Source organism: Arthrobacter sp. 05T423 (assembly GCF_056396245.1).
In genome coordinates this window covers 1-55,753 of sequence record NZ_JBFTLC010000026.1, presented here as the reverse complement: position 1 = coordinate 55,753, position 55,753 = coordinate 1, and the positions used below count along the sequence as shown (strand labels likewise).

Annotated in this window: 52 protein-coding genes and 2 pseudogenes (1 of these 54 cut by a window edge); 33 read left to right on the top strand and 21 right to left on the bottom strand. The window is 67.4% G+C overall.

Annotated features, from left to right (window positions below; genetic code table 11):
* Both AC1DFE_RS17520 and AC1DFE_RS17515 read left to right on the top strand, forming a co-directional pair.
* A protein-coding gene (locus AC1DFE_RS17520) for a hypothetical protein (protein ID WP_476907148.1) crosses the window boundary here: on the top strand, window positions 1-217 show its end. Its footprint begins 290 nt before the window's first position; the window shows 217 of its 507 coding nt (coding positions 291-507); its start codon lies beyond the left edge, outside the window; the stop codon is at window positions 215-217.
* 277 nt (window positions 218-494) lie between these two features.
* A complete protein-coding gene (locus AC1DFE_RS17515; RefSeq protein WP_476907147.1) occupies window positions 495-755 on the top strand; it encodes a hypothetical protein in 261 nt (86 codons plus the stop codon).
* Between the two features lie 61 nt (window positions 756-816).
* Here the strand turns inward: AC1DFE_RS17515 and AC1DFE_RS17510 are convergent, their stop codons facing one another.
* Complete coding sequence (locus AC1DFE_RS17510) at window positions 817-3,357, bottom strand: ATP-dependent DNA ligase (RefSeq protein ID WP_476907146.1); 2,541 nt, start codon at window positions 3,355-3,357, stop codon at window positions 817-819.
* 40 nt (window positions 3,358-3,397) lie between these two features.
* Between AC1DFE_RS17510 and ku the strand changes: the two genes are divergently transcribed.
* Window positions 3,398-4,477, top strand: coding sequence for a non-homologous end joining protein Ku (ku, locus tag AC1DFE_RS17505; RefSeq protein ID WP_476907145.1), 1,080 nt, complete (start codon window positions 3,398-3,400; stop codon window positions 4,475-4,477).
* A 40-nt stretch (window positions 4,478-4,517) separates the two neighbouring features.
* Here the strand turns inward: ku and AC1DFE_RS17500 are convergent, their stop codons facing one another.
* The 7 genes from AC1DFE_RS17500 to AC1DFE_RS17470 all read right to left on the bottom strand — a co-directional run bounded on the left by AC1DFE_RS17500 (window position 4,518) and on the right by AC1DFE_RS17470 (window position 10,226).
* Complete coding sequence (locus AC1DFE_RS17500; protein WP_476907144.1) at window positions 4,518-4,784, bottom strand: DUF7218 family protein; 267 nt, start codon at window positions 4,782-4,784, stop codon at window positions 4,518-4,520.
* 35 nt (window positions 4,785-4,819) lie between these two features.
* A complete protein-coding gene (locus AC1DFE_RS17495) occupies window positions 4,820-5,299 on the bottom strand; it encodes an SRPBCC family protein (RefSeq protein WP_476907143.1) in 480 nt (159 codons plus the stop codon).
* A 261-nt stretch (window positions 5,300-5,560) separates the two neighbouring features.
* A complete protein-coding gene (locus AC1DFE_RS17490; protein WP_003799274.1) occupies window positions 5,561-5,839 on the bottom strand; it encodes an HPr family phosphocarrier protein in 279 nt (92 codons plus the stop codon).
* 51 nt (window positions 5,840-5,890) lie between these two features.
* Entirely contained in the window at window positions 5,891-7,927 is a 2,037-nt protein-coding gene (locus tag AC1DFE_RS17485; protein ID WP_476907142.1) for a PTS fructose transporter subunit IIABC, read from the bottom strand.
* Between the two features lie 2 nt (window positions 7,928-7,929).
* Entirely contained in the window at window positions 7,930-8,928 is a 999-nt protein-coding gene (locus AC1DFE_RS17480) for a 1-phosphofructokinase family hexose kinase (protein WP_476907141.1), read from the bottom strand.
* On the bottom strand, window positions 8,925-9,731 hold the full coding sequence (locus tag AC1DFE_RS17475) for a DeoR/GlpR family DNA-binding transcription regulator (protein ID WP_476907140.1): 807 nt from the start codon (window positions 9,729-9,731) through the stop codon (window positions 8,925-8,927). Before AC1DFE_RS17475 ends, AC1DFE_RS17480 begins: the two co-directional genes overlap by 4 nt.
* Window positions 9,732-9,968: 237 nt before the next feature.
* Complete coding sequence (locus tag AC1DFE_RS17470; RefSeq protein WP_476907139.1) at window positions 9,969-10,226, bottom strand: DUF6458 family protein; 258 nt, start codon at window positions 10,224-10,226, stop codon at window positions 9,969-9,971.
* A gap of 171 nt (window positions 10,227-10,397) precedes the next feature.
* Here AC1DFE_RS17470 and AC1DFE_RS17465 point away from each other — a divergent pair, with 171 nt between their 5' ends.
* The 3 genes from AC1DFE_RS17465 (at window position 10,398) to AC1DFE_RS17455 (ending at window position 14,885) form a co-directional block, all read left to right on the top strand.
* On the top strand, window positions 10,398-11,015 hold the full coding sequence (locus AC1DFE_RS17465) for an alpha/beta hydrolase (protein ID WP_476907138.1): 618 nt from the start codon (window positions 10,398-10,400) through the stop codon (window positions 11,013-11,015).
* A gap of 659 nt (window positions 11,016-11,674) precedes the next feature.
* Window positions 11,675-12,421: an HAD family hydrolase gene (locus AC1DFE_RS17460; protein ID WP_476907137.1), complete on the top strand. Its 747-nt coding sequence runs from the start codon at window positions 11,675-11,677 to the stop codon at window positions 12,419-12,421.
* Window positions 12,422-12,518: 97 nt separating this feature from the next.
* A complete protein-coding gene (locus AC1DFE_RS17455; protein WP_476907136.1) occupies window positions 12,519-14,885 on the top strand; it encodes a glycoside hydrolase family 65 protein in 2,367 nt (788 codons plus the stop codon).
* Between the two features lie 63 nt (window positions 14,886-14,948).
* On the opposite strand, the pseudogene AC1DFE_RS17450 reads toward AC1DFE_RS17455, so the two are convergent.
* A pseudogene (locus tag AC1DFE_RS17450) lies at window positions 14,949-16,279 on the bottom strand (MFS transporter).
* A 60-nt stretch (window positions 16,280-16,339) separates the two neighbouring features.
* On the opposite strand from AC1DFE_RS17450, the gene AC1DFE_RS17445 reads away from it, so the two are divergent.
* From AC1DFE_RS17445 to AC1DFE_RS17435, 3 genes are all read left to right on the top strand, one after another.
* Entirely contained in the window at window positions 16,340-16,930 is a 591-nt protein-coding gene (locus AC1DFE_RS17445; protein ID WP_476907135.1) for a hypothetical protein, read from the top strand.
* Between the two features lie 114 nt (window positions 16,931-17,044).
* Window positions 17,045-17,908 carry a hypothetical protein gene (locus AC1DFE_RS17440; protein WP_476907171.1) on the top strand — a complete coding sequence of 288 codons (864 nt, stop codon included), beginning with the start codon at window positions 17,045-17,047 and terminating at the stop codon, window positions 17,906-17,908.
* A complete protein-coding gene (locus AC1DFE_RS17435; protein ID WP_476907134.1) occupies window positions 17,892-18,641 on the top strand; it encodes a LamB/YcsF family protein in 750 nt (249 codons plus the stop codon). Before AC1DFE_RS17440 ends, AC1DFE_RS17435 begins: the two co-directional genes overlap by 17 nt.
* Before the next feature lie 19 nt (window positions 18,642-18,660).
* On the opposite strand, the gene AC1DFE_RS17430 is transcribed toward AC1DFE_RS17435, so the two are convergent.
* Both AC1DFE_RS17430 and AC1DFE_RS17425 read right to left on the bottom strand, forming a co-directional pair.
* Window positions 18,661-20,853 carry a M1 family metallopeptidase gene (locus AC1DFE_RS17430; protein ID WP_476907133.1) on the bottom strand — a complete coding sequence of 731 codons (2,193 nt, stop codon included), beginning with the start codon at window positions 20,851-20,853 and terminating at the stop codon, window positions 18,661-18,663.
* Between the two features lie 164 nt (window positions 20,854-21,017).
* Entirely contained in the window at window positions 21,018-22,379 is a 1,362-nt protein-coding gene (locus AC1DFE_RS17425; RefSeq protein WP_476907132.1) for a DUF445 domain-containing protein, read from the bottom strand.
* A gap of 50 nt (window positions 22,380-22,429) precedes the next feature.
* Here AC1DFE_RS17425 and AC1DFE_RS17420 point away from each other — a divergent pair, with 50 nt between their 5' ends.
* The 4 genes from AC1DFE_RS17420 to AC1DFE_RS17405 all read left to right on the top strand — a co-directional run bounded on the left by AC1DFE_RS17420 (window position 22,430) and on the right by AC1DFE_RS17405 (window position 25,564).
* Window positions 22,430-23,359 carry a glycerophosphodiester phosphodiesterase gene (locus AC1DFE_RS17420; RefSeq protein ID WP_476907131.1) on the top strand — a complete coding sequence of 310 codons (930 nt, stop codon included), beginning with the start codon at window positions 22,430-22,432 and terminating at the stop codon, window positions 23,357-23,359.
* 12 nt (window positions 23,360-23,371) lie between these two features.
* Window positions 23,372-24,178, top strand: coding sequence for an AzlC family ABC transporter permease (locus AC1DFE_RS17415; protein ID WP_476907130.1), 807 nt, complete (start codon window positions 23,372-23,374; stop codon window positions 24,176-24,178).
* Window positions 24,175-24,486 (top strand): AzlD domain-containing protein, encoded by a 312-nt coding sequence (locus AC1DFE_RS17410; protein WP_476907129.1) that lies wholly within the window; start codon window positions 24,175-24,177, stop codon window positions 24,484-24,486. The genes AC1DFE_RS17415 and AC1DFE_RS17410 overlap by 4 nt, the downstream gene beginning before the upstream one ends.
* A gap of 415 nt (window positions 24,487-24,901) precedes the next feature.
* Entirely contained in the window at window positions 24,902-25,564 is a 663-nt protein-coding gene (locus AC1DFE_RS17405) for an SIS domain-containing protein (protein WP_476907128.1), read from the top strand.
* Between the two features lie 93 nt (window positions 25,565-25,657).
* Here the strand turns inward: AC1DFE_RS17405 and AC1DFE_RS17400 are convergent, their stop codons facing one another.
* Together AC1DFE_RS17400 and AC1DFE_RS17395 are read right to left on the bottom strand one after the other, a co-directional pair.
* Window positions 25,658-25,843: a hypothetical protein gene (locus tag AC1DFE_RS17400; protein ID WP_476907127.1), complete on the bottom strand. Its 186-nt coding sequence runs from the start codon at window positions 25,841-25,843 to the stop codon at window positions 25,658-25,660.
* 201 nt (window positions 25,844-26,044) lie between these two features.
* The gene (locus AC1DFE_RS17395) at window positions 26,045-26,665 is read right to left on the bottom strand and encodes a TetR/AcrR family transcriptional regulator (protein ID WP_476907126.1); all 621 of its coding nucleotides are present in this window, start codon (window positions 26,663-26,665) and stop codon (window positions 26,045-26,047) included.
* A gap of 111 nt (window positions 26,666-26,776) precedes the next feature.
* Between AC1DFE_RS17395 and AC1DFE_RS17390 the strand changes: the two genes are divergently transcribed.
* Together AC1DFE_RS17390 and AC1DFE_RS17385 are read left to right on the top strand one after the other, a co-directional pair.
* On the top strand, window positions 26,777-27,136 hold the full coding sequence (locus AC1DFE_RS17390) for a thiamine-binding protein (protein ID WP_476907125.1): 360 nt from the start codon (window positions 26,777-26,779) through the stop codon (window positions 27,134-27,136).
* Between the two features lie 45 nt (window positions 27,137-27,181).
* A complete protein-coding gene (locus tag AC1DFE_RS17385) occupies window positions 27,182-27,859 on the top strand; it encodes an O-methyltransferase (RefSeq protein ID WP_476907124.1) in 678 nt (225 codons plus the stop codon).
* Between the two features lie 131 nt (window positions 27,860-27,990).
* Here the strand turns inward: AC1DFE_RS17385 and AC1DFE_RS17380 are convergent, their stop codons facing one another.
* Complete coding sequence (locus AC1DFE_RS17380) at window positions 27,991-30,174, bottom strand: FG-GAP-like repeat-containing protein (protein ID WP_476907123.1); 2,184 nt, start codon at window positions 30,172-30,174, stop codon at window positions 27,991-27,993.
* A 448-nt stretch (window positions 30,175-30,622) separates the two neighbouring features.
* Between AC1DFE_RS17380 and lepB the strand changes: the two genes are divergently transcribed.
* From lepB to AC1DFE_RS17355, 5 genes are all read left to right on the top strand, one after another.
* Entirely contained in the window at window positions 30,623-31,180 is a 558-nt protein-coding gene (gene lepB, locus AC1DFE_RS17375; protein ID WP_476907122.1) for a signal peptidase I, read from the top strand.
* Window positions 31,181-31,310: 130 nt separating this feature from the next.
* The gene (locus AC1DFE_RS17370) at window positions 31,311-31,805 is read left to right on the top strand and encodes a Dps family protein (protein WP_476907121.1); all 495 of its coding nucleotides are present in this window, start codon (window positions 31,311-31,313) and stop codon (window positions 31,803-31,805) included.
* Window positions 31,806-31,889: 84 nt separating this feature from the next.
* On the top strand, window positions 31,890-33,200 hold the full coding sequence (locus AC1DFE_RS17365; RefSeq protein WP_476907120.1) for a hypothetical protein: 1,311 nt from the start codon (window positions 31,890-31,892) through the stop codon (window positions 33,198-33,200).
* Window positions 33,194-34,612 (top strand): PIG-L family deacetylase, encoded by a 1,419-nt coding sequence (locus tag AC1DFE_RS17360; protein WP_476907119.1) that lies wholly within the window; start codon window positions 33,194-33,196, stop codon window positions 34,610-34,612. Before AC1DFE_RS17365 ends, AC1DFE_RS17360 begins: the two co-directional genes overlap by 7 nt.
* Window positions 34,602-35,438: a glycosyltransferase family 2 protein gene (locus AC1DFE_RS17355; RefSeq protein ID WP_476907118.1), complete on the top strand. Its 837-nt coding sequence runs from the start codon at window positions 34,602-34,604 to the stop codon at window positions 35,436-35,438. The genes AC1DFE_RS17360 and AC1DFE_RS17355 overlap by 11 nt, the downstream gene beginning before the upstream one ends.
* A gap of 102 nt (window positions 35,439-35,540) precedes the next feature.
* Here AC1DFE_RS17355 and AC1DFE_RS17350 read toward each other — a convergent pair whose 3' ends face one another.
* Together AC1DFE_RS17350 and AC1DFE_RS17345 are read right to left on the bottom strand one after the other, a co-directional pair.
* A complete protein-coding gene (locus AC1DFE_RS17350) occupies window positions 35,541-36,707 on the bottom strand; it encodes a YihY/virulence factor BrkB family protein (RefSeq protein WP_476907117.1) in 1,167 nt (388 codons plus the stop codon).
* 115 nt (window positions 36,708-36,822) lie between these two features.
* Complete coding sequence (locus AC1DFE_RS17345) at window positions 36,823-37,095, bottom strand: hypothetical protein (RefSeq protein WP_476907116.1); 273 nt, start codon at window positions 37,093-37,095, stop codon at window positions 36,823-36,825.
* A gap of 202 nt (window positions 37,096-37,297) precedes the next feature.
* On the opposite strand from AC1DFE_RS17345, the gene AC1DFE_RS17340 reads away from it, so the two are divergent.
* Window positions 37,298-37,816 carry a hypothetical protein gene (locus AC1DFE_RS17340; protein WP_476907115.1) on the top strand — a complete coding sequence of 173 codons (519 nt, stop codon included), beginning with the start codon at window positions 37,298-37,300 and terminating at the stop codon, window positions 37,814-37,816.
* A 69-nt stretch (window positions 37,817-37,885) separates the two neighbouring features.
* On the opposite strand, the gene AC1DFE_RS17335 is transcribed toward AC1DFE_RS17340, so the two are convergent.
* Entirely contained in the window at window positions 37,886-38,950 is a 1,065-nt protein-coding gene (locus AC1DFE_RS17335) for an NAD-dependent epimerase/dehydratase family protein (protein WP_476907114.1), read from the bottom strand.
* 182 nt (window positions 38,951-39,132) lie between these two features.
* Here AC1DFE_RS17335 and AC1DFE_RS17330 point away from each other — a divergent pair, with 182 nt between their 5' ends.
* The gene (locus AC1DFE_RS17330; RefSeq protein ID WP_476907113.1) at window positions 39,133-40,071 is read left to right on the top strand and encodes a sigma-70 family RNA polymerase sigma factor; all 939 of its coding nucleotides are present in this window, start codon (window positions 39,133-39,135) and stop codon (window positions 40,069-40,071) included.
* Here AC1DFE_RS17330 and AC1DFE_RS17325 read toward each other — a convergent pair.
* Window positions 39,966-40,910 carry a glycosyltransferase family 9 protein gene (locus tag AC1DFE_RS17325; protein ID WP_476907112.1) on the bottom strand — a complete coding sequence of 315 codons (945 nt, stop codon included), beginning with the start codon at window positions 40,908-40,910 and terminating at the stop codon, window positions 39,966-39,968. The two genes, AC1DFE_RS17330 and AC1DFE_RS17325, sit on opposite strands and share 106 nt — an antisense overlap.
* Window positions 40,911-41,025: 115 nt before the next feature.
* Between AC1DFE_RS17325 and AC1DFE_RS17320 the strand changes: the two genes are divergently transcribed.
* Genes AC1DFE_RS17320 through AC1DFE_RS17290 form a run of 7 tightly spaced genes read left to right on the top strand, consistent with a single transcriptional unit; the run spans window position 41,026 to window position 47,825 of the window.
* Entirely contained in the window at window positions 41,026-41,562 is a 537-nt protein-coding gene (locus AC1DFE_RS17320) for a D-glycero-alpha-D-manno-heptose-1,7-bisphosphate 7-phosphatase (protein ID WP_476907111.1), read from the top strand.
* On the top strand, window positions 41,559-42,635 hold the full coding sequence (locus tag AC1DFE_RS17315; protein WP_476907110.1) for a glycosyltransferase family 9 protein: 1,077 nt from the start codon (window positions 41,559-41,561) through the stop codon (window positions 42,633-42,635). Before AC1DFE_RS17320 ends, AC1DFE_RS17315 begins: the two co-directional genes overlap by 4 nt.
* A complete protein-coding gene (locus tag AC1DFE_RS17310; RefSeq protein WP_476907109.1) occupies window positions 42,632-43,747 on the top strand; it encodes a glycosyltransferase in 1,116 nt (371 codons plus the stop codon). The genes AC1DFE_RS17315 and AC1DFE_RS17310 overlap by 4 nt, the downstream gene beginning before the upstream one ends.
* Complete coding sequence (locus tag AC1DFE_RS17305) at window positions 43,744-44,997, top strand: glycosyltransferase (RefSeq protein ID WP_476907108.1); 1,254 nt, start codon at window positions 43,744-43,746, stop codon at window positions 44,995-44,997. Before AC1DFE_RS17310 ends, AC1DFE_RS17305 begins: the two co-directional genes overlap by 4 nt.
* A 50-nt stretch (window positions 44,998-45,047) precedes the next feature.
* Window positions 45,048-45,710, top strand: coding sequence for a D-sedoheptulose-7-phosphate isomerase (locus AC1DFE_RS17300; RefSeq protein WP_476907170.1), 663 nt, complete (start codon window positions 45,048-45,050; stop codon window positions 45,708-45,710).
* Complete coding sequence (locus tag AC1DFE_RS17295; protein WP_476907107.1) at window positions 45,707-47,080, top strand: PfkB family carbohydrate kinase; 1,374 nt, start codon at window positions 45,707-45,709, stop codon at window positions 47,078-47,080. The genes AC1DFE_RS17300 and AC1DFE_RS17295 overlap by 4 nt, the downstream gene beginning before the upstream one ends.
* Window positions 47,081-47,123: 43 nt before the next feature.
* Window positions 47,124-47,825: an SDR family oxidoreductase gene (locus AC1DFE_RS17290; RefSeq protein WP_476907106.1), complete on the top strand. Its 702-nt coding sequence runs from the start codon at window positions 47,124-47,126 to the stop codon at window positions 47,823-47,825.
* On the opposite strand, the gene AC1DFE_RS17285 is transcribed toward AC1DFE_RS17290, so the two are convergent.
* Window positions 47,791-49,077, bottom strand: coding sequence for a glycosyltransferase family 9 protein (locus AC1DFE_RS17285; protein ID WP_476907105.1), 1,287 nt, complete (start codon window positions 49,075-49,077; stop codon window positions 47,791-47,793). The two genes, AC1DFE_RS17290 and AC1DFE_RS17285, sit on opposite strands and share 35 nt — an antisense overlap.
* Before the next feature lie 358 nt (window positions 49,078-49,435).
* On the opposite strand from AC1DFE_RS17285, the gene AC1DFE_RS17280 reads away from it, so the two are divergent.
* The 3 genes from AC1DFE_RS17280 (at window position 49,436) to AC1DFE_RS17270 (ending at window position 53,603) form a co-directional block, all read left to right on the top strand.
* On the top strand, window positions 49,436-50,854 hold the full coding sequence (locus tag AC1DFE_RS17280) for an aldehyde dehydrogenase family protein (protein WP_476907104.1): 1,419 nt from the start codon (window positions 49,436-49,438) through the stop codon (window positions 50,852-50,854).
* 110 nt (window positions 50,855-50,964) lie between these two features.
* Window positions 50,965-52,467: a D-glycero-beta-D-manno-heptose 1-phosphate adenylyltransferase gene (rfaE2, locus tag AC1DFE_RS17275; protein WP_476907169.1), complete on the top strand. Its 1,503-nt coding sequence runs from the start codon at window positions 50,965-50,967 to the stop codon at window positions 52,465-52,467.
* 83 nt (window positions 52,468-52,550) lie between these two features.
* Window positions 52,551-53,603: a spermidine synthase gene (locus AC1DFE_RS17270; RefSeq protein WP_476907103.1), complete on the top strand. Its 1,053-nt coding sequence runs from the start codon at window positions 52,551-52,553 to the stop codon at window positions 53,601-53,603.
* Here AC1DFE_RS17270 and AC1DFE_RS17265 read toward each other — a convergent pair.
* Entirely contained in the window at window positions 53,573-54,490 is a 918-nt protein-coding gene (locus AC1DFE_RS17265) for a LysR family transcriptional regulator (protein WP_476907102.1), read from the bottom strand. The genes AC1DFE_RS17270 and AC1DFE_RS17265 overlap by 31 nt on opposite strands.
* 169 nt (window positions 54,491-54,659) lie before the next feature.
* Between AC1DFE_RS17265 and AC1DFE_RS17260 the strand changes: the two genes are divergently transcribed.
* Window positions 54,660-55,409: a 3-hydroxybutyrate dehydrogenase gene (locus AC1DFE_RS17260; RefSeq protein ID WP_476907168.1), complete on the top strand. Its 750-nt coding sequence runs from the start codon at window positions 54,660-54,662 to the stop codon at window positions 55,407-55,409.
* A 178-nt stretch (window positions 55,410-55,587) separates the two neighbouring features.
* On the opposite strand, the pseudogene AC1DFE_RS17255 reads toward AC1DFE_RS17260, so the two are convergent.
* A pseudogene (locus AC1DFE_RS17255) lies at window positions 55,588-55,753 on the bottom strand (IS1380 family transposase); the annotation flags it as partial.

Below are 55,753 nucleotides of genomic sequence, written 5' to 3'. Positions count from 1 at the left end.
GGCCTTGGCACAGTGGCTGTGGTTCCGCTATGGCACAACGCAGGCGGAGGGAATGCGGCGGCGAATGGGGACCGCCGGCTCCCGCATAGCGGGAGCTGTCGCCGTCGTGCTGGTTGTGGCAATCTGCGGTGGCGCCGTCGCCACGTTGGCGCAGATCGGGGAAGCAGGTTCCAGGGCGGTGTGGGAAGGCTCCTTCCGGACCGGGGCCCAGGACTAAGAAAAGTCTCTTCCCGGACGGCATGTTTCTGCCTAAGGTGGACCCATGGGAACACTGATCTTCCAGTAATGAACGCGCCATGGCGGCCCTAGTCAACGGTTAGGCCGGCATTCGCCGCCGCAAAATAACTCCGCCTGTTCAGGTTTCTGCCTTCGCATGCTCTTGCTGGAACAGGCCCCGCAGCTGACCCGGTCCCGGCCGGGTGGGTATCCAATAACGGCGGAACCACGGATCTAAATATGGGGAACACTTCATTTCATCGCGGAAGGAAGAACAAATGGCCGACTCCTACAACGGCAGCAGCATCAAGCCAGATGTCGCTGCGCACCTGGCGGAATCGATGGACAGACCGCCGCTGCCCACCCCCGAGACCCTGGCCGTGACCGCGGCAATGGGCGGGTCAAAGGAGTGGCCGGACGGCAACGGCAAACGGCGCCACCCCAAAGAACATGGCGCAAGCCTCGGCCGTTCGGGACAGGGAGCCGCTGTGACGGCGATCCACCGGACCGGCCGCCCGCAGATGCCACACTCGTCCTGATCCTGCTGAAGTTTCCACACAGCCTGGCAGCGCCCGGAACCCGGGCGCTGCCAGGCTGATTTCATGTTTCCATCACCACCTCCGCCGGTTCCTTGTCCAGCCGCCAGCCACGCCACACGGGGTGGCGGAGCTTGCCGCTCCCGGTCCACTCACCGAAGGTCACCTCGCCCACCAGGCCGGGGTTCACCCAGCGCGCGTCCGCCGCGTCCGCCGAAGGAACGTCATCGAACGGCGACGTCTTCTGCGCCAGCCCCTCCATCTTTTTCCGCAGCTCCTCCAGCTCGCGCATGCTGAAGCCGCTTCCGACGCGGCCTACATAGCGCAGCGTCTTGCCCTCCGGAATGCCTACAAGGAGGGAACCCACGGTGTTGGACCGGCCGCCCTTGCCCGGACGCCAGCCACCCACCACCACTTCCTGGGTCTGCTCGATCTTGAGCTTGATCCACGTCCGGGTCCGCTGCCCGCTCACGTAGCGGCTGTCCGCCCGCTTGGCCATCACGCCTTCGAGTCCGAGCTCGCGGGCGCTTTCCAGGATGTGTTCCACCTGATCGTCAAGGGTCTGCGAAAGTTCCACCGGGCACTCGGTGGGCCCGAAGAAGTCAGCGAGGCGTTCCCGCCGCTTCCTCAGGGGAAGCCTGCGGAGGTCATCGCCGTCGACGGCCAGCAGGTCGAAGAGCATCATTCGGACCGGGATGGTGGCACGCGCCCGTTTCACGTCGCCCGGCCTGGTCAGCTTCATCCTTCCCTGCAGGAGCCCGAAATCGGGCCTGCCGGAAGACCCGACGGCGATGATCTCGCCGTCCGCGATGAAGTCCTGCGGCGGCCAGCAGTTCCTGTCCGTGAATTCGGGATAGCTGGCCGACATGTCATTGCCGTTGCGGCTCAGGAGCTTGATCCGTTCGCCGTCCGCCACCACGACCGAACGGATCCCGTCCCATTTGAGTTCGAAGAGCCAGTCGCCGCCGTGCAGCTCCGCCGGGGTGCCCGCCGAGGCGAGCATGGGAGCCGGATCCTCCTGGAGAGTGCCGGAGCGTGGTGCGGGCGGCCTGGCGGACACTGCGCGGGCCGGCTCAGCCGGTTCTTTGGTGCCGCCCGGCTTTTTCCGGGCTCCCGGAACCCTGTCCATCAGGTGGATGAGCCACTGTGACTCCTCGCCGTGGCCCTTCCCGGTATGGATCAGGGCGAACTTCCGGGTGCCGCCCAGCCCGCCGCCCTCGCGGCCCGTTAGCGTGGCAATGACTTCCTTGCCGTTGACCCATTTTTCGAGCTCATAGACGCCCTTGTCCCAGATGCTCACACTGCCGGCCCCGTACTCGCCCTTGGGGATGTCGCCCTCAAAATCGGCGTAGTCCATGGGGTGGTCTTCGGTCTGCACGGCCAAGTGGTTCTTGTCCCCGGACCCCGGCACGCCCTTGGGGAGCGCCCACGAGACGAGCACGCCCTCGTGCTCGAGCCGGAAGTCGTAATGGAGCCGGCTGGCGTGGTGTTCCTGGATGACGAAAGTCTCCTTGCCCCCCTGCGCCGGTACACCGTTGGCTTTTGCAGTGTGGTGCTGGTCCGCTGTGAACGGCTCCGGCGTTTTTCCTTGGTCGCGCAGGGACCGGTACTTGTTTAGCCGGGGATCCGCGTGCCCGCCGCCGCGCGGTCCGGCTGTTTTCGGCGGTGCCGGAGCTGCGTGGCCGGTGTCAGAGTGACCGGCGCCAGGGTGGCCGGTGCCCGCACTGATGTGGGCGAAAGGATCCTTGCCGGCCGCCACCCGGCGCATAACCTCCTCATAGTCCAGGTGCTTGAGCGCCGGCGAACTCAGCTCACGCCAGGTCCGCGGAGCCGCCACCGTGGGGTGCAGGCGGCCGCGGAGTGAATACGGCACGATGGTGGTCTTGGCGGCGTTGTTCTGGCTCCAGTCCACCAGGACCTTCCCCGTCCGAAGGGCCTTCTTCATGTCGCTGACGGCCAGGTCCGGATGGTCGGCCTCCAGCGCCCGGGCCAGCTCGCGTGCGAAGGCGGAAACTTCGTCCGAAGACTGTGTCCCGTCCAGAACGGCGTACAGGTGGATACCCTTGCTGCCGCTGGTGACCGGAACGGGATCCAGCCCGACGTCCTGCAGGATGGTCCGCGCCAGCTTGGCCACCGCCACGCATTCGGGCAGTCCGGCACCTTCCCCGGGATCGAGGTCCAGGACGAGCCGGTCGGGAGGCAGGGCACTGCCGTGGGAGTCCACCGTCCACTGCGGCACGTGGATCTCCAGCGATGCGATCTGCGCCATCCAGATCAGCGTGGCGGGGTCGTTGACCAGTGGATAGTAGTTGGTGTTGGTCTTGTGCGTGATGGCGGCGCGCGGAACCCAGCCCGGGGCAGACTGGTCGAGGTTCTTCTGGAAAAACATCTCGCCCGGCTGGTCCGCGGTTCCTACCCCGTGCACCCACCTCTTGCGGGTTGCCGGGCGGTTCCTGGCGGCGGGGATCAGCACCGAAGCCACAGCGGCGTAGTAGGCGATGACGTCCGCCTTGGTGGTGCCGGTGGCGGGATACATGACCTTGTCGAGGTTGGTGAGGGTCAATTCGCGGCCACCTACCCGCACACGTTCCTTACCGCTGGCCATGGGGCTTCACCTCCGGCGTTGTGTGCTGTTGACTTGTCCCATGAGAGCCATCTGGAAAGGCGCCATCGCGTTCGGGCTGGTCAACGTCCCCGTGAAGGTCTACAGCGCCACCGAGGACCACGACATCAGCCTCCATCAGGTGCACAACGCCGACGGCGGCCGGATCCGCTACCAGCGCCGCTGTGAGGTCTGCAGTGAGATCGTTGACTACTCCGACATTGAGAAGGCCTACGAGGACGACGGCCGGACGGTGATTCTCAGCAAGGAGGAGCTCAAGTCCATTCCGGCGGAGAACAGCCACGAGATCGAAGTGGTGCAGTTTGTGCCCTCCGACCAACTCGACCCCATCATGTTCGAGAAGAGCTATTACCTGGAGCCGGATTCCAAGTCGCCCAAAGCCTACATGCTGCTGCGCCGGGCCCTGGAGGATACCGAGCGCGTTGCCGTGGTGCAGTTCGCGCTGAGGGACAAGACCCGGCTGGGTGCCTTGCGGATCCGGGACGACGTCCTGATGCTCCAGGCGCTGCTGTGGGCGGACGAAGTCCGGGAAGCAGCATTTCCGGCCCTGGACACGTCCATCCGCATCTCCGCGCAGGAACGTGAGATGTCCGCAGCGCTGGTGGAGTCCATGGCCTCCGATTTCGAGCCCGAGCAGTTCACCGACGACTACCAGGCGCAGCTTCGGCAGCTTATCGAGGCCAAGCTGGAAAAGGGCGACGCGCTGGATACCGAAGAGACATTCGGTGCGGAGGCCGAGGGCGGCAACGGCGAAGTGATCGACCTGATGGAGGCCTTGAAGCGTAGCCTCGACAAGAAACGCGGGGGAGGGGCTGACACGGGAGAACCGGCCAGAAAGAGCAGCGCCAGCAGGAGCGGCGCTGCAGAGAAGGACACCGGGGACCCTGACGCGGAAACTCCCAAGAGCGGTACTGCCAGGACCCGCAGCAAGACCGCCGCTGCATCGAAAACCGGCACCGCTTCGAAGACCAGCACTGCATCGAAAACCAGCACTGCATCGAAAACCAGCGCGGCGAAGACCGGCACTGCCTCCAAACCGGCCGCGAAGTCGGGCACCGCGGCCAAGTCCACCGCGGCCAAGACCGCGCGGAAAGGCGCCTGAAAGGGCGGGCGCCTCGCCGCGTGGCCGCACCTGCACCCGCCTAGGAGTTCCTGTGGGCGGAAATGAGTTCGCTCTTTTTCTTGTCTGAGTACCCCTTGAGGCCGATTTCCCTGGCCCTGGCCTTGAGCTGATCAACGGTCCAGCCGTCGTAGTCGCCGGCCTTGCCGCCCTTGCGGCCCACTTCGGAGCGTCCCTTCTTGGCTGCCGCATTGGAGACGCGGGCCGCCTTCTGCTTGGAGGACCCCTCGTCGCGGAACTCGTCGTAGAGTTCGGGATCTTTCAGGCTCGGGTTCTTTTTCTCTGGCATGGCTACCTCCGTGATGGAAGGATCGGTGGATCAGGTCAGCGGGCTCCCGGAGTGTCCACTTCGCCGCGATTTACCGCGGCACGCCAGGCGCCCGTCTCGATACCGCGGGACTCGATGAACTCCTTGAACCGGACCAGATCGGAGGACACCTGTTGCTCGTCAACGTGGGCGGCGGCACCGGCCCGCTCCAGCAGGCTCTCGGGCTCCCATTCCAGTTCCACGTTCACGCGGCATAGCTCCTCACCGAGGTTCTCGAACGTCACCCTGCCGGCGTTGCGCGGCTTGTCCTTACTGACCCAGGCGATGCACCGGTCCGGCGTCTGTTCCAGGATCTGCGCATCGTACTCGCGCTTGACGCCCGCCACGCTGGTGCGGAAATGGAGGGAAGTTTCATCGATCTGTTCGACGGACTCCACCCCCTTCATGAAGCGGGGAAACGACTCAAACTGTGTCCACTGGTTATAGGCGGTGCTGACTGGTACCTCGACGTCCACGCTTTCCTGCAAGGTTTCCACTCTGGCATCCTCCTTCAGCCCGGCAGTTCCGCCGGTCATTCGAATGGCTGGTCACAGTTCCAAGCTAGTGGGGCGCAGAATCAAAAACAAGAAACTACTAAGGCTGCTTACTGCACCGGCAACCGACCCCTGAGCAGGTGCGATGCCCGCCGTGGCCCCACGGCCGGGCCAGAGTTCGTCCGGGAACGGCAACGGCCGGCCTCCGCTGCACCCCCGTAAGGGCACTGCTGCGGCGGAGGCCGGCCGTAAAGCGTGCGGTGACTACTCGGCGTCGTGATCCGTTTCCAGGATCTGGACCAGGCGCTCGAGGGCGGCGTCAGCGCCATCTCCGTCGGCCCGCAGCACCACAACGTCGCCGTGCGATGCGCCAAGGCTCATAAGGGAAAGGATACTGGCGGCGTCCATGGCCTCGTCAGCAGGTTCCCCTTCGCGGGCGATGGTGATGTCGAGGTCAAACTCGCCAGCTGCCTCGGCGAAGATGGCGGCGGGGCGGGCGTGCAGGCCTACGCGGCTGGCGACGGTTGCGGTACGTTCGGACATTTCTGCTCCTTGCAATTGCAGTGTGGGTTTGGAGTGCTGAAGAACAGCGGGTCAGACGGTTACCGGGACGGTCTCCACCGTATCAACGGCTTTGCGGGCAGCCCAGCGTTTGAGGGTGACCACGACGACCGCCGCCACCACGGTTCCGGCGAGGATGGACACGATGAACATCACCACGTTGCCGATGGCGAAGAACACGAAGATGCCGCCGTGGGGTGCCTGCGACGTGACGCCGAAGGCCATGGTGAGCGCGCCGGTGACAGCGCCGCCGATCATGCTGGCGGGGATGACGCGGAGCGGGTCTGCTGCGGCGAACGGAATGGCACCCTCGGAGATGAAGGAGGCACCCAGCAGCCAGGCGGCCTTGCCGTTTTCGCGCTCAGCCAGGCTGAAGAGCTTCTTGTCCAGGACGGTGGCCAGGGCCATGGCCAGCGGCGGCACCATGCCGGCGGCCATCACGGTGGCCATGATCTGCCAGGGTGCCTGGTTGGTGGCGCTGCCCGCTCCGAGGCCGGCGACGGCGAAGGCGTAGGCAACCTTGTTCACCGGGCCGCCGAGGTCGAAGCACATCATGAGGCCGAGGATGATGCCCAGGACGATGGCCGATGCGCCGGACATGCCGGAGAGCCAGGAGTTCAGCCCGACGGTGATGGCGGCGATAGGTCCGCCGAGGAACAGGAACATAGCGCCCGAGGCGATGATGGAAGCCAGCAGCGGAATGATGACGACGGGCATCAGGCCCCGGAGCCAGCGCGGGACTGTCCACGTTCCGATCACGTGGGCGATGTAGCCGGCGAGCAGGCCGCCGACGATGCCGCCGAGGAAGCCGGCCCCCATGAACCCGGAGACGGCACCGGCAACGAAGCCCGGCGCGATGCCCGGACGGTCGGCGATTGCGTAGGCAATATAGCCGGCGAGGGCAGGAACCAGGAAGCCCATGGACAGGCCGCCGATCTTGAAGAAGACGGTTCCGAGGTACAGGGCGAGGTTGCCGTCGGGAAGGTTGACCAGGGAGTTGTTGGCCAGGATGTCGTTGGCCTTGGTGCCCAGGGCGATGTCAAAACCGGCGAGCAGGAACCCCAGTGCGATCAGCAGGCCGCCGCCGGCCACGAACGGGATCATGTAGCTGACGCCGGTGAGCAGTGCTTTCTTCAGCTTCTGGCCGATGTGCTCGCCCTTTTCGGCGGCTTCCCGTTCGGCCTGCTCCTCGGCACCGAAGTGCGGAACGCGGTGGGCGTGCGGGTTGTCTGCCGCGTTCAGGGCTTCCTGGACCATCTTGGCGGGCTCGTCGATGCCGCGCTTGACCGGCGCGTTGATGACCGGCTTGCCGGCGAAGCGCTCTTTGCCGCGAACGTCCACGTCGACGGCGAAGATCACGGCGTCGGCAGCGGCGATGACCGCGGGGTCCAGTGGCTTGGCGCCGGAGGAGCCCTGGGTTTCGACCTGCAGGTCAACGCCCGCTTCCTTGGCTGCGGCCACGAGGGAGTCCGCCGCCATGTAGGTGTGCGCGATGCCGGTGGGGCAGGCCGTGACGGCAACGAGGCGCCGCGGTCCACCGGAAGCTGCGCCGGCGGCAGTTGCGGTAGCGCCGGCGGCAGCAGCCGGAACAGCCGCCGCTTCGGGGGCAACGGCCGGCTTGTCCGCCAGGGCGCCGTCCACGAGCTCCACGATTTCTTCCCGGGAGCCTGCCTCGCGGAGCGAACCCGTGAAGTCCTTCTTAATCAGGGAGCGGGCGAGCTTGGACAGCAGCTTCAGGTGCTCCTGGTCGGCGCCGGCCGGCGCGGCGATGAAGAAGATGAGGTCGGCGGGGCCGTCCTTGGCGCCGAAGTCGACGGGCTGGGACAGGCGTGCCATGGCGAGGGTGGGCTCGGTTACGGCGGCCGAGCGGCAGTGCGGGATGGCGATGCCGCCGGGCACGCCGGTGGCTGTCTTCTGTTCGCGGGCGAAGGCGTCGGTGAAGAGGCCTTCGACTTCGCTGGCGCGTCCGTTGGCGGCAACACGGCCGGCCAGGTGGCGGATCACGTCCTCGGGCGAATTGCCCAGGTTCTGGTCAAGCTCGACCAGGTCCGCGGTGATGAGCTGAGTCACTGTCAATCCTTCCGGAGGGCCGTGATGGTTACGGCGTCGGGGGTTGTTTGGTGGACTGCCGGAACGGTGGAGCCCGGCAGGGAAGCGGCAGCGGCGCCGTGCGCCACAGCCTGACGGAGGCAGTCAGCGGGGGCGGCGCCCTGGCTGGCGGCCAGAAGGTAGCCGGCCAGCGACGAGTCTCCTGCGCCGACCGTACTGACTGCGGTGACCGGCGGATGCGTGGCCAGCCACGCGCCGTCGGCCGTCACGAGGACAGCGCCCTTTGAACCGAGCGTTGCCAACACGGCCCCCACACCGGAACGCACGACGGCGGTGGCTGCCGCGGCGGCAGCCTCCGGATCCGCTTCGAGTTCCTCAGCCGTGCTTGCCAAGGCAAAACCTGCTGCTGCGGCCAGTTCGGCCAGCTCCTCGGCATTGGGTTTGAGCAGGTCCGGTTTTCCGGACACCGCATGTGCGGTCTCGCCGGCGACGGCCGCTGCCAGGGGAGCCCCGGAGGAGTCGACGGCGATCTTCGGGACCTGGGCCCCGGAGTCGGCGTTACGCAACCGCCGTGTGACGGTGGCGTAGAAGTCGGCCGGAACACCCGGCGGAAGCGAGCCCGCCAGGACCACCCAGCTGGCTCCGCGCGAACGTTCCAGGAGCAGGCAGATCAGCGCTTCCTGGGCGTCCTCGGAGAGGACCGGCCCCGGCTCGTTGATCTTGGTGGTCACACCGCCGGGCTCCGTCAGGGCCACATTGGTGCGCAGCGGTTCGTGGATGGCCAGCGAGGCGAAGGGCACGCCTTCTTCCCGCAGGCCGGCCAGCACGGGATCGGATTCCGCGCCGGGCAAGACGGCGAGCGTCTCGAGGCCGGACGTCACGAGGGCACGGGAGACGTTGACTCCCTTGCCGCCGGATTCCTGGCGGACGGACACGGCGCGCTGTACTTCGCCCCGCTCGAGCGGGCCGGGCAGTGCCACCGTCCGGTCCAGGCTGGGGTTGGCTGTGAGGGTGACAATCATGCGACTACCACCTCCACTCCGGCCTCGGCGAGGGCCGCAGCTAGTTCGGAGCCGGGTTTGCGGTCAGTGATCACGGTATCCAGATCTTTCAGCGAGGCGAACTGGACGAGCGTTTCCGCTTCCAGCTTGGACGAATCGGCCAGGACCACAATGCGGCGGGCCGAGTGGACGAAGGCAGCCTTGACGGCGGCTTCTTCGGAGTCTGGCGTGCTGAGGCCGAAGCTGGCGTGGATGCCGTTGGTTCCCACGAAGGCGATGTCCGGACGCAGCTTGCTCGCGGCTTCCACCGTGCCCTGGCCCACCGCGGCCTGCGTGAGTCCGCGGACCCTGCCGCCTAGAATCTGCAGGGCGATGCCGGGTGTGCTTGCGAGCTTGGCAGCAATGGGAACGGCGTGGGTGATGACCAGGAGTTCCTGGGCCGCATCGGCCGGCTTGGCAGGAGATGCTGCGCCGCGGCGGGCGAGGAGGTCGGCCAGGACTTCGGTGGTGGAGCCGGCGTCGAGGAGAATGCTGCTGGAGGGACCTTTTGGAAGGAAACCGAGGGCGGCCTCAGCGATCCGGAGCTTTTGCGTCTGCCGCTGGATGGTCCGCTCGAGGATGCTCTCCTCCGTGGTGCTGAAGCGGTCCGCGGAGACGGCCCCGCCATGTACACGGCGGACCGTGCCGGCTGATTCCAGGGCGGCAAGGTCGCGGCGGACGGTTTCGGTGGTGATGCGGAAGCGTTCGGCGAGATCGGTCACGCTGGCGCGGCCGCTGGCTGCCACGAGCCCGGCGATCTGCTGCTGACGTTCCTCGGCAAACACATACCCTCCATTGCGTACTGACTGCCCTGCAATTGCAGTGCGTCTTTCCTGCACCTGTCCAACCTGCCGACCCAGTCAGTGATCGCTGTCACAAATCTGCAGGTACTTGACTTTATCTTCGTTCATGTTGCTTTGTCAACGAAAAACAACAGAAAACCAAAACGCCGGACCCGACCCGAAGGTCCGGCCCGGCGTTGCCTGCGAATGCACTGCTGCCCGTTCGTTTTGCCTGCTGGTCTACAGTCCGCTGTCGCGGCTTTCATTCCGGGTGATCCTTTCACCCGTGCTGGGGTCCACGACTGAGCGGGTTTCGCTGACCCGGCGACTCCTGCCGGGGGATGCGATGATCAGCGAGGCAATGAGGCCGATGACGCCAACGGCCATCAGGATGTAGCCGATCAGTGTCAGGTCCACGTTGGGGATAAGTCCTGGCGTGACGGCCCAGGCGAGGATGGCGCCCAGTGCGATAAGGAAGATGGCGGAACCGATTCTCATGACTTGCTCCTCGCGGTTCGCGGACTTGCCGCAACGTGGTTTGTACGGTCTGTCGTTCGTTGTTGCTAAGCATGCTGTCAAACGTCAGGCTACATCCCGTTAACTCCGGTATCAATCAAATCCGCAGGTCAGGGGCCGGGGCGGCAACCGGCGACTCGCTAGGCTGATCGGATGGAGACAGTTGTATGGTCCAAGCCGGAGGAAGAGCGTGCCGGCACCCCCCTTCTGGTGATGATGCATGGCTACGGCACTGACGAATCCAGGATGGTCAATCTCTTCGACTATCTCCCTCCGGAATTCACCTGCGCGGCGCTCCGGGCACCTATGCCGATAGCCAACGGCTATGGCTGGTTCCTGCTGGACTATTTTCTTACGAATGATTTTGCTGACGTCGTCTCAGCTGCCAATTCCGTGTTCTCCTGGATTGATTCGGCCAGATCGGTCCACACCAGCGTGAGCCTGCTGGGCTATTCGCAGGGGATGGCCATGGCGAGCACGCTGCTGCGCCTCCGTCCCAGGGACTTTCCGGCTGTGGTGGGATTGTCCGGATTCGTCCTGGATAACGACCTCTTGTCGCTCAGTGAGTCCTTTGACGGACCGCCGCCGTTCTTCTGGGGCAGGGACAAGGCCGACCTCGTGATCAACGGGGATGCAGCGGCCTACACCGAGGAGTGGCTCAACACGAATACCCAACTCACGGCGCGGACATATCCCGGCATGGGCCATGCCATGTCCAAAGCTGAGATGGTGGACGTCAGTGCGTTCCTGCGCCACTACGTCCTGGGCTGATTCCGGGTTTTCGGTGGAGCGGAACCGCCCGCAAACCAGGTGCCGAACCGCCCGCAAGCAAGCAGCGGATTAAAAACAGTTGCAGGGTAAAACTGCAAGCGCTTACACTCTTCTTCGGCCGGAACCCGGCCGGCAGGCGTACGCTCGGCGGTGGGCGGCTGGCTGTGCAGGACCAAGAATGTTTCGAAAGGGCAGGACCGCGCCATGCATCCTTGCGCCACCCGTCCCGCGGGGATGTTCCGCTGGCTTGCCCTGAACCACGTGCACCTTCATCATGGACATAGGCAAAAAATCGTGCGTCCGCACATGGACGCCTTCTGCCTGGCCCGCAACGCCGCGGTGCAAGTGGCGGAACCGCGCGAATTCACGCGCCGGACATAACCCGACCGGGTACCTCACGGACCGGTCGCGCAAGCAGTGGAAGCAAGCAGCGGGACCAGCGGCCCGCAGTTTGCGGGCCAGGGCAACGCCGCCCGGTCCGCAGTACGCCGGCCTGTCCTTCAAACTGCCGTATCACCCTCGCGGAACCCTCCTGGCCGGCGGCGCCCGGAGCGGCAGGTGCTGCAGGCACACCGCACACCCTTTGGTCAACGACGACCACGTTTCTGGTAATTCCCACCACATTGCTGTCCGACCCCCGAAAGGACACGGAACAAAGCATGACCGAAACCCTGAACACCAGCGCCGCCAGCCGGCCGAACAGCTGGACCGGCGCCGCCGCCATCCTCTTTGACCTGGACGGCGTGCTCACGCCCACGGCAGTGGTCCACGAACGCGCCTGGCAGGAACTGTTCGACGGGTACCTCGAAACCGTTCCCGAAAAGGACGGTTACCGGGAGAGCGACTACTTCGACCACATTGACGGCAAGCCAAGGTTCGACGGCGTCCGGGACTTCCTGGCGTCCCGGGGCATCACCCTTCCCGAGGGCCCCACCGACGACGATCCGGACAACATCACGGTCCAGGGGCTGGGCAACCGGAAGAACAGGATCTTCAACGACATTGTCAGCGCCGGCGTGGAGCCCTATGCGGGGTCAGTGCGTTTCCTGGAAGCCGTGCTGGACCACGGACTGAAGGTCGCCGTCGTCTCCTCCTCACGGAACGCACCTTCGGTGCTGCGTGCGGCGGGGCTGGCGGACCGCTTCGCGGTGGTCGTCGACGGCGTCGTGGCCGCTGCGGAAGGGCTGCCCGGCAAGCCGGACCCCGCAACCTATGAATATGCCGCGCGGCTCCTGGACCTGCCCAGCGAGCAGTGCGTCGTCGTCGAGGACGCCGTGTCCGGCGTGCAGGCCGGCAGCGCTGGCAGCTTCCACTCCGTCATTGGAGTGGACCGCGGAGCCGGGCGCCAGACGCTTCTCGACGCCGGCGCCACCGCCGTGGTCAACGACCTCGAGGAACTGCTCTAGCCCGCAGCTAGTCCCGCCCGCTCCAGTAACGCAGCCGGGTCCTTCCGGCACAACACGAACTCCCGCACCACTTTCGACCGCCTAAGGAACGCCTCTCATGGCACTCATCACCGCTGACCGCGTCCGCTTCCCCAATGATCCCTGGAAGCTCGTGGAGACGAGCCACGCACCCGGCGACGCCGGGATACTCGAGTCGCTCTTCGCCCTCGGCAATGGACACCTCGGTGTCCGGGGTGCCCACTGGGCGTCAGCCGATGCCGAACTGCCCGGCAGCTTTATTAACGGGTTCCACGAGATCTGGGACATCAAGCATGCTGAGAACGCCTACGGCTTCGCGCGAACGGGCCAGCGCATCCTCTATATTCCGGATGCCAACAATTTCACCGTCGTCATCGACGGTGAAATGCTCAGCCTCGCCGAGTCGGCGGTGCTGGACTACCGGCGGTCCGTTGATTTCGCCACCGGCATCTACGAGTGCAGCATTGCCTGGCAGTGCCGTTCAGGTGCCACGGTGACCACCGTGGAGCGCCGGGCCGTGGGCTTCGATGCGCGCGGCAGCCTGGGCATCTCCCTGGAGGTTTCGGCCGACCGGGAAGTCTCCGCGGACGTCACCTCGTCCGTCATCAACCGGCAGGACCAGCCGGTGGAGGACCACTCCACCCACGACCCGCGCCGGGCTGGCCGGCACGCGGGCCGCGTCCTGCTGCCCATCCGGATGGAGGGCGGCGACGGTTCGCTGCGCCTGTCGTGGGAGGCTGCTGAGTCGAAGCAGCGGGTGGGGATCGCCGTCGACCACTGGACCTCCGCCGGCCACCAGCCGTTCGATACCCTCGTGGACCAGGACGACAGCAGCGTCCGCTACGTGCTGGCGATTGCCGCCGGCGAGCCGTTTCGCCTCGAAAAGAGCGTCAGCTACGCCGTGTCCCGGGGCGCCCGGGCGGGTGTGCCCGGGGCTGCGGATTCCGAAGCTGGGGAGGACCCGGCCGTCACCGCCGAAGCCGGGCTGAAGCCTGTTGCTGATGTCTTTGCCGAAAGTGAGGCACACTACCGCACCTACTGGGCCAGCGCCGATGTCCAGGTTGGCGGGCAGCCGGAACTCCAGCAGGCCATCCGCTGGAACCTCTTCCAGCTGGCACAGGCCACCGCCAGGGCCGGTGTCGCCGGTATCCCGGCCAAGGGTGTGACCGGTTCGGGCTACGACGGGCACTACTTCTGGGACCAGGAGGTGTACCTCCTGCCGTATCTGACGTATTCAAACCCCGACGGCGCACGCCAGGTTTTGGAGTTCCGTCACGAGATGCTCCCGGACGCCAAGATCCGCGCCAAGGAGCTGAGTGTGGACGGTGCGCTGTTTCCGTGGCGCACCATCAACGGGCTGGAGGCGAGCGCCTACTACGCTGCCGGGACGGCGCAGTTCCACATCGCCGCGGCCGTTGCCTTTGCCACCAACAGGTACGTCTGGGCCAGCGGTGACTCTGAGTTCTGCGCCGGAATGGGCGCCGACCTGCTGATCGAAACTGCGCGGATGTGGGTGTCGCTGGGCTTCTTCGGCAAGGACGGGCTGTTCCACATCCACGGCGTGACGGGGCCGGATGAGTACACCGCGGTGGTCAACGACAACCTCTACACGAACGTGATGGCCCGGTTTAACCTGCGGGCCGCGGCCGCGCTGAACCACGCGGCAGTCGACGACGCCGAGCGGGAGCTGTGGGAAGCGGCGGCGGAGCGGATCCAGCTGCCCTTCGATGAGCACTTCCAGGTGTACTCGCAGGACAACGACTTCATGACCCTTGAGCCGTGGGACTGGACCACGCCGCGCTCCAAGTACCCGCTGCTGCTGAACTTCCACCCGCTGGTGATCTACCGCCACCAGGTGCTGAAGCAGGCGGACACGGTTCTGGCCATGTTCCTGCAGTGGCAGGAGTTCACCGCCGAGGAAAAGCGCCGCGCCTTCGACTTCTACGATCCCATCACCACGGGGGACTCCACGCTCTCGGCGTGCGTCCAGGGGATCATGGCCGCCGAGGTGGGCTACCCCAAGGCTGCCCTGGAACACTTCACGAATGCCGTGTTCATTGACCTGGACAACTCCCACGGCAACACGATCGACGGCGTCCACATCGCCTCCACCGGCGGAGTGTGGAGCTCGCTGGTGTGCGGCTTCGCCGGGCTCCGCGACCAGGGGCCCGTGCCGTTCTTTGACCCGCGGCTGCCCGGGGAGTGGGAGACCCTGCGGTTCCAGCTGAGGCTGCAGGGGCGCCCGCTCCTGGTGGAACTCGATCAGGGCGCCATCACGCTGACCGTCCTCGACGGCGAAGCGCTGGACATCGACGTGCGCGGAGTCCGGTTCACCGTGGCTTCCCAACCGGTGCGCGTACCGCTGGAACCAGTGCACGTCCCCGAGCCCTCGGTGTTCCCGAGCGGACCGCCGACGGCGAGCATCCCGGTGGTCCGCTCCCGCTAATGACGCGGGGCGCGGCGGTGAGGCATCGCTGCGGGCGTCCCGTTGGGGCGTCGGGTGGCCCGGCTAGGTGGTGGCCCCGGCGCCGGCGGGCAGCGGGTCCTGGCGGTCGAGCGGATGGGCGATTTCGTCCACGCACATCCGGGCTGCCAGCAGGGCCACCACTGCCACGACCGGGCAGACCCCGCCCGCCACGACGAAGATGAGCCAGATCGGGAGTACAGAGGCGGCGGGACCGGCCAGCGCCATGAAACCGGCATCAGCGCCAACGAGACGAAGAAGTCGAGGCTGGAAACCCGCCCCAGCAGGTGCGGCGGCACGCGCCGCTGCAGCAGTGTCCCCCAGATGACCATGCCCACGCTGCCGGTGGCGCCGAAAATGAACAATGCCAGGGCAAGCAGCCAGAAGTTGTCCATGATCCCMACGGCCGCCAGCGGCAGGGTGCCAGCTCCCCAGCACACCATCATGACGGTGAGGTAGCGGCGCGGGAGCCGGACGGACGCCGTGACAAGGGCGGCTATGGCGCTGCCCACCCCCATGACGGCCAGCAGGAAACCGAACATGCGGCTGTCCCCGCCCAACTGGTCCCGGGTCACGAAGGGCAGCAGCACCTCGATGGGACCGATCAGGAACAGCACCGAAATGCAGGCCCAGAGCAGTGTCCAGAGGAGCCACGGCGTCCGGACCGTGTAGCTGACGCCCTCGCGGAGGTCGGCGAAGAACGAGGTCTTGGCCGGTGCCTTGGCGGAGCCATCCTCCATAGGGCCATCCTCCATAGAGCCGGGAGCCGAGCCGGGAGCCGAGCCGGGCGCCGCGAGGGCGTGCTGGCCGAGGAAATTCAGGATGATGAACGCCAGCAGGTGGCACACGGCAACGCCGGTTACGGCGTGCGACGGCGACAGCGCCGCCACGACGATGCCGGCCACGGCGGGGCCCGCCGCCTGCTGAAGCGTGGGGCGGAGGGTGCCTTCCATGCCGTTGGCCGCCAGCAGGTCCTCCGGCGGCAGGATCGCGGAGTACGCCGGGAAGAAGAACGCTGCCCCGACACCCAGGACGAAGGCGCCAGCCACGAGGTGCCAGAGCTGAAGCCAGCCTGCCATCGCCAGCCCGCTGACGGTTGCGATGACGGCGAGGTTGGTTCCCTCGACGGCGATGATCAGCAGCCGCTGCGGGACGCGGTCCGCTGCGATGCCGCCCGCAAGAACAAACGCCACCAGGCCCACGCTGCCCGCCGCGGCCACGAGGGAGAGTTCCAGCGGCCCCCCGCCGATCTGGATGACCTGGTAGACCATGGCCACGGCCCACATGCCTGAGCCGAAGATGGAGATGGCCAGGGCACCGATCAGCACGCGGTATTCGCGGTGGGAAAAGGGTCGAAAGGCGCGGGGGAGGGGCACACGGCAATCTTAGGCCGAGCCTCTGCGGGGCGGAACGTCCCGGCGGGATAGGCTCTAGCCATGGGGAACACACCGGCCCGGCCGGGGCGGCGCAGCGTGGCGCTCATCGGCTCAAACTTTGGCCTTGCCCTCCACCCGGTGGACCGGAACGGCGTTCATATTGACGGCGAACCCGCCAGTTGCTTTGCTTCGTTCTGGATGGCTGACTGGTCCCGGTGGGGAACCGGGACAGTGCTCATGGTGGCCACGCTTCAGGGCTGGCGCAGCTACGGCTCCAACGAAGTCTTCGCCTCCACTCTCGCCACCGAACTGACGCGCTTCTTTCCTGAAGCCGCGCGCTTTCCACTCGGCGCCGTCAGCCACACGCAGGACGAGTTCGACGTCGAACTGGACCTTGAACGCGGGTTCCGGGCGACCGGGCGGCGGGCCGCCCTCGAGATCTCCGGGGTGCTGGACCGGCGGCAGTTCACCGCGCCGGATTTCCAGCTGGGCCCTGCCAGCGCCTCGATGAGCAACGTTTATCATCCCTGCAGCGGCGGCAAGCTCTCCGAGTTCGGCGTTGAATGGCCCGGCGCCGCCACGGTCTACCCCGGCCCGCGCGGGCCTTCCTCCTCCGCGTACATGGCCGTGGCCGAGTCCTGGGTGATGTGAGCGGCTGCCGGCGCGGTGAGGGGTGATCAGCATGCTTGGTATGTTGGGGTGTGGCCTAGTGTTAAGGCTAGACGGCGGTCTCCGGCCGCCGGTTGTTCCGAAGTAGAGGTGATGATGGCCAAGCGACGCAACCCCGCGATGAGAATCGCGCAGGAAACAGCCCACAATGCCGTGTTCGACGCCCACGGCAACCCCAAGCCCGGCGTACACAACCTGCTGCTGCGCGCCGTGGAGGTCCAGCGTCCGCTGGTAATCGCGAACATCCGCCGGCTCCAGCGCCGCAACCCGCGGGCATCCGCCGCGCAGCTCGCGGACATCCTTGAACGCGACTATCTTCGGGCAGTGACGGGCGGGGGAGCGCTGGTCGGGGCCACCGCCGTCGTTCCCGGCGTCGGCACAGTGGCGTCCCTGGGTCTCTCGGCGGCCGCCACGGTGGGCTTCCTCGAAGCGACAGCCCTGTACGCCACCTCGCTGGCCGAACTGCACGGGATCCGGATGACGGATCCGGAGAAGGCGAGCACCCTGGTGATGGCCGTGATGCTCGGCGAGGAGGGGACCGCGCTGCTGGGTTCGCTCAGCGGACAGGCCATGGGCAAGGGCAAGGGTGCCAGCCAAGCCTGGGGAAATGTGCTGGCGGGCAGGATGTCGTCCTCCGGGTTCGGTTTCGTCCGTGAGCGCATCCAGAAGGCATTCCTGCGGAACCTGCTCAGGCGGCAGGGAACAGCCCTGTTCGGACGCGCGCTGCCGTTCGGCATTGGAGCGGTGGTGGGTGGCGCCGGTAACCTCATGATGGGCCGCGCCGTCGTGGTCAACGCGAGAGAGGCATTTGGCCCCATGCCGGACACTGTGCCGGGGGAGCTCAAAGCCGCGGGAACTGCAGGCCCGGACGCCGGACCGCCGCCAGGCCGGTCGCTCGAAGGTGGCACTCCGTGGGAATCCGGCACAAATGAAGGTGGTATTGGTGGATCTGAACGCTGACCTCGGGGAGTCCTTCGGCTCTTGGACAATGGGCGACGACGCGGCCATGTTCGAGCTCATCACCAGCGCCAATGTGGCCTGCGGCTTCCATGCCGGCGACCCCGTGACCATGCTGGACAGCTGCCGCGCCGCCTATGAACTGGACGTCACGGTCGGCGCCCACGTCGGCTACCGGGACCTCGCCGGCTTCGGGCGGCGCTCCCTGGACATGTCCTTTGACGAGCTGTTCGGTGATGTCCTCTACCAGCTCGGGGCGCTGGATGGGGTAGCGCACGCGGTGGGTGCCTCGGTGGATTACGTCAAGCCGCACGGAGCCCTCTACAACCGGGCGTTCCACGACGCCGAACAGGCGGGCGCGCTGGTGGCCGCTGTCCAGGCCTACGATCCCGGCCTCCCTATCCTGGGGCTTCCGGGGTCAGAGCTGCTGAAGCAGGCCCAGGACGCCGGGCACCCCGTCTTCCGCGAGGCGTTCGTGGACCGCGCCTACCTGCCCGACGGCACCCTGGTGCCGCGCTCGCAGGAAGGCGCCGTGCTGCACGATGTCGGGCCAATCGTTGAGCGGGCAGTGCGCCTGGCGCTCAAAGGCGAGGTGGTGGCAGTGGACGGGACCGTGGTCCGGGTGGACCCCGATTCCCTGTGCATCCACGGTGACACCCCTGGTGCGGTGGGCATGGCCGCCGCTGTCCGGGCCGGCCTTGAGGAGGCCGGCGTGGAACTGGCGCCGTTCGCCTAACCACGCCAGCCCGTCATAGCTATCGCGGCCCCGTGCGCGCCCCGATCCGTTGCTCCAGCACGCGCGCTGTGGCGGGCGGGCTGCTGGCCGGTGTGGTGTTGCCGCGCAGCACGGGCGGCACCGTCCCGGCAGGCTTGGCGGCGGTGAAGAGCCAGGCCTGGAAGAAGGTGCCGAGGTCCTGGCCGGAAAGTTCCTCGGCCAGGCGGATGAAGTCGGCGCTGGACACATTGCCGCCGGCATGGGTATCCGTCCATTCCCGAAGGATGTCGAAGAACACTTCGTCACCCACCCGGGTGCGCAGGGCTTGCAGTGTCATCGCGCCGCGGACGTACACGGCGAAATCGAAGAGCGCTGCAGTTCCCGGGTCGCCGATCTTCACTGTCCAGAACGGCGCCTGGGCGGGAATGGCTGCCGCGTAAAAGTCGAACAGCTGTTGCGGGGTTTCCCGCCCCTCGCTTTCGCTCCAGAGCCACTCGGCGTAGGTCGCGAATCCCTCATTCAACCAGATGTCCTGCCAGCGACTGACGGCCACATCGTCGCCCACCCACTGGTGCGCCAGTTCATGGACCACCACCGAGTCACCCGATTCCGGGCTGGTGAAGAAGAGCCTGGAGTAGATCGGCCTTGTCTGGTTCTCCAGCGCGAACCCGAGGTTCTTCAGGTCATCAACGATTCCACCGGCGGCGCTGAACGGGTACGGGCCGAAGAGATCGGACAGGAACGCGATGATTTCCGGCTGCCTCCTGAACGACGCCTGCACCCGGTCACCGGTGGAGGGTGGCCCCGAGTTGGCCGCACTCCACTTTCCGTCAATCTTGGGGCTCCCGGGCGGTGGACCGGAAGCTGACCAGCCGTCCATCGTGTTGCCGTCCTCCTCGAACGACGTGGTGCCTTCCCCTGTGGATACGGTTACGTCGTCAAGCGACACTCCGTCCAGCGTGACGACGTTGTCGGTGACGTAGGTCACGGAGAGTTCAACAGCCTTCCCGGCGAACCGTGAGAGATCGAATCCCCACTGCTCCCATCCACGGCTGGGGCCGGTGGCTGCCCACCACGTTCCTGAGCTTCCACTTGGGCTGCATGAGCCGTTGAGGCTGGCTGTCAGGTAGTGGTTGAGGAAGGGATGTATGGCCAGCAATTGCTGACAGCCGGGTCCGCTTTCGGCGGATGTGTGGCCGTTCGCATCCCGCAGGGTTGTCCAGTCCTGCGCGCCGGCGGTACGCGCTTCCACGAGGACAAAATCGCGGCCGGTTTCGATGTTCCGGTTAAGCCAGAAGGAGAGCCGGTTGCCGCCCGACGGGACGCTAATCGTTCTGGTCAGGCGGGTGTAAGTTCCCACGCGGCTGTCCGACCAAGCGAAGTTTTGGCCCGTCCGGGCAACGACTGCCGGTGCGAACAGGTCGGGATCGACTGCGTCGATGTACCGGACCCGCCCGTCCCGGTAACGGTCCAGTTGGAACTGGCCAACGCTCGCCGTGGCCAGGTATGTGGCCAGGGGTTCGTCCGCGTGCCACGTCCAGGTGGTTTTCCCGTCCTGCGACTCCTCGTCGCGAAGCACGCCGTTGGCCACCACCTCCAGTCCCTCCGGGACAGTGATCTTGAAAGTGAAGGTCGCCTTGTCCAGGGGATGGTCGTTGGCCGGGAACCAGGTGGCTGCTACGTGAGGCTGCCCGATGACCAGCGACCCGTCGTCGGTCCGGAGGAAGCCCGAGACTCCGAACTGGTCAATGATCGGTTTCGGCACGCCGTCGTAGTACACGACGGTGTCGAACTCCCGGCCGTCCCTGATTCCCTTCTGCGGAGTCACCGTAAGCTCCGCACCGGTGCGCCTATAGGCGGCGTCCCTATGATTGACCTGGATACTGCGGACAGTCAGCCCCTCCAGGTCCAGGTTGAACGACGAGAGGTTCTGGGTGGCACGGGCACGGATGGTGGCGGAGCCCGCAAGGAACCCGCTGGCTGGGTCGTAGCTAAGCTCCAGCAGGTAACGCCCAACGTCGTAGCCGCCGTTGCCGTCCAGCGGATAGTAGGGATCCCCGAGGCCGGGCGTGCCGGGGCTGAAACCGCCGTCGCCAGCGTTGACCGCAAGGGCCGGGACGGTCGCCACAGCAGGCAGGGCGAGCTGGGCCGGCAGGGCAGCGGACACAGCCAGGGCGCACAGGAAAAGGCCGGCGCGGTGGAACGTTGCCGGCCGGTAAGTCGCGGGACTCATGGCACCTCATTCGAAACTCCCGAACGGAGCGCCGCGGTGCCGATCCGTGGGTTGGCCACCGTTGGACCGGCAGGAGACCAGGCGGCGTAGTTGACACCAAGGTGGCCCTGGCCGCCAGGACTGTCAAGCGTCTATCGGCGGCACCTGCCGCGCCGGGGCCCCGGTCAGCCGAAGGCCAGGTGCGCCACCGTGAAGATGGCGAGCCCGGCGAGGGAGCCGACCACTGTGCCGTTGATTCGGATGAACTGCAGGTCCTTGCCCACCTGGAGTTCGATCTTCTGCGACGTTTCCTCGGCATCCCAGCGGGCCACGGTATCCGTGATGACTCCGGCGATGTCTGACCTGTAGGTGCGGACCAGGTAGCCGGCGGCGTCGCCGATCCAGGCGTTGACCTTGCCGGCGAGCTCGTCGTCGGTGACCAGCCGGGTACCGAAATCGCGGACGGCGGCCTTGAACTTCACGGTCAGCTCGCTGTCGGGATCGTCGACGGCGGTGAGCAGCGCACCCTTGACGGTCGCCCAGGTCCGGGACGCAAGTTCCCGGACCTCCGGATCGCCGAGCACCTGCGCCTTGATGCCCTCGGCGCGGGCGATCATGGCGGGATCGTGCTGCAGGTCCTGGGCGAGGTCTGTCAGGTATTTGTCGATGGACAGCCGTACCTGGTGCTGTTGGTCGTCCTGGACCGCGCGGGTGAATTTCAACAGCTCGATGTAGACCTTGTCTCCCACCAGTCCGTCCACGAAGTTTGGCACCCACTGCGGCGAGCGCTCCGTGACGAGCCGGCTGACCGTCTGGTGGTTGGCTGCCACCCAGTCCGCCGCCCGGTCCACGAGGAGGTCAACCAGCTTGTGGTGGTGCCCATCTGCGAAGATGCGTGCGGCCATGCGTCCCACGGGCGGACCCCACGGAGGAGTCAGGAGGTGCTTGCGGACCATGCCCTCGATGACGGCCTGGACGTCGTCGTCGTTCAGCACTTTGAACGTGCCCCGGATGACGGCGGCGCCCTCCTTGGCCACACGCTCCGCGCCGCCAGGTCCCGACAGCCAGTTGCCCACTTTGCCGGAGATGTTGATGCTGGCCAGCTTGTCCTGGACCACCTGTTCGGAGAGGAAGTTTGTCTCCACGAACTCGCCCAGGGACGCGCCGATCTGGTCCTTGCGGCGCGGAATGATGGCGGTGTGCGGGATCTTCAGGCCCATGGGGTAGCGGAACAGGGCCGTCACGGCGAACCAGTCGGCAAGGGCGCCCACCATGCCCCCCTCCGCCGCGGCCCGGACATACTCCAGCCACGGGTACTGCCTCTGCAGTGCGAAGGCCGCCACGAACACCACCGCCATGGCAATGAGCAGGCACAATGCCACCAGTTTCATCTTCCGGAGCGCAGCCGCCTTTTCGGCGTCGCCCCCCTCGAACTGCCGTACGACGGCGGGACGCACCGGAGCGCGGCGGTCCTGTCCCGGACGATTACGGGTTGCCTCGTCCGGGGGAGACGCCAGCTGGGTGGTTGGCTCAGAGTTCACCTGCATGTGCCAAGCCTAGCCCCGCTTTAGCGGCCGCGGTCGGCTAACGTGTGACCATGACAGCCGACGAGTCAGCACTAACCCGTCCCCTGGTCTACGCCCACCGGGGTGCCAGCGCGGATTTCGCCGAGCACACACGGGCCGCCTACCTCCGGGCGCTCGCCGACGGCGCGGACGGCGTGGAGTGCGATGTGCACCTTACCCGCGATCAGCACGTCGTCCTGCTGCACGATTCGAACCTGGACCGGACCTCGGACGGCACAGGACCCGTGGCTGAGCGGACGGTTGACCAACTGCGGCTGCTGGATTTTTCATCCTGGAAGGGCGTCCGGATCCCCGAGGCCTACGGGCCCAGGTCGGAACAGTTCCTGACCCTGCCGGACCTGCTGGACCTGCTCCGGGCTGCCGGGCGGGAGATCGGGCTGGCCATCGAGCTGAAGCATCCCAGCCCCTACCAGCTGAAGCTGGAGGACAGGGTGCTGGAGGTACTGCGGACACAAGGGTGGGACGCCGGTACATCCATGCTGGACAACATCCGGGTGACTTTCATGAGCTTCAGTCCCGACTCGGTCAGGCACCTGCGCAAGGCCGTACCAGCGGAGTTCATCTGCCAGCTCGTGGACGACGTGAACGTCACCGGAATCCGCGAGGACCTGGGACTGGGACCCTTCACAGGGAGCGCCGTGGCCAACGTCATGAAGGCCGCGCAGCTGGAGGGCGAACGGATTCTCAACGACGGCGAAGTAGGGATGGCCGGCCCAGGCATCGACTACGTGCGCCAGCACGCCGGGACTGTGCAGCGCTGGCTGGAATCCGGCCGCCGCTTCCGGGTCTGGACGGTGGACGCTGAGAATGACGTGTCCCTATGCCGCGGGCTGGGCATCCACGAGGTAACCACCAACCGGCCAGGGCAGGTTCTGGCCCAGCTCCGGCAGCCGGCCCTGGCAGCAGCCGCCACCGCCACCCAAAGCCAGCCGCCGCTGTGATTGAGTGGTGGCATGCCCATCACTTGGCCGCCGAAACTCCTGCGTTCCCCTGCTGTCCGTGTTGGCCTGTCCATCAGCGTCGCCACCGGCCTGTACGGGGTGTCCTTCGGCGCGCTCTCCGTGACCTCGGGGCTGGACTTCTGGCAGACCATGGCTCTGAGCTTCCTCCTCTTTAGCGGCGGTTCACAGTTTGCATTCATCGGGGTGGTTGCCGGCGGCGGCTCGGGTCTGGCGGCCATGGGAGCGGCCACCCTGCTGGGGATGCGCAACGGGATCTATGGCATGCAGCTCAACGTGCTTCTCCGCCCGCGGGGGTGGCGCCGGTATGCCGCCGCCCAGTTCACCATCGACGAGTCCACGGCCACAAGTACAGGCCAGACGGACCCCGCCGAGCAGCAAAGGGGCTTCTGGGCCGCGGGCATCGGGATCTTCGTGCTCTGGAATCTCTTCACCGCGGTGGGCGCCTTGGCCGGAGGTGCGCTGGGTGACCCGAAACAGTGGGGGCTCGACGGCGCAGCGGTCGCGGCGTTCCTTGGCCTGCTGTGGCCGCGGCTAAAGGGCAGGGAGCCGGTGGCGATCGCCGTCGTCTGCGCACTGGCAACTGTGCTGGCCGTGCCGTTCGTTCCGGCAGGCGTCCCTATCCTGATTGCCGCCGTGGTGGCGGCCGTCATCGGCTGGCTCAGCCACGGCCGCAAGGACGAAGGGCTTGAACCGGACATCGACCCCTATACCGAACGTCACCCGGGCCATCACCGTCAGCCCGGACATCATCCGGGCACCGGAACCAACCCCGGAACCAGGCCTGGAGGTGCCCAGTGAATCTGTGGGGATGGTTGCTCCTCGCCTGCCTCTTCGCCTACGGATGGAAACTGGTGGGCTACCTTCTCCCGGCCAGCCTGCTGCAAAACCCCAGAATGTCCAGGATGGCCGGCACCATGACCATCGGCTTGCTGGCGTCCCTGACCATCGTGAATACCCTGGCCACCGGGCAGGCCCTGGCACTCGATGCCCGGCTCGGCGCCCTGGCTGCTGCCGCTGTGGCCCTGATCCTTCGGGCGCCGTTCCTGGTTGTTGTGCTGGCAGGGGCCGGAGCCGCGGCGCTGCTCCGGCTGGCCGGCTGGAACTGAGCCGGCTGTAACTGAGTTGGCAGGCTGGGCTGAAGCTTCGGGAAGCCGTCGGCAGGCCGGCGCGGACTTTTGAGTGATGTGAATCACGGCCGTTGTATGCTCTAAGTAGCTAAGAAGTCAGCTGCCATAACCATTCAAGCGGTGAATGTGAACCATGGAAAACCGGCTGCCTCATCGGCTGACTCCCGCGGCGCAAGGCCGCAGCAGGGCCGACGCGGCAGGCCCGCCGTCGAAGGCGTTCCCGAAAAAAGCGCTGCTTCACGCACTTCACTGCGCCCGCCCGGGAGTTTCCTTACCGGAAAGCACGTGCCCGGAAATTGACCTGCCAGGATCCAGGAGCCCACAGGCGGGTCGAGGAAACCGCGGAAGCTGCCGCAGATGACGTAGCTGCCGCAGATGAAGAGGAGCAGTAAAAATGAAGGCCGTCAGCAGACTGTCCCGTACCCGCGCCACCGATGCGCCGTTCGAAGTGAAAGCCCCGGTGGACATCGTCCTCGAACATCTGCGCCAGGTGGGACCAGCAGTGGCCTGCCTGCGGAACGAATCCTCGCGCCTGGCAGGCTGGGGTGAGGAACTGGCACGCCGCCTGCTGTCCGGTCACCGCCTGCTCACGGCCGGAAGTGCCGGTTCGGCGGCCGAAGTGCAGCAGTTCACCGCGGAACTGCTGGGGCGCCACGCGGCTGAGCGCCAGCCGTTCTCCGTCATTGCCCTGCGGCCAGGTGTGGCAGCAGGCTCGGCGCCAGTCAGTGCCATCGAAATTGCGCAGGGGCACGCAGAAGAGGTCGCCCACCACGTGGGAGCCCACATCCGTTCGGACGACGTCCTGCTGGTGGTCTCCGCCAGCGGGCACCGGCATGCCCTGCTGGATGCGACGGCAGCAGCCAGGGCAGCCGGGGCCACCGTCTGGGCCGTCACCGGGGCTGCGCCCAACCCCCTGGCCCAGGCTGCCGACGAAGCGATCTGCATCAACGCTCCCAAACCCCAGGTGCGTGAGGCGCAGCTGATCGCGCTACAGGCGATGAGTGAATGCCTGGCGGCGGCCCTGCACACATTGTCCGCCGGGCGTGAGCTCAGGTGAGCCGAAGCCCGGCGTAGTCGATCGGGGCAGAGCCACGCGGGCAGTCCTGGCCAGCCGGGGGCCAGCAGGGCTGCTTAGGCAAGCGGGGCTAACTCACGCGGCCCCGTAGGCGTCCGGGACTGCCGGCTCGGACCGTCTGGCGAGCTCCTCGGTGGCGAGGTCATACCAGTCCTGGGCGCCGAACACCGGAGTTGGGGTATCGAGGTTCCGGTAGAGTGCGTCCGCGATGATGCCGAGTTCATCGGTGGACGCCGCGGTCAAGGTGGTTTCAGGATCCATTGAATGTTTCATGAAATGCGCAAGCTGTGAGCGGTTCATGATGCCACGGCCGGTCTGAGTTGAACACATGCAAAAAAAGACATGGTGTGCTCCGTATATGGAAATGCCCGAGGCTGACTTCCTAACCCACCGGTGTGCCCAAGCTTACTGTGCAAGGGCGGTGCACGGAATATGCCGGGCCGCCTTTGGCGCCCGCCCCGGCTACTCGAACTGTGACGACGGGAGCGGCACCTGGGGCGGCAGTGACCTGGTGGGCCGTTCCGCACGGATGGCGTCTTCGACGAGGGCTGCGGGCCGGCGCCACGCGTCGGATCCGGGCTCCATGGTATCCACCACTCCGATGAGCATGGCCAGGAGCCGCACCATGTCCGTCAGCGAGATGTCCACCCGCAGCATGCCCTGGTCCTGGCCGCGGCCAAGGAGGACGCCAACAGACTCAATCAGGCTTCCGGTGATGCCGGTGAGCAAATCCCGCCGGCCGGCCACGGCGCCGAGAAGGTTGGCGTTGTCACTGGCCGCGGTCATCACGGCGTCGATGACCCGGAACAGGCCCTCGGCCGCATCGCTGCCGGCCAGGGCGACGTCGATCACCGGGTCCACGGTGAGCCTGAGCTGGCGGTTGAGGGCTGCCAGGACCAGCTGTTCCTTGTCCGAGAAGTTGCGGAACAGCGTCGCCGGACCCACTCCCGCGGTGGCGGCAATGGTCTGCAACGGCACGTCCGGGCCGTACTGCCGGAAACACTCGCGGGCGGCATTAATGATCTTGTCCACATTGCGTGCAGCGTCAGCACGAAGTGGCTTGCGCTCTACTGCGAGGTTCATGAACCAAGGTTAGCAACGCTGTGTCAGCCTGACTCCGTTACCCGTTGGTAGCGCCGAATATGACACAGCACACTTTCCTGGCGGCAGATCCCGCCGTGTCAGACTGGACCCATGTTGCTTGCATTTTCAGTCGCCCCATCCGGAATTCCCGCTGATCCTGCCAACGCCGTGGCGGGAGCCGGGGATGCCTCCGTGCACGACGCTGTCGCTGCCGCCGTCAGGATCGTGAGGGAGTCCGGGCTGCCCAACAAGACGGACTCCATGTTCACCACCATCGAGGGTGAATGGGATGAGGTGTTCGACGTGGTCAGGCGCGCCACCGAGGCGGTGGGGAAATTCGGCAGCAGGGTGTCCCTGGTCATCAAGGCCGACATCCGGCCGGGCTATTCCGGCGAACTCACCGCCAAGGTCGAGCGCCTGGAGGGTGCCCTGGACGGCGCACCGGACGGTGCGCAGACCAAGGGCGAGTGACGCGGGAGCCTAGCCGGGCCGGGTGCTTGCTGCAAGACTGTGGGCATGTTTGAGCACAAGCCGCGGCCCGAGTGGGCGGCCGTCGAAGAGTACCTGTCCGACGTCGTCGTCCACCCGGACGACGCCGTCCGGCGCGCCGTCCGGTCCGCCGAAGAGGCGAGGATGCCGCCGATCGAGGTGACCCCGAATGCCGGAAAGCTTCTCAAGCTGCTGGTGGCGGCGTCCGGTGCCCGCAACGTGTTGGAGATCGGCACGCTGGCCGGATTCAGCACCATCTGGATGGCCCAGGGAATGCCCGACGACGGGCGGCTGGTGACGTGCGAATACCTCCAGAAACACGCGGACGTCGCGCGGTCCAATGTGAACGCCGCCGGCGTGGGCCACAAGGTGGAGATCCGGACGGGGGCGGCGCTGGACACGCTCGCCGCCCTCGAGGCCGAAGGGGCTGGCCCGTTCGACTTCGTCTTCATTGACGCGGACAAGGAAAACAACCCGCAGTATCTGGAGTGGGCGGTGCGGCTGGGCAGGGCCGGAACCAGCATCGTGATGGACAACGTCGTGTGGGAGGGCGTGGTCCTGGATCCCTCGATGGATGAAGTCAATGCCCCCGGAATCATCGGCGCGCTGAAAATGATGGGCGAGGACAGCAGGCTGGACGCCACTGTCATCCAGACCGTGGGCTCCAAGGGCTGGGACGGCTTCGCGCTGGCCATTGTGAAGTAGCACCGCCGCCCGTAGGCGACGCCGTCCGGCAGCAGTACCGCCGTCGCCAGTCGCCCACAGCGAAGCACCGCCCGCGTACTGGCTGTACGCGGGCGGTGCCCTTTTTGCTGGGTTCTCTGGGAAGCCGGGAACTACTGGATTGAGCTCATGGAGTTCCAGCCGCTGCCGGCGACGGTCTTGCCCAGGAATCCGGTGTTGCCGTTGCCACGGTAAAGGATCAGGGCGCCGCTGGCGTCACGGGCGAGGACGTCCGCTTTGCGGTCGCCGTTGAAGTCGCCCGGGGCCGCGAGGGAGTTCATGCCGTTCCAGCCGGCTCCAATCAGGACCCGTGCGGTCAGGGCGGCGGTGCCGTTACGGTACAGCCAGAGGTTGCCAGCCGCGTCGCGGGAGATCACATCGGGTTTGGCATCGCTGTTGAAGTCACCCGACAGGATGGCGTTCATCCCGTTCCATCCGGTGCCGATCAGCATCTTTCCGCTCAGGCCGGCTCCGGTACCGAGGTAGGCATAGAGGTTGCCAGTGGCGTCGCGGGCAATCACGTCAGCCTTGCGGTCTCCGTTGAAATCGCCCGGAACGCTCAGGCTGTTCATACCGTTCCACCCGTTGCCGATCTGGCTGCTTCCGCTGATGAGCCCGGCTCCGTTACCGCGGTAAAGGTACAGGGCACCTGCTGATGACCTGGCGATAATGTCGGCCTTGCGGTCTCCGGTGAAATCGCCGGCGCTGATGATCGCCGTCATCCCGTTCCATCCGCTGCCCATCTTGGTCCTGGGAAGGAAGCCGCCGGTGCCGTTTCCGCGGTACAGCCAGAGGGTTCCGCTGGCGTCGCGGGTGATGAGGTCAGCCCGGCCGTCACCGTTGAAGTCCTGCACCTTGGTCAGGGGAGCGGTGACGGTGGTGCCAATCTGCACGCTGCGGCTCGCAATTGTGCTGACGTTGCCTGCCACGTCGGTGGCGCGGGCGTTGAAGGTGTACGTGCCGCTGAGCTGTCTATCCCACGTCTTCGGGGAGGCGCAGGTTGGGTCCCACGCCGTGTTGGAGGGCAGGAGTTGGCATTCGAACCGTGCCGCCGGGTCGCTGCTCGTGAAGCTCAGCGTCGGGGTGTCGTCCAGGCTGGGCGAGGATGGGAACGGCGCCACGATCGAAACCGCCGGGGCGGCCGTGTCCACGGTAAAGGTCAGCGTGGGAGACGTCAGGAACTGCGGCTGCGTGGGATCGGTAGCGAAGGCAGGGTTGGTGACGCTGGCCTGGACCCGGTGCACTCCCTGCGGCAGGGCAGCGAGGGCCGCGGAGTAGTTCGATCCCGTCAGGGTGGTGGCCCTCGGCGCCCCGTTGTCGACAATGAGCTGGACGGGGCCGGCGATCCCTGCCGGAAGGGTTCCGGTGATGGTCGGCGTGGTCACCCGGGTGATGTTGTCGCTGTTGGAACGGCCGCTGTCACTGGCCGCAGCCAGGTCGGGGGTGGACGGACCGGTCTCGGTGCCCTCGGCGATCAGGCCCTGGACCGTGAAGGTGTTCACGGTGAGGGTGTTGACCCCGGGGCCGCCGGCGTTCGGTCCGACGACGCTCACGAAGTTGTTGCCGGAGGGGGCTCCGGTAACGGTCCTCGCGGTATTGATGTCGCCCAGCGTGCCGGCTGCGGCGCCATCCTGGCGAAGGAAGGTTGCCGTGGTCCCCCGGCCAAAGTCCCCCAGGAAGGATGCGCCGACGCCGGCCCAGTCGCACGGTGTGGTGGGCGAGGGAGCGCAGAGACCCTGGTCCAGGGTCTGGTTGATGATGCCGGACGCGTCCGCCGTGAAGGTGTGGACGCCGTACGGGTGGGTGATGGTGTACGACTGGCCGGCCACCAGGTTGGTGACTCTGAACCGCAGCCGTGCGAAACCCATCTGCTCCCCGGGGACAACGGGCCCATTGACGTGGGCCCCTTCGAGGGCAGCTTCGTAGAGACGCAGGTTGCCGCCCGAGGCATCGGCTCCGAACCAGAAGGCTTCTTCGGGGAAGTTGTCCGGGTAGGAGGCGGGCGCGCCTGGATCAGGCGGCTCGGAGAGGCAGCCCTGCCCTGCCTGGTAGCAGAACTGCAACCGGACCGTTCCGTCTGAGAACCAGGTGGGGAACCCGTTTGCCGGGTCAACCGGGCCCATCCCGGCGGTTTCCGCGTGCGCGGGAACAGCGCCCAGGGGTGAGAGGGCAGCGGCGAGAAGTGCGCCGGCAACGGCGGGCGCAAAGCGCGCGGCGGTGGAGGGCTTGCGGTGCGCTGACCGGGAGCGATTGGCTCCGTCAGGCACTAAGGGCCTCATCGCGGAATGCGAAAACATGGTAACTCCTTATTGGACACTCGATTTGTGGCCCCCAGTACCTTCAAGGCCAAGCCGGGAGGTGCGTTCCCAACTGCGTCAACAATGGACGCAGCACCTTGGGCAAAAGTCGGACTTTGCCGGTGGGGAGCGGTCTCTGCACAGCCTCAAGCTCGGGTGCGTGCGCGGCTGGGGACCGGAATGGTCGGGAGATGCCGCCCGTCAAAGCGAATTAGACCATCGATTTGAGGGGGCCTAAATGGGGTGGTCCCGGGCGACCCCCCCACCCTTCGCTGCCGGTCCGGCTTTTTCCAAGTAGGCCGCGGCATCCTCGAAACATCCCATTCGGTCTCGCACCATCCCTATCTAAAAGGAGGCCCGGTAATGACCAGGACCACTGCGATCCCAACGATCCCATGACGGCGGCGCTTTCCCTATGGGACGGCTAGCAGCGCACCGGGCTGACCCGATGTCCAGGGCGGCCCCCCGAGCCAAGTTCGCCCCGGACAGCAAAGCCGTCCGCTCACGCCCTGCCGGAACCGTCCGGCAGGGCGTGCGGGGGAGGACAATTACGACGGCGGTGCTTCTGGCCGCCGCCCTGCTGGCCTCCCGTCTGTGGCTGGTGGAGCCGGTGACGGTCAGTTCCGAGAGCATGGAACCGGTGCTGCCCAAGGGCAGCACCGTGCTGATGTTCAAACCGGGCCCTGCGCTATCCGTCAAAGCCGGAGACCTCGTGGTGTTCACGAGCCCGGAGGACGGGAACCCTGCCGTGAAGCGGGTCATTGCCTTCGGGGGCCAGAGCGTTGCCATCGAGGACTCAGTACTGCTAGTGGATGGAGTGCCGCAGGCCGAGCCGGGGATCGACCACAGCCGCATCGACGGTACCTACTTTGGGCCCGTGACAGTGCCGGCCGGGCAGGTCTTCGTCTTGGGCGACAACCGGGCGCGCTCCATCGATTCGCGCACTTATGGGAGCGTACCGCTGGAAGCACTGCAGGCAACGGTGCTGTGGCCCGCCGGCCGCTGACCCGGCCGCCAATGGCCAAGCCCCGCCAAAAAGACCCGTGCCCGAAAGATAAGTATGCTGGGAATCATCGCGGCCGGCTGCCCAGCCGGCCAAGTGGGCAAGTGCATCTGTGACGGCAGCGGAGGAAGACATGAAAGCATCTGAGACTCTGGCCAGCAATCTTCAGAAGGTCCTCACCGACCTGATCGAGCTTCACGTGCAGGGCAAGCAGGCGCACTGGAACGTGGTGGGCACCAACTTCCGTGACCTGCATCTGCAGCTCGACGAAATCGTGGACAGCGCCCGGCTGCTCGCCGACCAGACTGCTGAGCGCATGCGGTCGCTCCATGCGCTTCCGGACGGCCGGAGCGCCACGGTCTCCGCCGGCACCAGGCTGGAGCAGTATCCTGCCGGCCTGACCGTCACCAAGGACACGGCCAAGCTCATCACCGCGAGGCTGGAACAAACTGTCAAGACAATGCGCGGTGTCCACGACGAGGTGGACGAGGAAGACCCCACCAGCGCTGATCTCCTGCACGAGGCCATCACGCGGCTGGAGCAGCTGGCCTGGATGGTCAACGCGGAAGTGATGCCGGCTTCGGCGTCGGTGACCGCACCGGAACTGACCGGCCCGGAGAAGGCGTAGCACCGCCATGACCCGGCCAACCCGATTGCCGGCAAACCCCTCAGTGGGCAGAAGGTCAAGGCACCTCCTGTCAGAAGTCGCCGCATGAACACCCCGCACCGCCAGTGGCAGCCCGTCCGTCTTAGCCTGGCGCCGGCCCGGACGGCCGGCGCCGAACCGGTGCTGGAGACCGATTCTGTCCTGGAAGAACCGGGGCCGGTATCCGCGTCTGGGCCGGACATCGAGCGGCTGCTGACCGGGGTTGCTGCGGCTGTGGGGGATGTCCCTGCCCTGCTGGCCATCGCCCAGCAGGCCAGCCGTTCCGCGCCCAACCCCGGTGACGGAAGGACAGCCCGGCTCTGGGAACTGCTGGCTTCCGTCGCGGTGGTGGACGTGGCTGCCGCAAGGGTCCTGGAACCGCACCTGGACGCCGGCGCCATCCTGTCCCAGGCGGGACTGCCGGAAGCTTTTACCGGGTCGTGGGGGGTCTACGCAGCCGAGGCCCCTGGCACCCGGCTGGCGGCCACGCCGGCCGCCGACTCCGCTGATGCTCCGTCCGCCAGCGCCGGGAGGCAGTCCCGCAGCGCCGACCGGCCTTCCGCCGGTGAGGCGGAACCCGGCGGGACTGGACCGCGCGGAATAGCCGGCGGCGTGCAGCTGAGCGGCTCCAAGCCCTGGTGCTCGCTGGCCCAGTTCGTGGACCACGCAGTGGTCACCGCGCACACCCAGGCGGGCGGCCGGGCTGCCTTTGCCGTCGACCTCAGGGCGGCGGGCGTGACCTGCGACGTTCCGGAATGGACCAGCCGCGGGCTACGTGAAATCCCCAGCGGAACAGTCCACTTTGATCGGGTTCCGGCCGTCCCGCTTGGCGGCGACGGCTGGTACTTCCGGCGCCCCGGCTTTGCCTGGGGCGGCATGGGCGTTGCCGCGTGCTGGCTGGGCGGCGCCGTGGCACTGGGCCGGCACTTCGAAGCAGCACTCCTGCGGGGAGCCAGGTCCCAGCGCGAACCTGACCAGGTGGCGCTCGCCGCCCTGGGAGAGGTGGACCGGATCCTGGCCTCCACCCTCCAGTACCTCGCCCGGGCAGCCGACGCCGTGGACACCACCCTGCAGGCGGGCGGGGATTCCGATACCGAAATGCCCGACGGCGAGGCCCACATCGAGGGCGGGGTGGGGCTGAACAGCAGCGCGGTCGGCGGGTGGAGCGAGGCGCTCCGTGTCCGCGGAACTGTTGCCGCCGCCGTCGAACGCGTCCAGCTTCTGGTGAGCCAGAACCTTGGGCCCGGCCCGCTGGCCTTCGACGAACGGTACGGCAAGTGCATGGCCGATCTGTCCCTCTATGTGCGGCAGCACCACGCCATGCGGGACGACGCCCAGCTGGGCGCGCTGACCCTCAAAGGGGAACACGCATGGTGACGTTCTCGCACGCGGATGCCGGCACGGACGAAGAGGCCTGGAAAGGCAGCGGCCTGGACACGATCGGCGAACTCCCGCTGGATTCGGCAGAGCTGGCGCGGATGCTGTTCATCGTCCTCGTGGCCCATCCGGATGACGAATCCCTAGGTGCCGGAGGGCTGCTGGCGCGGCTGACGTCCGCCGGCGCGGACGTCGAGGTTTTGCTGTGCTCCGCCGGGGAGGCATCCCACCCAGGTTCGCCCACCACGAGCCCGGAGCGGCTGGCCGCCGTCCGCCGGGAGGAGTTCGCGGCAGCCATGGAGGCGTTCGGGCTGGCCGAGCGCTGGCAGTTCCTGAACCTCCCGGACGGCGAACTGGCGCAGCACCGCGCCGTCATCGCCGAACGCCTGGCGGACGTTATTGGCCGGCGCCCGGAAGCCGGCGGCAGGGCGGCCAGGCGCGGGGCGGCTGGAACCCCCAGTACGCCCCACAGCGGGCTGGTCATTGTTGCCCCGTACCGCGGAGACGGGCACCCGGACCACGACACCTTGGGATCCCTGGCGGCGGAGACCGCCGAAGCCGAAGGCCACGGGCTGTTGGAATACCCCATCTGGTACTGGCTCTGGGCCACGCCCGAAGACCATGCCTGGCGGAGCTGGGTGAGGCTGACCCTGAACAATTCTGAGCAGCAGGCCAAACGCGATGCCCTGCACGCCCACGCTTCCCAGCTGCAGCCGCTCTCCGAGCACCCTGGCGACGAGGTGCTGCTGTCGGAGCAGTTTCTTGCGCACTTTGCCCGGCCTTTTGAGGCCTTCGCCTGGCAGCCTCCGGTCACCGGAAGGCGGAGCGCCCGGGACGCCGAGGCCGTCTTCGACGCCGTGCACCGCAGCGCCGAGGACCCGTGGCGGTACCAGGACAGCTGGTATGAGCAGCGCAAGCGCAGCCTGACGCTCGCCGCGCTCCCTGAACAGAAGTACGACGCCGGCCTGGAAACCGGCTGCTCGATCGGCACCCTGAGTGCGGAGCTGGCAAAGCGCTGCGGGCGGCTCCTCGCCGTCGACGCCAGCGGCGCCGCAGTGACACGCGCCGCCGAACGCCTCGCCGGGTATCCGGGCGCAGAAACCCGGAAACTGACCCTGCCGGAACAGTGGCCGGAGGGCAGGTTCGACCTGATCGTGGTTTCCGAGATGGGCTACTACCTTGCCGCAGCGGAACTGGCGGAGCTGTTCAGCCGGATCTCCGAGTCCCTGGTCCCGGGCGGAACGCTGCTGCTCTGCCACTGGAGGCATCCCATTTCCGGCTGGGAGCTCGACGGCGACGCCGTCCACGCGCTGGCACGGCGCCACTTGCGGTGGACGTCGGCAAGCACTTACCGGGAGCGGGACTTTGTCCTCGAAACCTTCACCGCACCGGAAACAGCACATGACGGCTGATCCCCGGCCGGTCATCAGCCGGGTTGAAGTGGTGATGCCGGTCCATGACGAGGAGCACCACCTGGGGCCCGCCCTGCACGCGCTCCGCTCCGCGGCCGGGGCGCTGCTGCAGCAGCGCCCCGCGACAGCTGTGGGAATCACCGTGGTCCTGGACCACTGCACCGACCGTTCGGCGGAGATCTCAGACCGCTTCGCCGGGACGCACGCCGGAGTGAACACGGACGTACGGGTGCTGCACCGGCGGTTCCGCAATGCAGGTGCCAGCCGTGCCGCTGGGGTGTCAGCAGCCCTTGGGGAGGCCGGCAGCAATCGTTTGGACGGCAGCAATCGTCGGGACGGCGCCGGGTTCCTCGAAACCAGGGGACATCTGGAAACCGCCTGGCACTTCGAAAGTATCTGGCTGGCAAATACCGATGCCGATTCCCGTGTTCCGGAGCACTGGCTCGTACGCCAGTTGGACTTTGCCGACGCTGGATGGGATGTGGTACTGGGATCTGTGGAGCCGGACTCCGCAGGAATGGACCCCGAGCTTCTTCGGAGCTGGCGCCTCCGGCACCCGCTGGAGGAACGGCACAGCAACGTCTATGGTGCCAACCTTGGGGTTCGCGCCTCGGCCTACCGTCAGGCCGGAGGGTTCCCGCCGCTCCGCTCCGCTGAGGACCGCGCCCTGGTGGAACAGTTGCGGGCGAAGGGCTTCCCCGTCATAGCCACGGACAGCACGCGCGTGCAGACTTCCGGGCGGACAGCCGCCCGGGCGCCCCACGGCTTTGGCGCCTACATCCGTGCGCTGGGCGTGGAGACGGCTGGCGCCCTCCCGAGCAGCTGACAGGAAGAGTGCACGGGGACCAGCCTGTAAACCATGCAAAGGTGAACCGGGCAGTTGCCTGACGGCAACTGCCCGGTTCACCTCCGTTGCTGGCTGGCGCCGTTACTGGCTGTCGCCCTTGCCCCGGCGGCTGGCGGCTTCACTGCTGCCGTTACGGCCGCGGTCGTGGTCACGGCCATGCTTGTCAGTGCCGTGCTGGCCGTTATCCTGCTCGCTGTATTTTTCACGCAGTTCGCGGCCCAGCCGGATGTCTTCCTCTTCCTTCTCCTGGAGCTTATCGCTCTTCTTGGTGTCGCGGGGCGGAAGCTGGAGTGTTTCCTCGGCTTCAATGCCCGCCTGCAGCTCCCGGCCACGTTCCATCTCGGCGTCGAACTCGGCGCCAAAAAGCAGCGACATGTTCAGGATCCAGAGCCACAGGAGCATGACGATCACGCCGCCGATTGCGCCGTAGGTCTTGTTGTAGTTGCTGAAGTTGGCAACATAGAAACCAAAGCCCAGCGAGGCAAGCACGAAGATCACCAGGGCGATGAGGGAACCGATGCTCATCCAGCGGAATTTGGGCTGGCGGATGTTGGGGGTGGCGTAGTAAAGGATGGCGATCACCACTATGACCAGCGCAACAATTACCGGCCACTTGGCGATGTTCCACACGGTCACGAACACCCCGCCCAGGCCCATGACATTGCCGACGGCTTCGGCCACCGGACCACTGATGACGAGCATCGCGGCGAGCACCGCCACGATGAGGACGGAAACCACGGTCACGCCGAGCATGGTGCCCCTGAGCTTGACGAAGCCGCGGCCCTCATCCACCTCGTAGATCCGGTTCATCGCCCGGCCGAAGCCTGTGACGTACCCGGAAGCGGACCAGAGTGCCGTCAGGAGACCGATCACCAGGGTGAAGCCGGCGGCCGGTGAGGTGGTCAGCTCCTGGATCGGTCCTTTGATCATGTCCACCGTCGATCCGGGCGCGATGCGCTGGACGATATCCAGGAGTGCCGCCGTCGTCTTTTCTGCCTGGCCAAAGATGCCGAGCAATGACACGAGGGCCAGCAGTGCCGGGAAGAGCGAGAGCACCGCATAGTAGGTGAGTCCGGCTGCGAGGTCAGGGCACTGGTCCGCCGTGAATTCGCGCAGGGTTTTGCGGGCAATGTACTTCCACGACGGCTTGTCCACGTCCGTGGGGCTGTCCGGCTTTCGGGCGTCATCCGGGGCAGGCGCGGTGGCCGCCTTTGCTGTACTTGTTTCCGGGGCTTCTTTGGTCGCCATGAGGCATCCTTTCGTTCGCGGGCAGGACCTGTTCCGGCGTCTCGGATTGTTCCTGCCCGCTATCAGGGGTTCGGGCTCGCGGGTCGTTCTTCAGATGCATCAGCGTGTGGGCCGCCTACTGTCCAGGCGTTCGGCGGGGATTGCGCCGGTCCTGCGTGAGCGGGTCACTTCCCAAGGGGTCGTCGGCCGGCTGCTTCCCGCGCAGCGGATCGTCCGCCATCCGGGTATCCGACTGTGGTGTCTCGGCCAGCTGACCGGAAGCCAAGGGGTTGGGGTCCTGGGCCGGTTCGCCGCTGTGGGGGCTCGCCGCCGCCTGTTCGGGACCGGCGCTGTCAGCACCGGCGGCCGGGGGAGTGCCTGCGGCCTGCAGCCGTTGGTTTTCCGTCATGGTTGATCCCTCTCCAGCATGTCGGGCTGCCGAGTACTACCGGCAACCCCTCGCACTAAAATAGTAAGCATGGTTACTATTAGATAGTAAGTACCCTGATCGCTGCTAGTTCAATCGGCCGCATGCCCAACAGCCTGACCCGGGGCGCAAGTGGCCGGACAGCGGAAAATGACGTGCTGGAAAAGAGAAAGGTGGATCCACGATGGACCCAACTGCCTGGATTTGGATCGTCGTTGTAATCGTCATCATCGCGATTGTCGTGGTGCTTCTGATGTCCAGCCGCAAGCGCCGCGAGGCGTTCCGGCAGAAGCGCGATGAGCAGAACCGCCAGCATGCCGCCGAAATCCGCAGGAAGGCGGAGAACGCTGACCTTGAGGCGCGCGAAAACGAAGCCCGGGCCATGCATGCCAAGGCCGATGCCGAGAAGGCCCAGGTCGAGGCCGCACGGCTCCGCCAGGAGGCCGAGCAGCGGCAGTCCGCTGCCCAGGACTTCCGGACGGATGCCGAGAAGCACCAGTACAAGGCGAACGCGCTGGACCCTGATGTGGACGCGGACGGCAACCGCCGCGACGATGCGCGGGGCATGGGTGAGCGGGAGGGGGCTGCCCAGGACATGGGCTCGCGAGATGACGTGCGGGCGGATGATGCGCCCGACGTTAATGGCCGCCCGGATGCCGACGCGGCCACGGATGCTACCCGGCGGGACACGCCGCGGGAATAGCCGACGTCGGCTGCTGACGCCCGATCGAGTCAAGGCCCGACACAAATCAACCCCTAGGTAATCAGTGCCTTAGCGCCGGCGGGCGAGGCCTAGGAGGCTTCGCCGCGGTTCGAGCGGCGGAGACCCCTGCACGCCGGCGCCTTTCCCCATGCCGTCAATCACCTCGCGGATGGCCTCCAGCGACGACGTTTGCGGCTCCCAGCCAAGCTCGCTCCGGATCCGGCGCGTGTCCATGATCGGCGCGCCGGCCGCCATCTCCACCCATCCCGAATCTGTTTGCTGCAGCCGCAGCCGCCAAGTGGCGCCAACAAAGTCGTGCATCGCGCGGACCGGGACCGGCAGGACCCTCTTGGCGGAAAAGAGCCCGGCCAGGTTTTGCGGCGTGATCACCGGCTCGGCCGCCACATTGAAGGCTCCGCTGGCCCTGCCCTCGAGTACGCGCCAGTACGCGTCCGCAACGTCGTCGGCATGCACCGCCTGGAAGACCAGCTCTTCCGGAATCGGCAGTATTGGCAACGCCGGCCGGCGCGGAACGAAGCGTGGGTGAACCCAGCCCAGGAAGTACCTCCCGATTTCGCTGCCGGCCTTGGCCTGGAAGATGAGCCCGGGGCGCAGCCTGGCCACGGCAACCGAAGGATTCTCCACCGCGAACCTGTCCAACAGCCTTTCCTGCTCGGCCTTATGCCGGCTGTAATGTGAGCCCTCCATGCCGCCGGCAGGCCAGGTCTCGTCCACGCGGCGGTCCTTGGGCGCCTTGCTGTAGGCCCCAACCGAGGAGGCGCAGACAATATGGCCCACTCCAGCTTCCCTGGCGGCCGCCAGCATGTTCGCCGTGCCGGTGACATTCGTGCGGTGCAGCAGTTGGAGGTCGCGGTTCGGCTGGATCTGCCAGGCCAGGTGCACCACCGCGTCGGCACCGGTGAAGGCCCTGGCCAGGTCCTGCACCGCACCCTCTGCGCCCACGTCCAGGGCGTGCCAGTCGACGCCGGTATAAGGCTGCTGCGACGTGTCCGGCATGCGGCGGCTGATGCCCACCAGCTCCAGCCCGTCCCGGTGTTCCTGCCTGGCCTTCTGTAACCTGCGCAGGAGTGCCGTCCCTGCATTGCCGCTGGCGCCCGTGATCGCTATACGCATGGGATGCTCTTCCTCGTTGCCGTGGAACGTTCCGGCCAGGACGTCCGACGACGGGCCCTGGCCGTGGTGCTTGGTTCGAGCCTAGCGCCTCGAACCATTGTGTAATAAGCACGCTTATGATTTCCTTCTTCTAAGTCTTGCCGCAGGCTTTCTCGACCTCCCCATCGAAGGAACCCCCGACAATGCCAGAAACCCCGCCCTCCCTGTCCCTGACCGGCAACAGTCACGCAGAATCCCAGCAAGCGCCCTCGTTAGCGCCCCAGACGGGGCGGCTGCACGACGCCTTCCAGAACCAGCTGGTGCTCAATTACCTGGACCTCGCGGAGTCGCTCGCCTCGCGTTATGCAGCCCGCGGAAGGGAGCGCTCAGACCTGGTGCAGGTTGCCTATCTGGGACTCGTCAAGGCTGCCCGTCGCTTCGATGAGGAAAAGGGCGAAAGTTTCCCTGCTTATGCCGCCCCCACCATCAGCGGCGAACTCAAGCGCTTTCTGCGGGACCGGTGCTGGACCGTCCGGCCGCCGCGGCACATCCAGGATGTCCGGACGCAGCTCCTGCATACCGCCCCTGACCTGGCCCAGTCGCTGGGGCATGTTCCCTCGGCGCAGGAGCTCGCCAGCGAACTGGGCGTCACGCAGGCTGACGTCCGGGAGGCCCAGGCAGCAGGCAGCAGCATGCATCCCGACTCGCTGGACAGCCCCGATCCCTGGGGCGGACCGACGATGGGCGAGGGGCTTGTCTCACAGGACCAGCCGCTTGAGCACCTTGAGGAACTCGTGTGCCTCAATGAGGCCATCCAGGAACTGGAGCCTGACGACCGGGAGATGCTGTACCGGCGGTACTACCGCGAGGAGACCCAGGTAGAGCTGGGCAAACGGTTCGGCATCTCCCAGATGCAGGTCTCCCGGCGCCTCTCCCGGATCCTGGTCTGGCTGCAGCACCGGCTGCTCGACGAGGAGGACCAGAACTCAGACGGGGCCACCGGGGAGCGGGCCACTGGAGCCAGGGCCCGCGCGGATCAGGCGAGCGGGAGCTGCGCGACGGCCGCCAAAACATCCTGCACCGAAACGGCCAGCAGCGCCGGGTCCGGGGTGGCCGCGAACGTGTCGCCGCGGCGCGCCTGAGCGTCTGTCAGCACAATGTGAGGCCCCGACGGCGGCCCCCAGACCTCTGCAGGGGCCGGACCGAAAAGCACCACCGAGGGCCGGGAATAGGCGGAGGCGAGGTGCGCCGCACCGGTGTCGGCTGACACCACCAGCCGGGCCTCCGCAATGGCTGCCATGAATTCGGCCAGCCGCAGCCGCCCCGCCAGAACGCACTCCTCCGGGAGCCGCGCCAGCCGTGCAACGTCGAGTGCCCGCTGCCGTTCCGCAGGGCTGCCGGTGAACACCACCCGGTGACCATCCTCCGTGAGGGCGCGTGCCACTTCGGCAAACCGGTCTTCGGGCCACAGCCGGCTGCCGTACGCGGCACCGACGTGCAGCACCGTGGCGTCCGGGCAGGGGCTGGGAACGGCGGGCGGGAGGAGACGGAAATCGTCCGGTTCGGCGTCGATGCCGTGCCACTGCAGCAGCCTGGTCCAGCGCTCGCGCTCATGGATTTCCTCCAGCCAGGCCGGTCCAGGCCGTTCGGACGTCCGGTGGCCAACGATGGTCCTGGGCCGGACGGCGGCGAGCCGGGCCTCGCTCTCGGGTCCGCTGCCGTGCAGGTTCACGGCGATGTCCACCGTGCCTGCCTCGACGGGAATCGGAACGTCCAGGCCATGGGTCGGGAGCAGTTCGTAGCCGCCCACCAACTCCAGGGCATCTTCTAGCCAGTCCTGGGCCGCGTAGAGCAGGCGGTGCCCGGGATATGCGCGACGCAGGGCCCGGAGCGCCGGCACGGCAACCAGCAGGTCACCAAGCTTCAGTGCCCGCAGCACCAGCAGGACCGGTTGTTCGTGCTTGCCGTTTGATGCTTCCACTGCCGTCCTTCCGCTCCTTGGGTTGGCTCTGCTGGACCGCCTGTCGAGGAGTCTAGCCGAGAAGAAGTGTGCGGCGGGTTGTTTAGGTCCCGGCCGCTCGGGGAACGGAGGGGGTATGGCTAGCAACGCTCCTTCGCTCAAGGCTGTGCTGTTCGACCGGGACGGCACCCTCGTGGTTGACGTGCCGTACAACGGGGATCCGCGGCGGGTTGAGCCGTACCCGGGTGCGCGGAAAGTCCTCGATCAAGTGCGCAGCCGAGGACTGGCCACCGGCGTCCTGAGCAACCAGTCCGGCATCGCCCGGGGCCTGTTGACGGCAGCGGAAGTCAATAGCGTGAACGCGCGGGTGGAGGACCTGCTGGGTCCCTTTGACATCTGGGAAGTCTGCCCGCACGGGGCCGGGGACGGCTGCCTGTGCCGTAAGCCGGCCCCGGGCATGATCCACAGCGCCTGCCGGCGTCTGGGCATCGAGCCGTCGGAGGCGGCCTTCATCGGTGACATCGGCAGCGACGTCGAGGCCGCCGCGGCTGCCGGTGCTCGGGGCGTCCTGGTTCCCACTCCGCAGACCCGGGCCGAGGAAATTGACGCCGCCCGCGAGGTTGCCGCGGACCTCGAGCAGGCGGTCACCCTGCTGCTCCAGGGACCGGCATGAGCAGGGTCCTTGTGGCCCGGTTGGACAGCGTCGGTGACGTCCTCCTGGCGGGCCCGGCAGTCCGGGCCGTGGCGAACGGGCGGCGGGCCGACGGCGGCAGCTCCAACGACGTCGTCGTGCTTTGCGGCCCCCAGGGCCACGCGGCAGCCTCGCTGCTGCCCAACGTTGCGGACGTTTTTGCCTGGGACACCCCGTGGATCAGCAATCCCGCCCCTCAAGTGACCGGCCCCCATCTGGACTCGCTGGTGAACTTTGTCCGGAACTCCCGCATCACAGAATCGGTCATCCTCACCTCCTTCCACCAGTCGCCGCTTCCCCTGGCTCTCCTGTTGCGGCTGGCCGGCGTGGAGCGCATCACCGGGGCCTCCACCGACTATGCGGGCTCGCTCCTGGACGTCCGGCTGAAACCCGGCGAGGACTTTCCTGAGGACCAGCCGGAGGCCGTGCGGGCTCTGGGCATCGCCCGGGCTGCGGGCTTCCAGCTGAAGACGGGCGACGACGGAAAGCTCATGGTCAAGGACGCACCAAACATCCGGCACCTGGTGGGGGACGGCCCCTACGTGGTGGTCCATCCAGGGGCAACGGTCCCTGCCCGGGCCTGGCCTCCGCTCCACCATGCTGCGGCCGTGGAACTGCTGGAGGGCGCCGGCCACCGGGTGGTGGTAACCGGCGGACCGGGGGAGACTGCCCTCACGGCAACGGTGGCCGGCCCCTCCGCCATCGATCTGGGCGGCCGGACGGACCTGTCGACGCTGTCCGGTGTCCTGGCCAACGCGGACGCTGTGGTCACCGGAAACACCGGCCCCGCACACCTGGCCGCCGCCGTCGGAACGCCGGTGGTGAGCCTGTTCTCGCCTGTTGTTCCGGCCGTCCGCTGGGCACCGTACGGCGTCCCGCTGGAACTGCTGGGAGACCAGAACGCGCCGTGCCGGCTCAGCCGTGCACGCATCTGTCCGGTACCGGGACATCCCTGCCTGAGCTCCGTCTCGCCGGAACAGGTGGTGGAAGCGGTCGAACGCCTGCTGAGCGGTGTCTCCTCGCTCAGCACACGGAGAAAGGTCCGGAAACAATGAGAATCCTGCTCTGGCACGTCCACGGCTCGTGGACGGACGCCTTCGTCCGCGGCAGGCACGAATACCTGCTGCCTGTGCTTCCCGGCGGCGGCCCCTGGGGCCTGGGCCGGGCTGGCCGGGACTGGCCCGCTTCCGTGCGGGAGGCCGCCCTCGCGGAGCTGGACGCCGGCAGCATTGACGCCGTCGTGCTCCAGCGGCCGGACGAAGCCGCAGAAGTGACGCGCGTCCTGGGCCGCCGGCCCGGCGTCGATCTTCCCGCTGTGTACGTGGAACACAACACCCCCAAGGGCGATGTTCCCTTCACCGTGCATCCGCTCGGCGAGCAGCGCGGCATCCCGATCGTCCATGTGACCCACTTCAACGAGCTGTTCTGGGACAGCGGCCGGGCACCGACCAAGGTCATCGAGCACGGCATCGCGGACCCCGGCCACCTCTACACAGGCGAGGTTCCGGAGCTGGGCGTCGTGGTCAACGAACCGGTGCGCCGCGGACGCGTGACCGGCACGGACCTGCTGCCCCGCTTCGCCACCGCAGCCCCGCTTCAGGTCTTCGGCATGGGGGGCGACGGGCTGGCCGAGGCCACCGGCATCCCGGCGCCCCGCCTCACCGTCCGGGGCGATCTGAAAACCGCGGAGCTCCACCGTGAGTTGGCCCGCTGCCGTGCCTACCTCCACCCGCTCCGTTGGACCTCGTTGGGGCTGGCGCTGCTGGAGGCCATGCACCTGGGCATGCCGGTCCTGGCGCTGGCAACCACCGAGGCGTCACGGGCCGTCCCGCCCGAGGCGGGCTGCATCTCCACCGACGTGGAAGAACTGCGCCGGTGTGCCCGTCTTCTGGTCAATGATCCGGAGGAGGCCCTACGGCGGGGCAAGGCTGCGCGGGAGGCCGCGCTTGAGCGCTACGGGCTTAAGCGTTTCCTGGCGGACTGGGACGAGGTGCTGGCGGATCTGGTGCCGGCGGGACCGGAGCTTTCAGGACCGGGACTGGAGCTTTCAGGACAGGGCGGCATGCCAAGGGGGAAGTCTTCGGAGGGAGTGGCATCGGAGGGTGCAGCTTTGAAGGGGTCCGGACCGGATGCCCTGTCCGCGGCGCGAGAAGGGAATGCACATTGAAGATCTCAATGATTTCGGAACACGCCAGTCCTTTGGCCGCGCTCGGCGGAGTGGATGCGGGCGGCCAGAACGTCCACGTCGCCGCCCTGTCGTCGGCCCTGGCCCGGCGGGGACACCGGGTGACGGTGTACACGAGGCGCGACGCAGCGGACCTGCCAACGAGGGTGCGGGTGCATCCCCGGCTCGAGGTGGTCCACGTGGATGCCGGGCCGGCCGAACATGTGCCCAAGGACGAACTGCTCCCCTTCATGGGTGCGCTGGCGGACGGGGTGGTCCAGGACTGGGGTGACTCGCCGCCGCACGTGGTGCACGGCCACTTCTGGATGTCCGGCGTAGCCGCGCTAAACGCTGCCCGCCGGGAGCCGGGCGGTTTCCGGGTTCCCGTGGTGCAGACCTTCCACGCACTGGGCACGGTCAAGCGCCGACACCAAGGCGCCGCCGACACGAGCCCGGCAGAGAGGCGCTTCCTTGAACCGTCCGTGGGCCGGTCCGCTGACCGCATCGTGGCCACGTGCTCCGACGAGGTCTTCGAGTTGAGGGCGATGGGGATTGACACGCGACGGGTTTCCATCGCTCCCTGCGGGGTGGACCTGGACCTCTTCTCCAGCGATGGCCCGGCCGACGCCCCTGCCCGTTCGCACCGGATCCTGTCCGTGGGCCGGCTGGTTCCGCGCAAGGGCGTGGACCTGGTGATCCGCGCGCTGCCGTACCTGCTGAAGGCGGGGTTCGACGACGTCGAGCTGCTGATCGTGGGTGGCGGGGCGGACGCGGGCGGCCAGGAGCCTGAGGCGCGCCGGCTGCTGGACCTCGCCCGGGACCTCGGTGTGGCGGGCCATGTGGAGCTTCGGGGCCAGGTGCCCAGGGAGGCGATGCCCGGAATTTTCAGAAGTGCGGATGCCGTGGTCTGCACTCCCTGGTACGAGCCCTTCGGCATTGTTCCCCTGGAGGCCATGGCCTGCGGTGTTCCGGTGGTCGCCGCTGCGGTGGGAGGACTGACGGACAGCGTGGTGGACCGCGGAACCGGCCTGCACGTCCCGCCAAAGGACCCCGAAGCCATTGCGGAGGCTGTCGGCACGCTGCTGGACAGCCCGGACGTTCGCGCGAAACTCGGACGGGCCGGCGAGCGGCGGGCGAAGGCCCGCTACTCCTGGAACAGGGTGGCCGCCGAAACGGAAAAGGCCTATCAACTGGCAATCGCCGGCACCGCGGAGGCCGGAAGCCTGGAACCGATGGAAGGAGCGGCACTGTGACTCCGGAATCCCTTCGGGAGGCTGAGCTTCCTGCCCTGCACCGGGTTGGTATTTCCTCCCCGGACACGCTCGCCACCCGCGTCCCGGCCGGGCCTGAGGCGAGTGCGGGCTCGCGGGAGGCAGTGCGGACCCACCTGGAAAACGTCCTGCCCGCCCTGCGGTCCCTGGAAAGCCAGGCCGACAGGCTGGCCGGCTGGGGCGTGGAGCTGGCCCAGCGCCTGCTCAGCGGACAGAAGCTGCTCGCTGCTGGGAACGGCGGGTCCGCGGCCGAAGCGCAGCACCTGACCGCGGAGCTCGTGGGCAGGTTCGACGGCGAGCGGATGCCCTTTTCCGCGATCTCCCTGCATGCGGAAAGTTCGGCGGTCACGGCCATAGCCAATGACTACGGCTACGCAGAGCTCTTCGCTCGGCAGGTCCGCGCCCACGGCAGGTCGGGGGACATCCTCGTGCTGCTGTCCACGAGCGGCCAGAGCCCCAACCTGCTCCGTGCCGCCGAGGCGGCGGCCAGGCTGAACGTGACCACGTGGGCCCTGACCGGGCCTGCGCCCAACCCGCTGGCGTCCTGCTGCGATGATGCCGTGGCGATCGATGCCATCTCGGCCAATGCGCAGGAGGGACACCTGATTGCACTGCACGCCATGTGTCGGGCCTTTGAAGCCGAGGTGGACCGCAGGGGCCAGGGCAGTCCCGGGCCGGAGGCTGATCGCGGATGAGGATTACAGTGGTGGGCGACGTTTTGCTGGACGTGGACCTTTCCGGTGAGGCAACACGGCTGTGCCCGGACGCGCCGGTGCCGGTGGTGGACGTTTCCGACGTCCGGCGCCGCGCCGGCGGAGCCGGACTTGTGGCCCGGATGCTGGCGCAGGACGGCCACCGGGTCACCCTGGTGACCGTGCTTTCCGACGACGACGCCTCCCTGGCCCTGGAACGCGCGCTCGCCGGGGTTCGGGTTGTCTCCGGGCCCTCCGGCGTGAGAACGCCTGTGAAGACCCGGGTCCGGGCGGGCCGCCAGCCGGTGGTGCGGGTGGATGAGGGGTGCGAGCGGCCGGCGGTGCCGGCGGCCACCGCAGGCATGCTCCGCGCGCTGGACCAGGCCGGGGTGATCATCGTGGCCGACTACGGCAGAGGGGTTGCCGCTAATCCGGAGATCCGGGGGTTGCTCGAGGCCCGCGCCGCCGACATTCCTATTGTGTGGGACCCGCACCCCTCCGGCGCCGTGCCGGTGCCCGGCGTGGCCGTGGTGACCCCCAATCTGTCCGAGGCCGCCAAGGCCGCTGGTTCCGGCAGCGGAACGCCTGCGGCGGTTGCCGCCGTCGGCAACGCCGTAGGCAAAACACTGCTGGACCGCTGGCAATGCCAGGCGGTCCTCGTGACCATGGGGGAGCAGGGCGGCCTGCTGTCCGGGCGCGACACGCCACCCGTGACCATACCGGCCCCTCCCACCGAGGTCACCGATCCCTGCGGCGCCGGCGACCGGCTCGCAGCCAGCCTGGCCGTGCACCTGGCGGAGGGCCGAAGCCTCAGAGACGCCGCGGAACTCGCGATCAACGAGGCCGCCGCCTTCCTCGGCGCCGGCGGAGTGGCCTCCCTGCCGGACCGCCACCGGCCAGTCTGGCACCACATCCGCGAGGAGGACGCCGTCGGCCTTGCCCGGCGGGTGCGCGCCGGCGGCGGAACCGTCGTGGCCACCGGAGGCTGCTTCGACCTGCTGCATGCCGGCCATGCCCGCACGCTGGCGGCCGCCAGGGACCTCGGCGACTGCCTGATCGTGTGCCTGAACTCGGACGAGTCGGTGCGCCGGATCAAGGGCGAGCAGCGGCCCATCGTGAGCCAGCAGGACCGGGCCGAGCTCCTGCTGGCACTCGAGTGCGTGGACGCCGTCCTGGTTTTCGGGGAAGACACCCCGGAGGCCTGCCTGGAAACGCTGCGGCCGGACATCTGGGTGAAGGGCGGCGACTACCGTGCCGCAGAGCTGCCCGAGGCCGGCCTGGTCGAGAGCTGGGGAGGGCGCTGCATGACGGTGCCGTTCCACCAGGCCCGGTCCACGTCCGTCCTCGCGGACGCCCTGGCAAAGGTCAGCTGAACCGCATCACGATCTTGTATTAGACCCGAATGAAAGGAACACCATGACTGAATCGACTATCCGGCCCGGCCGGGTCCTGGTAACCGGCGGTGCCTCCGGACTGGGGGCAGCCGTCGTCGACGCCGTGCTGAAAGCCGGGGGAACCCCCGTGGTGCTTGACCGGGACATCCGGAATGTGGCCGCGGCGAAGGCGTTCGAGGTGGACGTCTCGGACCGCATTGCCGTGACCGAAGCTGTCCGGCAGGCAGCCGAGACCCTGGACGGGCTGGATGCCGTGGTCACCGCTGCCGGGATTGACCGGTGCGGAAAGCTGGAAGACGTGGCAGCGGATGAATGGGAACGCGTCATCGGCGTCAACCTGATGGGCACGGTGTCAGTGGTCCGCGCGGCCCTTCCGTACCTGAAGGAGTCCCGCGGAAGGGTGGTCACCATCGCGTCCACTCTGGGCAAACGGGCCCTGCCGGAGGCCACCGCCTACTGCGCCTCAAAATTCGCGGTGGTGGGTTTCAGCCATTCGCTGGCGGCCGAAACCGGCGGCGAGATCGGCGTGACCACCATGATTCCCGGCGGCATGAAGACGCGCTTCTTCGACGACCGCGCCGAGCAGTACAAACCGCAGGACGACTCACGACTGAACGATCCCGGCAATGTGGCTCAGGCGATTCTGTTCGTGCTGTCCCAGCCCACCGGCTGCGAGGTCCGCGAAATGCTTATTTGCCATGAGGAAGAGGGTTCGTGGCCGTGAGTTGGAGGACATCCTCGTAGACTTCCGCGGGTTCGACGGCCTTCACGGTGGACTCGTCATGGGGGCACCGTGGGGCCGTCCACCCGACCTGGGTGACGTCCACGCCGCACACCGGGCAGCGCGTGACCCAGCCGAGATGGACCCGGTGCATGCTCCGGCCCAGCGGGGCAGCGTTGATGGCGTTGCCCGCCCAGTAAACGCCCACCGTGGGGGTGCCAAGGGCCTGGGCCAGGTGGCGCGGACCGCTGTCGTTAGCCACCACCACGGCGCTCCGCGCCAGCAGCGCGGCAAGCCCGCCGAGGCTGAGTTTTCCGGCCAGTGACTGTACAGCCGGCCGCGACTGCACGGCCGGCAGTGCCGTGCCGGACCCGCCTGTACTCGACTGGTCTGGCTGGGAATGTTCGACGGTGAGTTCAACCACCGTCTCGGCCAGCTCCTTTTCGCTGCTGTCGCCCACCACAAAAACCCGGAAGCCGTCGCCGGCCGCCTTGCGGGCCACCGCGGCAAAGCGCTCGGCCGGCCAGCGGCGGCGCGGGTCCGTCGCACCCGGGTGGATCACCAGCACGCGCTGATGCCCGGGTCCGCCGTCGGCCTGTGGGCTGCCGTCGCCCTGCCGGGCCCCGGCATCGGCCAGCCCAGCCCGGACATTCTCAAATGGCAGCTCCTGCTCGAGCTGCTGGCCAAACTCCGGCAGCGCCTCGAGCCTGGATTCCAGCTCACGGGGAGGTGCCCCGGCGAATCCAGCAACCTCGAGGGCCCGGAGCGGCTCGTGCTGGTAGTAAACGTAGGGCACGGTCCGCTCCAGCGCGGTGGCGTCCGGGGTTCTGGTGCCCACGGTGTGGCGGGCTCCGAGGCGGAGCAGGAAGGGATTTGAGTAGCGGCCGCCGCCATGGAGCTGGACGGCCAGGTCAAAGTTCTTGGCGCGCATCGCGGAAAAGAACCGTTCCAGTTCGTCGTCGTCTTCCGGCCCCGGGCGGACCCCCTCGGAAAACGGCAAGATCACCGTCTCATCCACCGGCCCCGCTACCTGGGACAGAAGCTCAGCCTGCACCGGCGTGCACAGCAGGGTGACGCTGGCGCCAGGATAGGCGGCCTTCAAAGCTGCCACCGCCGGGAGCGCAAACATCAGGTCACCCAGCCCGCCGCCGCGGAGAACGGCGATGCGGGAGACACCGCTGAAGGGTTCCAAAACCGGGCCGATTCCTTGCCCCGTGATGCGTGCTCCGCCGAAGTCGGCGTTGAAGAGTTCCATGGTGTCAGCCCTCTCGGCTCCGGACCTTTCAGGTCGGGATGGGTTCAGGTCGGGATGGGTTCAGTGGAGCCACCCTACGGTGCATCGGCCCAGTATTGCCACCTCAGGATGCCCGGGCCGCGAGTTCCCTGCCCACCCGATACAACCCGGCCCGCGGGCTCGGAAAACTCCTGCCGTCTGAGCGTGTAAAGCCTTCGAAGCTGGGGTACGGATCACCTCAGAGAGGGCGGGAACGGACGCCCGGCAACACTGAGCAGCATGCCAAGGACCAGTGTCTTAAGAGCAGTGTCTTGAGGCCAGCGTCTGGAGACCCAGCGCCTGTAGCCCCGGTGCACAGGCCATCCCAGTGAGGAGCCACATGCAATCGACCATCGCCAGCGAGCTGGCCAACGCGGAAGATACGCTCACCATCCTGAACCCCCGAAGCGGGGAAACCGTCGGCGGCCTTCCCGTCGCCGGCGCAGACGATGTGGCAGGTGCCGTGGCGGCTGCCCGCGCCGCCCAGCCCGGCTGGGCTGCCACGCGCCCGGGGGAGCGTGGCAAGCAGTTGCGCGAGGCCGCCCGGGCGCTCGAGGCAGCCGCCGCCGGGCTTGCTGAACTGAACGCGCAGGAGACAGGCCGGCCGGTGGACGAGGCCCTGGCCGGCATTGCCGCCGGTGTCTCCACGCTGGAGCAGTATGCAGAGCTCGGACCCTTACACCGCGGGCACAGCCTGCGCGGCAACGTGCTCGCAGCGGACTACACCGTCGCCGAGCCCCGCGGCGTGGCTGTCCTGCTGACCCCGTGGAACGATCCCGTCGCGGTGGCCTGCGGGCTCATCGGCGCCGCCCTGGTCACCGGGAACACCGCCATTCATAAACCGAGCGAGCGCTGCCCGCACCTGGGAAGGCTGTTGGGGGAGGCGCTGGCGCCGGCATTTCCGCCCGACGTGCTGGTCACGCTGACCGGCGGGGCCGGCGTCGGGATCCTCCTGACGCAGCAGCCGGACGTTGATATGTTCGCCCACGTCGGTTCCAGCGCAACAGGTGACCTGATTGCGCGGGCGGCTGTGCTGACGGGCGCCCACGTCATCCGGGAAAACGGCGGGAACGATCCGCTGCTGGTGGATGCGGACGTGGATCCCGGCTGGGCCGCGGAACAGGCGGCGATCGGGGCCTTCAGCAACAGCGGACAAATCTGCACATCGGTTGAGCGGATCTACGTCCACCGGTCCATCGCCGAACCGTTTTGCCAGGCGCTCGCCGGCCAGGCCCGGGACCGGAACACTCAACATCGGCTTGCGCCCCTCGTGGACACCAGGATGCGGGACACCGTCCACCGGCACGTGGCCGAGGCGCTGCAGCTGGGCGCCGGGGCGCTGGAGGGCGGCGAGGTCCCGGACGGGCCCGGAGCCTTCTATCCGGCGACGGTCCTCGTGGACTGCACCGACACCATGGACGTCATGGCCGAGGAAACGTTCGGCCCGGTGGCCCCGGTTCGCGTGGTGGACAGCTTCGAGGAAGGGCTCGCCCTTGCGGCGGCCGGCCGATACGGACTGGCCGCAACAGTCCTGACCGGCAGCATCGCCCACGCCCAGCAGGCCATCGCCACGTTGCAGGTGGGGACGGTTAAGGTCAACGAGGTGTTCGGTGGCGCACCGGGCGGGGCCGCGCAGCCCCGCGGCGAGAGCGGTCACGGGTTTGGCTACGGTCCCGAGCTCCTGGACGAATTCACCCGGGTCAAGGTAGTGCACATCGCTGCGCCGCCAGCCAATGAAACCCAAGGGGAAGCGTCGTGACGGCCCCGGCACCCGGCGTCGGGGGACTCCCGGCGGACGACGGCACCTCCCAGCTTTCCAAACCGGAGAGTTTGGAACCCCGGCTTTCGGAGCCCCAGCTTTCCGAACCGGTGCTTTCCCAACAGCGTGGCCTTGCGGCGTGGCTGCCCCGGCGGCTGGCCCAGGAACGGCCTGCCGTTACTGTGGTTGGCGACTTCATGCTCGACGGCTGGTGGACCGGCACGATCGACAGGATGTGCCGCGAGGCCCCGGCTCCGGTGGTGGACATCGCCCGCCGCAACTTTGCCCCCGGCGGTGCCGCCAACACGGCCATGAATTTGGCTGCCCTGGGTGCGAGCGTGAGCGTGGCAGGAATCATCGGGACGGACGACGCCGGTGCGGAACTTAGGCGTCAGCTGGTCGCCGCGGGCGTGGATACCAGCTTGCTCTCGGGGCACCCGGACATGGTCACCACCACCAAGATCCGGATCAGCAGCGGCGGCCAGGTTCTCCTGCGCTTCGACGACTCCGCGGCAGCTGTTCCGCCCGACGCCCTGGCGACGTTCGAAGCGGCGGTTCCCGCCGCCGTCGGACGCCGGAATGCGGTGGTGATCTGCGACTACGGAACGGGTGTCCTCGCGGAACCGGTCCGCCGCCGGCTGATCGAATCCCTTGCCCGGCGCGGACAGGACACCCTTGTGGTGGTGGACGCGCACGATCCCCGTCCGTGGGCGCCGCTTGGGCCGGACCTGGTCACGCCCAACGCGCAGGAGGCGGCCAGGATGCTGGACCTCCGGCTCGGCAGCGGGCCCGAACGCGCCGCGGTGGTGACGAAGCACGGCGGCGAGCTGCTGCAGGCGACGGGGGCACGCGCCGTCGTGGTCACGCTGGACCGGGACGGAACGGTTCTCATCCCGGCGGCCGGAAACCCGCACCGGACATGGGCACGGCCCGCCACCGAGAAGCAGGCCTCCGGCGCGGGTGACACGTTCGTGGCGGCATTGACCCTCGCCCGTGCCGCCGCGCTGCCGCTGACGGCCAGCCTGGACCTGGCGCAGGCGGCCGCGGATGTGGTGGTCCACCATCCCGGGACGTCGGTCTGCGGTACGGACGAGCTGGGCCGCTACCTGGAAAGCTTCGCTGACACCGCCCTGGCGGCCGATGAACTGGAGAGGCATATCCGTGCCCACCGCAGCGACGGGCAGCGCGTGGTGCTGACCAACGGCTGCTTCGACGTCCTGCACCGCGGGCATACGCGCTACCTGAACCAGGCCAAGCAGCTCGGCGACATCCTGGTGGTGGCGCTCAACAGCGACGACTCCGTCCGGAAGCTCAAGGGGCCGGACCGTCCCATCAACAGCGTGGCGGACCGCGCAGCCGTGATTGCCGCCTTGAGCTGCGTGGACTACGTGACCGTCTTCGATACCCCGACGCCGATTCCCCTGATCGAACAGTTGCGGCCCGAAATCTACGCCAAGGGCGGCGACTACACCCCGGAGATGCTGGCCGAAACCGGGGCCGTGGAGGCCTACGGCGGCACGGTCACGATCCTCGACTATGTGGCTGAACGTCCCACCACGGCCATGGTCCAGCGCATCCGCAACGGCGAGGGAGCGCCCGTGCCGGAAGCGTAGACGCGCTGCCGGGGCGGGGAGCGAGATCAAGGGCGCCCCGCGGTCAACTAGGCTTAAAGCATGACGGAAGCGGCGGGGAACTGATGGCACGGCGCATCAAGCCAGGTGGGAAGCCAGGAGCCAAAGCGGCCACCAAATCAGGAGGCAGAAAAGGCGCCGCAGCCGCCGCGGACGTGCTGGAAGTATCCAGGGGAGCGCGTCCTGGTGGACCCGTTGAGGGCGTCTACTACATCGACACCGGCGACTGCGAGCTCATCGCCGACCAGGACAACTCCACCGGCTGGCTCCTGCGCATCAACGGCGTGATGAGTTCGCACATCGACCTTGCCGATCCGTTGTTCCTCGACTTCGAATACATGCGCTGGATGTCCGCGCTCATCGAGTCCCGCTGGCCACCGGAAACCAAGCCCAGGCTGCGGGGTCTGCATTTGGGCGGCGGAGCGTGCTCGCTTGCCCGCTACTTCCACGCCGCCTATCCGGACGCGCGGCAGGTGGTGGTGGAACTGGACGGGAAGCTTGCCGAATACGTCCGCGGCTGGTTCGACCTTCCCAAGGCCCCGTTGCTGCGGCTGCGCGTCGGCGAGGCCCGCGCCGTGACGGAAACCCTCACCCCGGACACCCGCGACTTCATTATCCGGGACGTCTTCGCTGGCGCGGTGACGCCCTCACCGCTGACCACGGCCGAGTTCAACGGGCACGTGCGCCGGGTGCTCGCCCCCGGCGGTATCTATGTGGTGAATTCGGGGGACGGCCCGGACCTGAAGAATGCCCGTGAGGATGCGGCCACCATCGCGGCCGCGTTCGAGCACACCATCATCATTGCGGACCCTGCCATGCTGAAGGGGCGCCGCTACGGCAACATGGTGATGGCCGGCAGTGACCAGCCGTTCGACGACGATCCGCAGCTCGCGCGCCGGCTCCTGGGCGGGGCAGTCCCCGCCCACATGTGGAACGATGCCAAGGTGCGGGCCTTCGCCGCCGGGGCCCGGGTGCGCCACGACCGCGGGCCGCGTGCAGAGACCAAACCCAGGATGGACGCCCCGCCGCCCGCAGATCCCGGGCCGTCTACTGAGCCCGCAACAATCGCCGACCCCGGGTCTTCCCTTCAGTCGGCGGCTGAGCCGCCGCGTCCCTGACCCAGCAGCCACTCCCGGTGCGCCGTGGTTTGTTCACGCAGCGCCGTCACCACTGCGGCGACGGCGGGGCGGCGCATCGAGTCGGGGCGCAGCACCATCCAGTAGGGCAGCCGTTCGGCGATGTTCACGGGCAGCAGGCGCACCAGGTCCTCGTGCCGGTCGGCCATGAAACAAGGGAGAAACCCGACGCCGGCTCCGGCCCGGGTGGCCTCGACGTGCACGAACACGTTGGTGGAGCTGACGCTGTCGCGCATGGCCGGCACCAGCCGCCGCGGTGCATCGAGGTCGTCCACCTGCAGCATGGAGTCCACGAAGTACACGAGCGGATGCGCCGTCAGGGCCTCCACCGACTCCGGCATCCCGTTGGCCTCGATGTAGGCGCGGGAGGCGTACATGCCGAGCTCGTATTCGCCCAGCCGGAACGCCTCGGCCCGGTGCACCTGGGGCTCGCCCACCACCACCTCGATGTCCAGTCCCGAGCGCTGCTGGAGCGCCCGGCGCGTGACGGTGACGATCTCCACGCTGAGCCCCGGGTGGTCCCGGCGCAACCGCGCCACCGCCGGCGCCGCGATATAGGCGCTGAAGCCGTCGGTCGCCGTCATTCGTACGACGCCGGTGATCGGGTCAGGCGGGCGGCCTGACGGTCCCAGCGCGCGCACCGCGGTTTCCACCTGCTCAGCAACCAGCACAGCCTGGGCGCCGAGCTCCGTCAGCTCCCAGCCCCCGGAAGCCCGGGCGAGGACCCTGCCGCCCAGGGCTTTTTCCAAAGCGGCGATCCGGCGTGAAACGGTGGTGTGGTTTAGTCCAAGGACCTGCGCCGCAGCGGTGAATTTTGCCGAACGGGAGACGGCGAGCAGCACCAGCAGGTCATCCGGGTTGGCATCCATATCTGCAATTTTGCACGAATCGAGTGCCTGATTAGTTATTGAACCGCATTGCTTCTGCAGGAATACTCGGTGAATCGGAAGTGCTGCACGTGTTGGAAGTGAACGGCGTGGCGGCGCGTGTCAGCGTGGACACTTGGAGGAGCAGACTGTGGACGCACAAGGTCCGGACGTGGAAAAGAACCTGACCGGCCGCAAGGCCCTGGTCACCGGCGGCGCCAGTGGGATCGGCGCTGCGTGCGTACGGGAACTGGCCGCACGGGGAGCGAAGGTGGTGGTGGCCGACGTCGATGAAGCCGGTGCCGCGGCCCTCGCCGATGAGGTGGGCGGCACGGCCTGGGCCGTTGACCTCCTGGACGTGGAGGCGCTGGCCGCTCTGAGCCTGGACTGCGACATCCTGGTGAACAACGCCGGCATCCAGCGCATCAGCCCGATCGAGGACTTCGATCCCGTGGCGTTCCGGCGGATCCTGGCGCTCATGCTGGAGGCGCCCTTCCTGCTGATCCGTGCCGCGCTGCCGCACATGTACGCCAACGGCTTCGGACGCATCATCAACCTGTCGTCGGTGCATGGCCTCCGGGCTTCCCCCTTCAAGAGCGCCTATGTCTCGGCAAAGCACGGTCTTGAGGGGCTGAGCAAGGTGACAGCGCTTGAGGGCGGCGAGCACGGCGTCACGTCGAACTGCATCAACCCTGGCTATGTGCGCACACCGCTGGTGGAGAAGCAGATCGCGGACCAGGCGCGTGTCCACGGTATTCCGGAGGCGGAGGTCCTGGCGAAGGTGATGCTCACGGAGTCCGCCGTGAAACGGTTGGTGGAACCCGAAGAGGTGGCCTCGCTGGTCGCCTGGCTGTCCTCCAACGCCGCCGGAATGGTCACCGGGGCCAGCTACACGATGGACGGGGGCTGGTCTGCCCGGTGAGCCTGTTAGCCCCGATTTTTCATAGTCGTGCGTGAGGGTCGCTGCGTTGAGTGGCTGGTTGATCGGTGGTTGTTTTCTGTTTTCGGGCAGTCTGGTGTGGCCCGTTGGTTCGCCTCGGGCTTGGCGCCGGTTCCACATCCGGTTGTGTGCTGGTCGTCGGGACACGATCAGCCGGGGCTCAGCCGGGAGCGGGCAGGAGTTGTTTGAGGCGGCCGGTGTTCTCCAGCAGCAGTTTCAGAAGGTCCCTTTCTGGGGCTGATTCCGGCAGCAACAGTTGGTTCCGGCGGGCGCGGGTGATGATTTTCCCGGCAATGGAGAACACCCGGTAGCGCCAGCGTTTGATG

Coding starts and splice junctions, on each gene's coding strand:
- AC1DFE_RS17385 (WP_476907124.1), top strand. CDS start 27,182: ATGTTTGAGCACAAGCCGCGGCCCGAGTGGGCGGCCGTCGAAGAGTAC.
- lepB (WP_476907122.1), top strand. CDS start 30,623: ATGTCCAGGGCGGCCCCCCGAGCCAAGTTCGCCCCGGACAGCAAAGCC.
- AC1DFE_RS17345 (WP_476907116.1), bottom strand. CDS start 37,095: ATGACGGAAAACCAACGGCTGCAGGCCGCAGGCACTCCCCCGGCCGCC.
- AC1DFE_RS17440 (WP_476907171.1), top strand. CDS start 17,045: ATGGCCAAGCGACGCAACCCCGCGATGAGAATCGCGCAGGAAACAGCC.
- AC1DFE_RS17310 (WP_476907109.1), top strand. CDS start 42,632: ATGAGAATCCTGCTCTGGCACGTCCACGGCTCGTGGACGGACGCCTTC.
- AC1DFE_RS17445 (WP_476907135.1), top strand. CDS start 16,340: ATGGGGAACACACCGGCCCGGCCGGGGCGGCGCAGCGTGGCGCTCATC.
- AC1DFE_RS17430 (WP_476907133.1), bottom strand. CDS start 20,853: ATGAGTCCCGCGACTTACCGGCCGGCAACGTTCCACCGCGCCGGCCTT.
- AC1DFE_RS17280 (WP_476907104.1), top strand. CDS start 49,436: ATGCAATCGACCATCGCCAGCGAGCTGGCCAACGCGGAAGATACGCTC.
- AC1DFE_RS17320 (WP_476907111.1), top strand. CDS start 41,026: ATGGCTAGCAACGCTCCTTCGCTCAAGGCTGTGCTGTTCGACCGGGAC.
- AC1DFE_RS17415 (WP_476907130.1), top strand. CDS start 23,372: ATGCCCATCACTTGGCCGCCGAAACTCCTGCGTTCCCCTGCTGTCCGT.
- AC1DFE_RS17460 (WP_476907137.1), top strand. CDS start 11,675: ATGACCGAAACCCTGAACACCAGCGCCGCCAGCCGGCCGAACAGCTGG.
- AC1DFE_RS17480 (WP_476907141.1), bottom strand. CDS start 8,928: ATGATTGTCACCCTCACAGCCAACCCCAGCCTGGACCGGACGGTGGCA.
- AC1DFE_RS17395 (WP_476907126.1), bottom strand. CDS start 26,665: ATGAACCTCGCAGTAGAGCGCAAGCCACTTCGTGCTGACGCTGCACGC.
- AC1DFE_RS17350 (WP_476907117.1), bottom strand. CDS start 36,707: ATGGCGACCAAAGAAGCCCCGGAAACAAGTACAGCAAAGGCGGCCACC.
- AC1DFE_RS17270 (WP_476907103.1), top strand. CDS start 52,551: ATGGCACGGCGCATCAAGCCAGGTGGGAAGCCAGGAGCCAAAGCGGCC.
- AC1DFE_RS17295 (WP_476907107.1), top strand. CDS start 45,707: ATGAGGATTACAGTGGTGGGCGACGTTTTGCTGGACGTGGACCTTTCC.
- ku (WP_476907145.1), top strand. CDS start 3,398: ATGAGAGCCATCTGGAAAGGCGCCATCGCGTTCGGGCTGGTCAACGTC.
- AC1DFE_RS17420 (WP_476907131.1), top strand. CDS start 22,430: ATGACAGCCGACGAGTCAGCACTAACCCGTCCCCTGGTCTACGCCCAC.
- AC1DFE_RS17365 (WP_476907120.1), top strand. CDS start 31,890: ATGAACACCCCGCACCGCCAGTGGCAGCCCGTCCGTCTTAGCCTGGCG.
- AC1DFE_RS17285 (WP_476907105.1), bottom strand. CDS start 49,077: ATGGAACTCTTCAACGCCGACTTCGGCGGAGCACGCATCACGGGGCAA.
- AC1DFE_RS17265 (WP_476907102.1), bottom strand. CDS start 54,490: ATGGATGCCAACCCGGATGACCTGCTGGTGCTGCTCGCCGTCTCCCGT.
- AC1DFE_RS17315 (WP_476907110.1), top strand. CDS start 41,559: ATGAGCAGGGTCCTTGTGGCCCGGTTGGACAGCGTCGGTGACGTCCTC.
- AC1DFE_RS17465 (WP_476907138.1), top strand. CDS start 10,398: ATGGAGACAGTTGTATGGTCCAAGCCGGAGGAAGAGCGTGCCGGCACC.
- AC1DFE_RS17455 (WP_476907136.1), top strand. CDS start 12,519: ATGGCACTCATCACCGCTGACCGCGTCCGCTTCCCCAATGATCCCTGG.
- AC1DFE_RS17355 (WP_476907118.1), top strand. CDS start 34,602: ATGACGGCTGATCCCCGGCCGGTCATCAGCCGGGTTGAAGTGGTGATG.
- AC1DFE_RS17510 (WP_476907146.1), bottom strand. CDS start 3,357: ATGGCCAGCGGTAAGGAACGTGTGCGGGTAGGTGGCCGCGAATTGACC.
- AC1DFE_RS17500 (WP_476907144.1), bottom strand. CDS start 4,784: ATGCCAGAGAAAAAGAACCCGAGCCTGAAAGATCCCGAACTCTACGAC.
- AC1DFE_RS17330 (WP_476907113.1), top strand. CDS start 39,133: ATGCCAGAAACCCCGCCCTCCCTGTCCCTGACCGGCAACAGTCACGCA.
- AC1DFE_RS17490 (WP_003799274.1), bottom strand. CDS start 5,839: ATGTCCGAACGTACCGCAACCGTCGCCAGCCGCGTAGGCCTGCACGCC.
- AC1DFE_RS17360 (WP_476907119.1), top strand. CDS start 33,194: ATGGTGACGTTCTCGCACGCGGATGCCGGCACGGACGAAGAGGCCTGG.
- AC1DFE_RS17405 (WP_476907128.1), top strand. CDS start 24,902: ATGAAGGCCGTCAGCAGACTGTCCCGTACCCGCGCCACCGATGCGCCG.
- AC1DFE_RS17470 (WP_476907139.1), bottom strand. CDS start 10,226: ATGAGAATCGGTTCCGCCATCTTCCTTATCGCACTGGGCGCCATCCTC.
- AC1DFE_RS17390 (WP_476907125.1), top strand. CDS start 26,777: ATGTTGCTTGCATTTTCAGTCGCCCCATCCGGAATTCCCGCTGATCCT.
- AC1DFE_RS17400 (WP_476907127.1), bottom strand. CDS start 25,843: ATGGATCCTGAAACCACCTTGACCGCGGCGTCCACCGATGAACTCGGC.
- AC1DFE_RS17425 (WP_476907132.1), bottom strand. CDS start 22,379: ATGCAGGTGAACTCTGAGCCAACCACCCAGCTGGCGTCTCCCCCGGAC.
- AC1DFE_RS17380 (WP_476907123.1), bottom strand. CDS start 30,174: ATGTTTTCGCATTCCGCGATGAGGCCCTTAGTGCCTGACGGAGCCAAT.
- AC1DFE_RS17290 (WP_476907106.1), top strand. CDS start 47,124: ATGACTGAATCGACTATCCGGCCCGGCCGGGTCCTGGTAACCGGCGGT.
- AC1DFE_RS17340 (WP_476907115.1), top strand. CDS start 37,298: ATGGACCCAACTGCCTGGATTTGGATCGTCGTTGTAATCGTCATCATC.
- AC1DFE_RS17335 (WP_476907114.1), bottom strand. CDS start 38,950: ATGCGTATAGCGATCACGGGCGCCAGCGGCAATGCAGGGACGGCACTC.
- AC1DFE_RS17370 (WP_476907121.1), top strand. CDS start 31,311: ATGAAAGCATCTGAGACTCTGGCCAGCAATCTTCAGAAGGTCCTCACC.
- AC1DFE_RS17515 (WP_476907147.1), top strand. CDS start 495: ATGGCCGACTCCTACAACGGCAGCAGCATCAAGCCAGATGTCGCTGCG.